Raw genomic sequence first — 56335 nt, 5'->3', positions numbered from 1 at the left:
GACCAGCGTGTTGTCGACCACCGCGCGTTTTTCCATGTCGATCCAGTGGACCATGCTGGTCGTCTCGGAGGTGTTGACGCCCCAGCGGCCGTCGGGACTGACGTCCATTCCCTCCGGCTCCACCCCGACATCGACCTGGAAGGCGACCTTGCGGGTCGGCACGTCGACCACGGTGACGATGTTGCTGTCCTCGTTGGCGATGATCAGGCTCTTGCCGTCGGGGCTGAGGGCGAACTGTTCGGGATCCTCGCCCGACGGCAGGTTGTGGACCACCGTCTTGCTGGCAAGGTCGAAGACCTGCACCGTGTGGTCGTCGCTGGCGCAGATGAACAGCTGGGTGCCGTCCCTGGACAGGGTGATGCCGCGCGGGCGCTTGCCGACCTTGATGGTGTCGGTGACCGCCATGGTCTTGCCGTCGATCACCGACAGCGTGTTGTCCTTCTCGTTCGACACATAGATGGTCTGGGCCGAGGCGGCGGACGCCAGGGTGGCGGCGATCAATGCGGCCAAGGAAATGCCGGTGAAGCGGGCGGCGGTCATGGCGTGGTTTTTCCTCGCGTCTTGCAGAGCGTTTCCGGTTGGTCGTAACCCAGGCTGTCCAGTTCGGTCCGCGGGTGCAGGAAGCCTTCCTGCGGCGACACCGACACCAGCGAGCGGTCGGCGGCCAGCAGCACGGGCTGGCGCAGCTGCCCGTCCCAGGGCCGCAGGCTGAGCGGTGCGCCGCGGAAGGCGGACATGGAGAAGTCGGGCGACTGGATGAAGGCGATCAGGCGGTCGGGATCGGCGGTGCGGGCACGGGCGGCGGCCTCGCCGACCACGCGGACTGCGGTCCAGTCATTGTGATCGCGCGCTGTCATCGGGCGCTTCGCCGCCGCCTTGAAGCGGGATTGCAGCTGTGCCGCCCCCCATTGCTCGTGCGTGCGGTGCCAGACGGTGGGGACCAGCCCCTGGGTGCCGGCGACCGGGCGCGGATCGGCGGTGCGGTAGGACAGATAGTCGCCGAACTCCCCGACCTCGTCGGCGACGACCAGCACGTCATAGGCCTTGGCCTGGGTGAAGACCGGGATCTCGGATTCGGCGGTGCGGTTGACGTCGCTTTCCGCCGTCCACTCCTTCTCCGCAACGATCTGGGCGCCGAAGCGCTTGGCGGCGCGGCGGACGGCATCGGCGTACAGCTTGTCCTCCGGCCGGCGGCCGGTGACCAGGAACCAGCGCGGCCAGCGTTTCTTCACCAGATATTGCCCGAGCGCGTCGGCCAGCATCGCCCGGCTGGGCGCCACATGGACGAGGTTGGCGGCGCAGGCCCCGCCGCGCAGGGCGTCGTCGGGCGCGGTGGCGTTCAGCAGCAGGAGGTTGCGCGCCTCCGGCAGCTTCGACAGCGCCTCCACCGTGGCGCCCGGCGCATCGACGACGACGAAGCGGTCGCCGCGGCCGGCCAGTTCGCGCAGGGCCGCGGCGGCATCGCCGTCCGGCGCAACCTCCACGCTGTCGAGCACGAAGGACTGCTTCAGGAACTTGCCGGTCGTGTTGTTGTCGGCGATGGCGAGCGATGCCCCGGCCAGACCGTCGTCGACCGCCGCCTCGTCCGGGTTGGCGACGGAGGGCGGCGGCTCGGGCGTCTGCGACAGGAAGCCGATGCGGATCTCGCCCACGGCGTCGGCGGCTGTACCGACACCGGGCGCCCCGGCCAGCAGCAGGGCGCCGAGTGCCGCCAGCGACACGCTGTTGAGAAGGCGGGGCAGGCGGAGCTTGGTCATCGTATCCGTCGGAATGCCAACAGTTTGGAGTGCAGCCTATCGGGCGGCGCACAACTCCGGAATGCGACTATGGAAGCATGGACAAGGGACGGGGTGGGCAGCGCCGACCGGCCGAGGCCCGCCGACCGGGGACTGCGGGACGGGCCGGAGGGCGTCTTGTACGAAAGTCCAATTATTGGCGCTACGGAGCGATGGCTATCCTGCCAGCCCGTTCCCCGATGAACCCACCACTGCCAGGACCTGCCATGGCGATTGTGACACGCCGCCGTTTCCTGTCCGGACTGGCCGCAAGCTGTGCGTCCGCCGGGGCTGCGTCCACGCTTGGCGCCCGGCCCGCTGCCGCCCGGCCGCTGGACGAGGTGATGGAGCGCGGGCGGCTGCGCGTGGCGGTCTATCGTGAGTTTCCACCCTTCTCCTTCCAGCGCGACGGCACCCTGGTTGGCATCGATGTCGATCTGGCGCGGGCGATTGCGGGGAAGCTGGGCGTCAAGGCCGACATCTACGAGCAGATACCGGGAGAGACGGTATCGGACGATCTGCGCGTGGCGGTGTGGCGCGGCAGCCTGTTCGGCGGCGAGCTGGCCGACATCATGATGCACATCCCCTATGACAAGCGCTTCGGTCTGATGAATCCGGAGGCCGTGCTGTTCGGCCCCTATCATCAGGAGGTCTTCGCGCTCGCCCGCGATCCGCAACGGGTGCGCTCCGCCGTGCTGGCGACCCTGCCGGACGAGCCGATCGCGGTGGAGATCGACAGCGTTCCCGATTTCTTCCTGCTGGGCTTGCAGGGGGGCCGGCTGCGCAGCCGCATCATCCATTGTCCGACGCCCGAGGCCGCCATCGAAAAGCTGACTGCCGGCGAGGCGGCGGCGGTGCTGGCGCCGCTGAGCCAGGTGCAGGCGGCGCTCGGGGCCAGGATGGAGCAGTTCCCGGTCACCACCGTGACCCTGCCGGGCATGATGACCTCCAGCTGGAACATCGGCATGGCGACCAAAGAGAACTCCCGCGACCTCGCCTACAGCATCGGCGACGCGGTGACGGCGCTGACCGAGGACGGAACGATGGCCAAGATCTTCGCCGCCTATGGCGTCACCCACACGCCGCCGCCGCTGGTGGAGTGAACCGGCGGCAAAAGAACGGTTTGCCGGTCGAGAGACGTGGGCCATGAGAAAGTGAGTCGGGAGGGGTGGATGGGATACACGCTGCGCCATGTGGGACTCGCCGGTGCGATGCTCGCCGTCGCCACCCCCGCCTTCGCCGCAAGCTCCCCGTCCGATCCGCTGAAGTCCGTGATGTGGGACATCCTGCGCGACCAGTATTTCGCCGGCGCTCCGGTGGTGTTCGACGCTGCGGTCAAGGTGACCGCTCCGGCGGCGGCGGAAGACACGCGCGCGGTGCCGCTTTCCGTCGATGCCACGGCGCTGGAGCGGGTGGTGGAAATGGTGGCGATTGCCGACCTGAACCCCTTCCCGCTGGTGATGCGCTACCATCCCGGCAATGCGGCGCCCTACATCGCCACCCGCATCAAGATCCAGCAGGCCACCGCCGTGCGCGGCGCGGCGCGGACCGCCGACGGGGTCTGGCATGTCTCCGGCGTGCTGGTCGACGCGGCGGGCGGCGGGTGCAGCGCGCCGCCGGCATCCTATGCCCAGAAGGACTGGGCCGATCATGTCGGCGAGGTGCAGGCCCGGCTGTGGCCGGCGGGCGAGGACGGGGTGGCGCGGCTGCGGCTGCGCATCCGCCACCCCAACGACACCGGGCTGGTCGACGGCATTCCGGCCTATTTCGTCGAAACCCTGCAGGTGGATGCGCAGACCCCCAGCGGGGCGCCGACGCTGGCGCGCATCGACAGCCTGGAGCCGGTGTCGGAGAATCCGGTCTACTCGCTGGACATCCGCCCGCCGCCGGACGCCACGGCACTGATTCTGCGCGGCCGGGACAACCAGGGCGGCGAGATCAGGGCGACCATCCCGATGCCGCCACCCGGTGCCAAACCGGCAATGTCCCTGAAACCTGCCGGGCAGCCGTGGAGTGTCGGGCAATGAGCATGCCGCTGCTGCGCCGGCTGGCGCTGACCGCTGTCCTCACCGCATCGCTGGCGGCCGGTACGATGGCCGGTGCGGCACAGGCCGCCGGGACGCCGACCTACGATCTGAAGCCGACGAGGATCGCCCCCGACACTTACGTCTTCGAAGGCTCCACCAAGCATTTCACCCGCGCCAACGGCGGCAACATCCTGAATTCCGGCTTCATCGTCACCGCGGATGGGGTGATCGTCATCCAGACCGGCCCGTCCCGCCGCTATGGCGAGGAGATGCGCGCGGCCATCCGCAAGGTCACCGAGAAGCCGATCCGCAAGGTCTTCATCAGCAACCTGCATCCGGATTACTGGCTGGGAAACCAGGCCTTCGCCGATGTGCCCGTCGCGGCGCTTCCCGGCACCATCGCCGGCATCCAGGAGGAGGGCAACGGCATCACCGAGAACATGTACCGGCTGGTCGGCGACTGGATGCGCGGGACCGAGGTGACGCTGCCGACGGAGCCGATCTATGGCTCGACCGTGAAGTTCGGCGACCACCGCCTGCGGCTGATCCCGCTGAGCGGCCACACCGCCGCCGACCTGATGATCCTGGACGAATCGACGGGCGTGCTGTTCTCCGGCGGCGTGGTGTTCTGCGACCGCACCCCGACCACCCCGCACGCCACCGTCGCCGACTGGCTGAAAGAGCTGGACGCGGTCGATGCGCTGGACATCCGGCTGCTGGTGCCCAACCACGGGCACATCCGTCCCGACAAGGCCTGCGTCGCCCAGACCCGCGACTGGCTGACCTGGCTCGACGGCACGCTGCGCCATGCCGTGGAGTCCGGCCTCGATATGGCCGAAGCGCTGGAACTGCCGATTCCGGAGCGGTTCCAAGTGCTTGACGTGCTGCGGGAAGAGTATCGCCGCTCCGTCGCCCATCTCTGGCCGAAGATCGAGCAGGCAAGTCTGCCGCGGGTCAATTGACGGTCCGGTGATCCGGAAGAGAACTGACGCTTACGCCTGCTACTATCCGACAATTTACCTGACAGATCATCCGTCTACACTGCCGAATATCGTAGAGCGACGCGGCCCCTCCGGCCGCCAAAAGCTTGAAAAAGCCGCCCCGATTCCGTTCGCCACCGCCGGACCCGCCCGTCCGGCGGCAACGGGCGGGTCTTGCCCGGGCGGTGCCGTCATCATCAGTTTTGGGAGGCAACCGCACATGAAGCGCCTGGTTACAAGTCTCGCCCTGGCAGCCTCGCTGACCGCGTTCAGCGCCACCGGCGTCCTCGCCGCCGACGCCGGTGGCCCGTCCAGCGACGATCTGCTGAAGAGCGCCACCAACACCGAAGCGGTCCTGACCTATGGCATGGGGCCGCAGGCCCAGCGCTTCAGCCCGCTGACCGACCTGACTGCCGACACCGTCAAGAAGCTGGTCCCGGTCTGGTCCTTCTCCTTCGGCGGCGAGAAGCAGCGCGGGCAGGAAGCCCAGCCCATCATTTATGACGGCACCATCTACGTCACCGGGTCCTATTCCCGCCTCTATGCGGTCGATGCCCGCACCGGCCACAAGAAGTGGGAATACAACCACCGCCTGCCTGACGGCATCATGCCCTGCTGCGACGTGGTCAACCGCGGTGCTGCGATCTACAAGGATAAGATCTACTTCGCCACGCTGGACGCCCGCCTCGTCGCATTGAACCGCGAGACCGGCAAGGTGGTGTGGAACAAGAAGCTGCAGGAATACAAGGAAGGCTATTCCAATACCGCCGCCCCGCTGATCATCGACGGCAAGATCATCACCGGCAATTCCGGCGGCGAGTTCGGCGTCATCGGCATGGTCGAAGCCCGCGATGCGGAGACAGGAGAGCTGGTCTGGCAGCGCCCGACCATCGAAGGCAATATGGGCACGCTGAACGGCAAGGACTCGACCGTCACTGGCAAGACCAACGCCAGCTGGCCCGGCGACATGTACAAGACCGGCGGCGGCGCCACTTGGCTGGGCGGCACCTACGACCCGGAAACCAAGACGCTGTTCTTCGGCACCGGCAACCCGGCGCCCTGGAACTCGCACCTGCGTCCGGGCGACAACCTCTACACCTCCTCCACCTTGGCCATCAATCCGGACAACGGCGAGATCAAGTGGCACTACCAGACCACGCCGCATGACGGCTGGGACTTCGACGGTGTGAACGAGTTCGTGTCCTTCGACCTGAAGAAGGACGGCAAGGTCATCAAGGCCGGCGGCAAGGCCGACCGCAACGGCTTCTTCTACGTCATCGACCGCACCAACGGTAAGCTGATCAACGCCTCGCCCTTCGTCACCAAGATCACCTGGGCCAAGGGCATCGACATCGAGACCGGCCGTCCGATGTACAACGACGACAACCGTCCGGGCGCCCCGGCGACCGCCGATGCGCATGACGCAAAGGGCAAGTCGGTGTTCGCGGCCCCGGCCTTCCTGGGCGCCAAGAACTGGATGCCGATGGCCTACAACCCGCAGACCGAGCTGTTCTATGTCCCGGCCAACGAGTGGGGCATGGACATCTGGAACGAGCCGATCACCTACAAGAAGGGTGCGGCCTATCTCGGCGCCGGCTTCACCATCAAGCCGCTGTACGACGATTACATCGGTGCGCTGCGCGCCGTCGATCCGAAGACCGGCAAGATCGTCTGGGAGTACAAGAACCCGGCCCCGCTGTGGGGTGGCGTCCTGACCACCGCCGGCAATCTCGTCTTCACCGGTACGCCAGAAGGCTATCTGAAGGCCTTCGACGCCAAGTCCGGCCAGGAGGTCTGGAAGTTCCAGACCGGCTCCGGCGTGGTCGGCAGCCCGGTCACCTGGAAGATGGATGGCGAGCAGTATGTCGCCGTCGTCTCCGGCTGGGGCGGTGCGGTGCCGCTGTGGGGCGGCGACGTCGCCAAGCTGGTGAAGGACATCAACCAGGGCGGCTCGCTCTGGGTCTTCAAGCTGCCGAAGGCCTGACATCAGGCGCTGACAGGCGGGAGGACGGCGGGCCGGAGCGATCCGGTCCGCCCATTCCCGTGTCTACGGCCTGGGAAGTCATTCTTCTCACAGATTTGACCATGTCCTACCATAGTCCAATTATTCGTGGGTTCCACTGCTGATAACGTCCGCTCATGCGAAGCAAAGGCCGCAGGGCGGCCAGAAACAGAGGGAACGTCTTTCTCATGAATGCACGGATTGTTCGGCTTGCAGCCGCAATTGGTCTGATCGGCGCCGTCGCTGTTCCCGGTCTGGTTTATGCCCACGGCGATGTCGTCCCGCAGCCGGTGGACACCACCGGGCTGGACAAACTGGGTGAAAAGTGGCGGGACAGCAATCCCTACCGCGGCAACCCGCGCGCCATCGAGATCGGTTCGTCCGCCTTCAACCAGAACTGCGCGCGCTGCCATGGGCTGGGCGCGGTGTCCGGCGGCATCGCCCCCGACCTGCGCTACCTTGAGAAGGGTGATGCCGGCGACGAGTGGTTCAAGGAGCGCGTCACCAATGGTTCGATCCGAAACGGCGTAACCTACATGCCGCAGTTCGGTGAAGCGCTGGGGCAAGAGGCGCTGTGGTCGATCCGCTCCTGGCTGGAAACCGTGCACGAGGAGTGACCCCCTGCCGGATCGTCGGCTCCTTCCCTTTATTCCTCTCTTCCAAGGTGGTCATCCATGATTCGCAGAACCGCATCCCTGGTCGCCGTCGCGGCAGCCCTGCTGACCGCACCGGCCTTCGCCGCCGATCACGCCACGCCTGAACAGGCCAAGTCGCTGGTCGCCGAGGCCGTCGCCTATTTGAAGGCCAAGGGGCCGGACGAGGCGACCAAGGCCTTCCAGGACCCCATAGGCAGCTTCCGCCGCGGTGAGCTGTATGTGTTCGTCTTCGACACCGACGGCCGCTATGTCGCCTCCGGCGCCAACCCGAAGCTGGCCGGCTCCAACGCCGCCGATCTGAAGGACGCGGAAGGCAAGCCCATCGTCCAGGCGATGATCACCGAGACCAAGGAAAAGCCGAACGCCGTCATCGACTATGTCTGGCTGAACCGCCAGACCAACAAGGTCGAGCACAAGCATTCCTACGTCACCCGCGATGGCCGTTACATCGTCGGCGCCGGGACGTACGATCAGTGACGGCCTGAGACTTCCGCCGTCGGATAGCGTCTGAAACAATTCCGCCCGGCCCCTGTACGAAGGTCTGCTTCGTACGGGGGCCGGGCGGACGTCTGTCTGGAGGGCAGGGGAGGGGCCGGGGTTCAGTACAGCTCCTGCGCCTCGCGCGCATAGTCCAACAGCTTTTCCACCGACCGCGCGCGGTCCGCCGTTTCGGCGAAGCGGGTGCGTGCCGCCTCGGCAGCCTGCGCCCGTGCGGCGGCATCCTGTCCAAGCGTCGCGGCGCGGTCCAGGAAGGCGGCCTCGTCGGCAACGGTCGAGGCGGCGTCGACGATGCCGGCGACATCGCCCTGGGCATAGCTCACCACCGGCAACCCGTCCGCCAGCGCGAAGGCAGCGCTGCCGCCGCCGCCCTGGCGCGGCGGGTTCAGATAGGCGGTCGCCACGCCATACAGCCCGCGAATGGCGTCGACGTCTCCCAGCGCATGCATCCGCGCCGCGTTGCGGGCGGCGGCGATCCGGCCCGGCAGGTCGGTCACCGCGCCGGCGAAGGCGACATGCGCGTCGGGCACGCGGTCGAGCAGGCGGTCGAGCGTTTCGAGGAACTCCGGCCCGACCTCCTGATCCAGGCGGTTGCCGACGACGACATAGAGCGGCCCGTCGGCCGGCAGGCCGAAATCGGCGCGGCTGCGTGCCGGACCGGCATCCGGCAGGGTCCAGCCGAAGGAGAAGGGACGGAAGCGCGCCCGCGCCTCCTCCGGCCAGCCGGCGGCGCTGTCCTCCGGGGCATAGCCCAGCAGAAGCGTGGCGAGCGAGGGCGGCAACCCGCTGGAGGTCGGCAGGAACACCACCGGCCGGCTGCGGGCGAACAGATCGGCCACCGTGTTGGAGCCGCCAAAGGCAACGATCACATCGGGATCGAAGCGCTGCACCGCATCGACGATGGCAGTCAGCTTCTCCTCGTCGAAACGCGGCTGCGGGAAGGACAGCATGCGGACCTCGGCGCCGAAGGCGGTCAGGGTCTGTTCGCCGTCATATTCCGCGGTGACGTTGTAGCTGTATTCGGGAACGAAGCCGTTCTCGCCTTCCACCGCCATGGCGTTGGGGTTGACGATCAGCACCTGGCAGCCATGGTGGTCCTGGAGCCGGCGGGCATAATCGAAGGCGTCGGCGGTCGGCTGATGCCCCTCGCCCAGCATCTGGTTGGTGATCAGCGCCACCCGCCTCACCGCAGTGCGCGGCGCCACCCGGCGCAGTCGGGTGTCGAGGCCGTAGCGGCGCGCCGTCTCCTCCACCAGCAGGCGGTAGAACCGGCGGAATTCGCCGGTGGTGAAGGCGCTGACATCGCCCTTGCGCGTGTCGCCCTGGAACAACCGCATGGCGATGCCCCAGTAGGCGTAATGCATGGACGGGATGGAGAAGCGCAGCGGGTCGTCCAGCGCCGTGTTCACCAGGACGCGGTAATAGGCCACGTCGCCGGTCAGCAGGAAAAGCAGCGACTGGCGCCGCATCACGTCGCCCATGGTGTAACGGGCATCGACCTCGGCGGCGGCGGCGGCGCGGATGTCGTCGTCATAGCGGCGGATCAGGTTGGCGAGCGCCCCGACATTGCCCCAGCCCTCTCCTTCGTTGGTCAACAGGGTCAGGGCGCGGGCGAAGCTCATCGCGGCCTCGCGGTGGCGGCCGGACGCGTGCAGGGCATGACCCAGATTGGCATGGAACAGCGGGGAGCCGTCATCGCCGGCCACGGCCTGCGCGATGCGGTCCACCGCCTCGTCCGCCCGGCCGGATTGCAGCGCGATCACCCCCAGCAGATGCAGGGCGTCCGGATGGCCGGGCGACGCGTCCAGCACGTCGCGATACAGCCGTTCGGCCTCCGCGGTGCGGCCGGCGCGGTGGTGTTCCGTTGCGACGGCCAACGTCTGCTCGATCTGGTCCATGATGCACGTCCTTGCTGTCCGGGGCGGCCCCGTTCCCCGGCGACCGTCGTCCCATGCTGTTTACCCTGTTTTAGGGGACACGCGATCAACTTTCCGCATGCATGGATTTACGACCTTTCGGGGAGACCGCGGCCGCGGCGTCATCCTCCGACCGACAACAGCCGCCACCGCCATCCTGGCACGGTGTCTTTTGTGGGCCCTCCTCGCCCTCGCCGGGATCGCCGGCGAAGGTTTGGCCCAGGCGGCCGATCCGGGACCGGCCGATCTGGGAGCGGGCGGCCGGTCGATCGCCATCAGCCTTGCCGACCGACGCCTCTATCTGACGGATCCCGATGGCGGAACCCGCAGCTTTCCGGTCGCCATCGGCCGTCCCGGCGTGCCGATCCCCGTCGGCGACAGCAGCATCCAGCGCAAGCGCCGCGACCCGACATGGCGGCCGACCGCCAACCAGCGACGCGACAACCCCGCCCTGCCGCGGGCGGTTCCGCCCGGACCGAACAACCCGCTGGGCCGGTTCGCGCTCGATCTCGGCTGGCCGGCCATCGCCATCCACGGCACCAATGACCCGGACTCGATCGGCACACGGGCCAGCGGCGGCTGTTTCCGCATGCTGCCCGCGGACATCGAGACCGTCTTCGCGGCGGCGGAGGTCGGCATGCCCGTGCGGGTGGTTCGGGAGTCGCTGGGCGGTGGCAAGCCGTCGCTGCCAGCTTCCCGGCCGTCCGGGACGGTTGCGGTCGCGGTCAAGACCGCACCGCCGCCCCCACCGCCGTCCTTTGCCGCTCCGGTGCCTGCGACCGCCATCGCCAAGCCACCGGAGCCGCCACCGGAGCCGCCGCCAGCGCCGATCGCCGATCCGCGCTGTGCCACTGTGACGGCGCCACTGCGGCGGATGATCTGCGACGTCCCGGCGCTCGCATTTCTCGACGGCCGTGCCCGCGGAACGCAGGACCGCTTTCTGGCCGGCATCGCCGATCCGGCGGCCCGCGCCAGCGCGGCCTATGAACTGATTCAGGACGAGCGCCGCTTCCACGAGCGGATCGCGGCACTCTGCTGGATTCGCAGCGGGACCGAGCGAGACCCGGCGGTGGCTGCGGCGGCGCAGTCCTGTCTGGCGACCGCACTCGACCGCCGGTTGAATGACGTGGCGGAGCGTATCGCGAGCCTGCGCGGCGGGACCCGGATTGCCGGCCGGCCATAGCGGGATCGGGACGAATCGCGTTGCCGGCGGTCGTTCTGGCTTGCCTGCATCCCCCTTGGACTGCTAACCCGCAGAACCCAACCGTTCGGACAATCCGCCGCCCATGCCGATCGACTATTATTTGAACATCGCGGCCTCCGGCCTGCTGACCGGCCTGGTCTACGGGCTGGCGGCGCTGGGGCTTTCGGTCATCTTCGGCGTGGTGCGCGTCGTCAACTTCGCCCATGGCGAGATGATGGTGGCGGGCATGTACGGCGCGGTGCTGCTGGGCGGCTGGCTGGGCCTCGACCCGCTGCTGTCGGCCCCGCTCATGGCGGCGCTGCTGTTCGCCTGCGGCTGGCTGTTGCAGCGCGGGCTGGTGAACAAGTTCGTCGAGCGGCCGGAGCACATGCAGTTCATCCTGCTGCTGGGCATCGCCACCATCCTGGTCAACGCCATGCTGATGCTGTTCGGCCCGGACGCCCGCAACGTCCAGGTGCCCTACAGCTTCGACACGGTGGAGATCGGGTCGATGCTGCTGGATGCCGTGCGGCTGCGTGCCGGGGCGGCGGCCATCGTGGTGGCGGCGGCGCTGTTCGCCTTCTTCCGCTTCAGCCGCACCGGCAAGGCGATCCGCGCCTGCGCCGACAATCCGCTGGGCGCCCGCGTGGTCGGGCTGAACATCGACGGACTCTATGCCCTGACCTTCGGCATCGGCGCCGCGGTGGTCGGGGTGGCGGGTGCGCTGATGACGCTGCTGGTCGATGCCCGACCGCAGCTGGCGCCGGAATACACGCTGCTCAGCTTCATCATCGTCATCGTCGGCGGGCTGGGCAGCCTGCCCGGCGCGCTGCTGGGCGGCGTGCTGATCGGCATGTCGGAGGCGCTGGCCGGCTTCCTGCTGACGCCGTCCATGAAATCCCTGTTCAGCTACGGGGTGCTGATCGTGGTTCTGCTGCTGCGCCCGCAAGGGCTGTTGGGGAAACGGTCATGAGCGGGCTTTCGGGCGTGATGTTTTCCGGGATTACCGGGCGCGGGATGGCGCTGCTGGTCCTGGCGGCGCTGGGGCTGGCGGTGGCGCCTTTCGTTGCCGACCGTTATCTGGTGTCGGTTCTGACCACCGTGCTGTGGTTCGCCTATGTCGGGCAGGCATGGAACGTGATGATGGGCTTTTCCGGCCTGCTGTCGCTGGGCCATGCGCTGTATGTCGGCCTCGGCGCCTATGTCAGCGCGGCGCTGTTCGTCCATTTCGGCATCGGCCCCTGGGCCGGCATGGTCCTGGCGATGCTGGTCGCGGTGGTGGCCGGCTGCGTCATCGGCTTCCTGGGCTTCCGCTTCGGGGTGAAAGGCGTGCATTTCGCCCTGCTGACCATCGCCTTCGCCGAGGTGGCGCGCATCGGCTTCGACCACATCACCTGGGTCGGCGGGTCCGGCGGCTTCTTCCTGCCGGTCGAGGCGGGGGCGAGCGATCCGCTGAACCTGCGCGGCTCGCCGGTGCTGTTCTATTACGTGGCGCTGGCGTTGGTCGTCGGCGCGCTGTTCCTGTCGCGTGCCCTGCTGCACAGCCGGCTCGGCTACCAATGGCTGGCGGTGCGCGAGGAACCGGACGCGGCGGAGGCGTCGGGCGTCGACCTGTTCCGCGCCCGCATGACGGCGGTGGCGGTGTCCTCCGCCCTGACCGCGCTGGGCGGCGTGTTCCAGGCCTTCTATTTCAACAACCTGTTCCCGGAGCAGGTCTTCTCGATGGGCCGGTCCATCGAGATCATCCTGCCGGCCATCGTCGGCGGCATCGGCACGCTGGTCGGCCCAATCCTGGGCGCCTTCATCCTGACGCCGCTGGGCGAGGCGCTGACCTTCCTGATCGAGGCCGGCGGGCTGGACCTGCCCGGCCTGAAGCAACTGTTCTATGGTGCGGCGCTGGTGGTGATCGTAGTGTTCCGGCCGGAGGGCGTGTGGCCCTGGCTGGCCCGCCGCCTGCGTCTTGTCCGTCAGCCGGGGGAGGGCGCCTGAGATGACCGCCTTGCTTGAGGTCGAGCGCCTGTCCAAGCGGTTCCGCGGGCTGAAGGCGGTGTCGGAGGTCAGCTTCACCGTGCCGGAGGGGCGCATCCTGGCATTGATCGGCCCGAACGGCGCCGGCAAGACCACCACCTTCAACCTGATCGCCGGCGTCTTTCCGTCGGACGAGGGGCGGGTGACGCTGAAGGGCCGCAACCTGACCGGCCTGAAGCCCAACCAGGTCTGCGCCGCCGGGATCGGCCGCACCTTCCAGATCGTCAAGCCCTTCGGCCAGCTGACGGTCGAGGAGAATGTCGTGGTCGGCGCGCTGGCCCGCGAACGGTCGGTGGAGACCGCGAGGCGGCAGGCCCGCGCCGTGCTGGAGCGTCTGGAGCTGGCCGATCAGGCCAACCGCCCGGCGCGCAGCCTGACCCTGCCCGACCGCAAGCGGCTGGAGGTCGCCCGCGCGCTGGCCACCCGTCCGACCCTGCTGCTGCTGGACGAGGTGCTGGCGGGGCTTCGCCCGACCGAGGTCGACCGGATGGTCGAGGTCCTGCGCGACCTGAACCGGCGCGAAGGCCTGACCATCCTGATGATCGAGCATGTCATGCGCGCGGTGATGGCGCTGTCCGACCGCGTGGTGGTGCTGGACCATGGCGAGAAGATCGCCGACGGCGCCCCGGCGGAGGTCGTCGCCGACCCCCGCGTCGTCGAATCCTACCTGGGCGCCGAAGCGCTGGACTGACCGGGCGGTCCTCAGTTGCTGAGGTTCGCCGGATCCTCGCGGTAGGTGACGGAGGCGACCTCGGCGGCCAGGGGATGGCCGGGATAGGTGAAGCGGCGCAGCCATTCGGTGTCGCCGGACGCGCTCCAGAAGCGCAGCATCAGCCGGCCGGGCATGCGCGGCAGCTCCTCCGGCTTGCCCGACACCTGATGGACCGGCTTGCCGTCGACGGTCCAGACGATGCCGGTGGGCTTCCAGTCGAAGCCATAGCTGTGGACGCCCTTGGCGGCGTCGAAGCCGAGATCCACCACCGTGTTTCGGTGCCCGGCGCCGTTGACCACATAGCTGATCTCCAGCTTGGTGGTGTCCTTGCCGGCGATCCCCATGGTGATCTCGTCCCACGGATCGCCGAAGGGCGGGCCGGTGTAGTGGGAGACCGAGGTCATCACCCCGTCGGCCTTGACCGCCTTCAGCGACACCGTGTAGGCGCCGTAGCCGTAAAAGCGGTGCGTCGAATATTCGCCGCAGGAATAACGGTCGCTGCCGGACATGCGCTCGCTGCCAGTAATCCGGTCGCTGACCGACAGGGCGAGGTGGCCTTTTTCGGCGGTGACGTTGGCGCGGCTCCAGGTGCAGTTCATGTGCCCGCCGGCCTTCCAGCCGTCCGACCGCTGCCAGCGCGAGGTCTCGAAGGACCCGGCATTCTCGCTGAAGCTGCCGCCGATATGGCTGAACGGCGACTCCGCCAGCGCCGGCGCGCTGCCGAGCAAAAGGGCGGCAAGGCCCGCCCCGATCGCCGTGGTCCGTCCGCTTTGTCCTAAGGCATCTCTCCGCATGGCTATTTCCTCCCGCTGATACCGGGCCTATCCGCAAGATCGGTCGGCCTGCACCCCGATATCGCGAGGGCGGGGCGAAGCGGCAACGGCGCGGCCGGGGTGCGACAGGCACTTGCCCGGCGTACCTCAGCCGATAACCGAACCGAATGGGGGATGTCGGACGTCGGAAGTCAGACGCGGGACGTCAAACGTCGGTGACGCCGCTCTTGGGGATGCGAACGTCGCGGTGGACCGACATGCTCAGCAGCAGGCCGACGCCGATCATCAGCGTCATCATCGCCGATCCGCCATAGGACACCAGCGGCAGCGGGATGCCGACCACGGGGATCAGGCCCATCACCATCGCCACATTGACGAAGACATAGAGGAAGAACTGCGCCGTCATGCCGACCGCGACCAGCCGGCCGAACTGGCTGCGGCTGTTCAGCGCGATCACCCAGCCATAGATGAACAGCAGGACGTAGAGCGCGAGCAGCGTGGCGGCGCCGACCATGCCGAACTCCTCTGCCAGGACGACGAAGATGAAGTCGGTGTGCTTTTCCGGCAGGAACATCAGCTGGCTTTGCGAGCCGGACATGAAGCCCTTGCCGAACATGCCGCCGGAGCCGAGCGCGATCTTCGACTGCAGGATGTTGTAACCGGCGCCGAGCGGATCGGTTTCCGGATCGAGGAAGGTGTAGACGCGCTGCTTCTGGTAGTCGTGCAGGAACTCCCAGGCGACGGGGATGGCGCTGAGGCCGCCGCCGATCACCAGCAGGAACTTCCACACCCGGACCCCGGCGGCGAAGAAGATGGCGCCGCTGCCCATGATCAGCAGCAACGAGGTGCCGAGGTTGGGCTGCATCAGAACGAAGGCGACGGGCGTGAAGACCAGCAGCAGCGGCGGGATCAGCAGAAGCGGCCGGCCGATCTGGTCCAGCGTCACCCCGTGGAAATAGCGGGCGAGCGCCAGCGTCAGCGCCGGTTTCATCAGCTCCGACGGCTGGAGCTGGAAGAAGCCGAGGTCGATCCAGCGCTGGGCGCCCATGCCGATGCGGCCCATCAGTTCCACCGCGATCAGCAGGCAGAGCACCATGAAGAAGATGACGTAGGCCGACTTCATCAGGTGGCGGATGTCGACCAGCGCGATGCCCAGCATCAGGACGAGGCCGGGAATGGCGCGGACCAGCTGCGGCTGCGCCCACGGCTTCCAATGGCCGCCGGCGGCGGAATAGAGCAGCCCGACGCCGACCCCGGTGATCGTGCAGATCAGCAGGACCAGCCCCCAGTTGATGAGCCTGAATTTTGTGCCGAGCGTCAGCTGCGACCGCTGCGGCTCCAGGCCGCCGGAGCCGAGATGGGAAAGAACCACGACCTTGCGCCGATGTTGCCGGAAGGGACGGAACCGGGTCGGACCCGGCAAGCCGGCCCCAGACTATCGACCGGAGTAAGCCGGCCGGCGGGGACCGGCGCGGATAATGCGGCAAGCGGCCCCGCGGGTAAAGGCGGCCGTGCGCCGTTGCCCGCGCGGCCGCTTTTTCTAACGCGGTTCCGCGCGGGCCTTTCCTGGCTGTCAGACGTGCAACGCAGGGGTCAGCGCCACCGCGGGGTAGAAACGCACCTGATTGCGCCCGGCATGCTTCGCATCGTAGAGCGCGCTGTCCGATTGGGCCATCAGGTCGGAAAACTCGCTGTGTTCCCGCGTCAGGCTGACGCCGCCGATGCTGCAGGTCACCGTCACGCCGCCTTCGGCGCCAAGCTGGGCCAGCTGCCGCTCGATGGCGCTGCGCAGCCGTTCGGCCAGCAGCCGGCCGGCCTCCAAGCCCGTTTCCGGCAGCAGGATGGCGAATTCCTCCCCGCCGATCCTGCCCACCGAATCCTCGCGCCGGATCTGCGCGGCACAGCAGTCGGCCACCGCCTGGATGACCCGGTCGCCGAACGGATGGCCGGCCCGGTCGTTGACCGCCTTGAAGCGGTCGATGTCGAGCACCAGCACCGTCAGGTCGCGACCGTGGCGGCGGGCGCGGCGGAACTCGACCTCGCCCAGCTCGAACAGGCGGCGGCGGTTCAGGCTGCCAGTCAGCCCGTCGGTGTGGGCAAGCTTCGTCAGTTCGCGGTTGAACTCGTCGCTGGCCATCAGGACATAGTTGATGGCACCCATGACGGTGCCCAGCATCGACAGCTGGAAGGTGACCCGCTCCACACGGTCGTCCACCATCTGATCGAGCGGCATTTCCCCCTGAACCATGCCCGCACCCATGCGGACCAGATACACCATGGCCAATGTGGCCGATAGCAGCCCGGTGACATAATGGGGAATGCCGCGATCCTCGTAACGCACCAGAACCTCGAAGGCGATGACGAGCAGCACGGCAGAGGTCGCGAAGCTGGTCAGGATGCGAACGAAGGATATGCCGCCGCCGGCGAGCAGCAGCAGAGAGCAGGCCAGGGCCACTGCCAGTCCGACTGCGGCCGGCGTCAGAGGCCTGACCGGCCGGTTCTGGAGATGGCGAACGCTGGTGTAGTTCATCGCCAACCCGGCGATCCCCAACCCGTTGGCGAGCGGCACCAGCAGGTCCGGCGCCGCACCGCCGCGCAAGCCTGCGATCAGGAAGGCGGACCCCAGCAGCAGTTTTCCATAGGCATAGGCGCGCAGAGAATTGCGGATGTGACGCGGGTAGCGGCCGGAGGCCACGGCAATGGACAGACCGACCGCAAAGCCGATAACGGTGATGACCTGCGCGATGAAGGTCGTCTCGAAATCCATCCGCAAACCCGCCACGCACCGTTACGCCGGTATGTCGGGGCACGCTATACGAAGCCTTGGCCGGTGACAAGCCGAAGGGGGCGAAGTTTGCGGCTGGATTTATGGCTATTGGATCTGGATTGTCGCTGGCACCAACTGAGGGTTTGCGGACGCTGCCGCTCAACTCTCAATGAGCGTGTTTCAGGCGTAACGCCCCTCAGCGCCTTTCAGGTGCATAGCCCTTGACGAACAGATCGACGGCGGCATCGACGAATCGTTCCAGATCCGCGTCGCCCGGCCGTTCGCTCAGGCAAAGCAGCAGCTTCATGTGCATGTTGGCCTTCAGCAGACCGAAGAACTGGTGGGTGGCGAGATCGCAGTCGGTAATTGCCAGTTCGCCTCTCTCCACCATACGGGCCATGAACTGGCGCCCGCGCTGGAAGGTCTCGGCAGGGCCGCTTTCGTAAAAGGCCTGGGCGAGCTGGGGCTGGCGCAGAACCTCGCCCAGCACCATCCGGTAAAGGCCCAGCGCCTTGGCCGAAGCGATGAAGCGGACGAAGGTCCGGCCGATCAGACGAAGCCCGTCGGCCGCCGGCAGGTGCATCGCCTCGTCCCAGACCCCGGCCAGTACGGAGTACGCGCATTCGGAGGCGACCATCGCCCGGAACAGTTCCTCCTTGCTGCCGAAATGGGCGTACAGCGTCGCCTTGGACACGTTCGCCTTCTTGGCGACCGCGTCCATGCTGACGGCACTGTAGCCATGTTCCAGGAACAAGGTACCGGCCGCGTCCATGATCTGGGCCGGCTTCGATCCTGCTTCGGGAGTGGGGGCAACCAACGTGGTCATGCGCGCCTCGCCTGAGTCCATGTGCTTGGCCCCTACCGCGTTCCGCATCGCCCGACAAGCCCCCTGACACCCGTTGACAAAAACTAAACCGTTCAGTTCGGTCTTGACAACAGATAGGCCGTCCGCCATCTTCCGGCAAGACTAAACTGAACGGTTCAGTTTCTTTTCCGTGACGGCGCCGGCAAGAGCGTCCGGCGGAATCCGGACCGGGCCGCGGTGGATTGGGGATAGAGACAATGGCGAATGGCGTGCGGAAGATCGTGCTGTCGGGCGTTGCGCTGGCCGTGCTGGCAGGTGGCGCCGTCGCCGGCCAACATTGGTGGACGGAAGGCCGGTTCATGGAATCGACCGACAATGCCTATGTGCAGAGCGACATCACCGTCGTCAGCCCGAAGATCTCCGCCTATGTCCGCGATGTGAAGGTTGCCGAAAACCAGTTGGTGCGGACGGGCGACGTGCTGGCGATCCTCGACGACCAGGATTTCCGCGCCAAGGTGGCGGAGTCCGAAGCCGCAGTGACCGCCCAGAAGGCGGCGCTCGGCACGCTGGACAGCAAGCTGGAGCTTCAGCGCACGGTGATCGATCAGGCTGCCGCCACGCTGGCGAGCGCCGAGGCCGAACAGCGCCGGGCCCAGCAGGACTATGAGCGCAACCGCTCGCTGGCCAGCGACAGCTGGACCAGCCGCCAGAAGCTGGAAACCGCTGACGCCGACCTGCGCAAGGCGGTGGCCCAGGTGGCGAAGGCGCGGGCGGCGCTGGCCTCGGAGAACGAGCAGGTCAACGTCCTGCGCGCCACCCGGACCGAGACGGAAGCCCATCTGGCCCAGTCGCAGGCCACCCTGCAGACGGCGCGCAACGATCTGGACAACACCGTGATCCGCGCGCCGGTCGACGGCGTGATCGGCAACCGCGGCGTCCAGGTCGGCCAGTATGCCCGGCCGGGCGTGCAGATGCTGTCGCTGGTGCCGCTGCCCGACGTCTATGTGGTCGCCAACTTCAAGGAGACCCAGCTGTCGCGCATGCGCCCCGGCCAGCATGTCAGCATCTCCGTCGACGCCTTCCCGGACCGCCATCTGATCGGCACGGTGGAAAGCTTTGCTCCGGCCTCGGGGTCCAAGTTCTCGCTGCTGCCGCCGGAGAATGCGACCGGCAACTTCACCAAGATCGTTCAGCGCGTTCCCGTCCGCATCGCCCTGCCGCGCGACAACGCGCTGGCCGGCCTGCTGCGCCCCGGCCTGTCCGTGGAGGCGGAGGTCGATACCCGCGGTGCCGACAGCCAGCCGCATCTGGCCAGCGGCGGCGTCTTCGGCGCGCTGATCGACAAGCAGGCGGTGGCCGCAAAGTAAGCGGCCACGGCTCCGGCGGGGACGCCGCTCCTCCTCCCCCTTCGGGGCGGCGTCCCTGTCCGTAATTCACGTCAATAGATCCAGGCAGAATATCGGCCGGAGCCATCCCTGGGGTCACCCCCGGGGCGGCAGTCGTTCGGCCGCGACGGAAGGCAGCGGTTCCATGGCGACACCGGCCCAGGGCATGCGTCCCCTCACCCCCCGCGACATCGCCGGCTTCTTCGCGATGGTCGTCGGTATGTTCATGGCGATCCTGGACATCCAGATCGTCTCCAGCTCGCTGTCGGAAATCCAGGCCGGTCTCGCCGCCAGCGCCGACGAGATTTCGTGGGTGCAGACTTCCTACCTGATCGCGGAGGTCGTGATGATCCCGCTGTCGGGCATCCTGTCGCGCATCATGTCGACCCGCGTGCTGTTCACCCTGGCGGCGGCCGGCTTCACCCTGACCAGCGTCGCCTGCGCCTTTGCCGGCGGCATCGAATCGATGATCGTCTGGCGGGCTTTGCAGGGCTTCATCGGCGGCGCGATGATCCCGACGGTGTTCGCCACCAGCTTCATGATCTTCCCGCCGGAAAAGCGGGCGGGCGTGTCGGTGATGATGGGGCTGGTCGCCACCATGGCGCCGACCATCGGCCCGACGCTGGGCGGTTATCTGACCCAGCACCTGTCCTGGCACTGGCTGTTCCTGGCCAACGTCATCCCCGGTATCCTGGTGACCTCGCTGGTCTGGTTCCTGGTCGATGTCGACCGGCCGAATCCGGAACTGCGCAAGGGCTTCGACTTCCTCGGGCTGGGGCTGATGGCCGCCTTCCTGGGCAGCCTGGAGTACGTGGTGGAGGAGGGGCCGCGCAACGACTGGTTCGACGACGAGGCGATCTTCGCGCTGGCCGTGGTCGCCGCCGTTTCCGCCGCCGGCTTCTTCTGGCGGGTTCTGTCCTACCGCAATCCCATCGTGGAACTGCGCGCCTTCGCCGACCGCAACTTCGCCATCGGATCGCTCTACAGCTTCATTCTCGGCATCGGTCTCTACGGATCGGTCTATCTGCAACCGCTGTTCCTCGCCCGCGTGCGCGGATTCAACAGTTTGCAGATCGGCGAGATCATGTTCGTGACCGGCATCTTCCAGTTCATGTCGGCACCCATCGCCGGCGCACTGTCGAAGCGGATGGACCTGCGCGCCATGCTGGCGTTGGGGCTGATCCTGTTCGGCACCGGCGTCTGGCTGAACAGCCACTTCACCGCCGACACCGGCTTCTGGGAGCTGTTCCTGCCGCAGGCGGTGCGCGGCATGTCGCTGATGCTGTGCTTCATCCCGATCAACAGCGTGGCGCTGGGCACCCTGCCGCCGGACAAGCTGAAGAACGCGTCTGGCCTCTACAACCTGATGCGCAACCTCGGCGGCGCTATCGGGTTGGCCGCGATCAACACGGTGCTGACCGACCGCAACGCGCTGCACCTGAACCGGCTCGGCGACAATGTGAACCTCGCCCGTCCGGAGGTGCAGCAGATGGTCGACAATCTCAGCCAGCGCTTCGACGGGCTGGTGGCCGATCCGACCGCCGCCGCGATGTCCCGGCTGGTCGGGCTGGTCCAGCGCGAGGCGCTGATCCTGACCTTTAACGACGCCATGCTGATGATGTCGGCGGTGTTCTTCGGCGCGCTGCTGTTCATGCCGCTGGTGCGCCGTCCGGGGGCGCCGGTGAAGGCGGACCACTGAGCATGGGATAGGTTGCCGCCCATGGGTTGTGCTATAGCTTGACGGAACGTCAGACCGCCAGTCCGAACACCTGCACGAACCCCGTCGAGTCCCATGAGCAAGCGCCAATACACCCGAACCGAGGTCAAGGAACTGCTGGGCGCGCTGGAGCGCCAGTGCCGCGAGGCATCGAAGCTGGCCCAGTTGGCCGAGCATGAGGCCAGCAAGCACAGCTTCGGCGCCTACCGCGATTTCCGCGACAAGGTGGGCGAGTTCCAGGCGCTGGTCATCCTGATCGAGCAGCGCCTGCGCAATCTGGTCGATGCGCGTTCCGACGATTTGCGCGACCAGTTCGAGAAGCTGGACATGGTGATGCTGGCCCTTCTGGTGCGGGCCAGCATGCGCTTCTTCTTCGTGCTGTCGGCCAACCCGATCCTGCCGATGGGTGCCCGCGAGATCTTCGTCGCCGAGCTGCGCAGCCTGCACGATGCCGCGGAAAAGCTGAAGCGGCCCAATTATGTCGGCAAGCTCGGCCCGGAACTGGACCGCGACCTGGAGACGGCGTCGCTGATCTTGGAAGAGATCATCGACAAGGCGCCGAGCCTGCTGAACTTCCGCGGAGCGCCGGTCAGCGGCGAGTAGGGGGCTCCGGCGTCCAAAGCCCCCCGGCAACTCACTTCGCCAGGAATTGCGCGATTGTGTCGCCCGCCTTGCCGATGTTCACCACGCCGTCGAGATGGCCGAGCGTCGAGGTGATCGACTCGGTGTATTCCACCGCGTTCCCCTGCTTCTCCAACCGGTCCTTCAGCGGGCGCATGTTGCGGTCCGGCGGGAAGACGAGGTCGTCGGCCGACGGGATCAACAGGACCGGGGCCTTGATCTTCGCCAGACCGTCCTCCAGCGAGGCGCCGTTGCCGGTGACGAAGGTCTGGTTGGCCTTCACCAGATAGAGGAAGTGGTTGGCGTCGCTGACGGCGGCACGGCCAGAAGCCGCCTTTTCCAGCCAGGCTTCGATGGCATACTGGTTGCCCATCGCGGCCTTCGGGTCCTTGCCGTCCTCCGCCCATTTGCGGCCGAAGGCGGCGTCGGCCCATTTCCAATGGCGGGCGTGCAGGGTGACCAGCTTCAGCGCCTCGGTCAGGCCGGCCTTCGGCTCCGCCTTGCCGTAATAATCGCCGTTGTTCCAGTTGGGGTCGAGTTTGATCGGGGCCGCCCACAGGTTCAACCAGCCGATCAGGAAGGGGTCAGCCTCCGGCCCGCCGATGGCGGCGATGACGCGCTTGACCATCTCCGGATGGTCGGCCCCCCATTCGAAGGCCTGGAGCGACCCCATCGAGCCGCCCATCACCGCTTGCAGGGTCTTGATGCCCAGGCTGTCGACCAGCGCCTTCTGGACATTGACGAAGTCCTGGATGGTGACGATGGGGAAGCTCATGCCATAGGGCTTGCCGGTGTCCGGATTGATGCTGGCCGGGCCGGTGGTGACGACGTTGGGATCCTTGGGCGACAGGTTCACCAGCGTGTCGGAGGCGATGATGAAGTATTTGTCGGTGTCCAGCGGCTTGCCGGGACCGATGATGCTGTCCCAATAGCCGGGAGCGGCATCATCGGCCTTGTATTTCCCGGCGGCATGGCTGTTGCCGCTGAAGAAATGGGTGATGAGGATGACGTTGTCCTTGGCGTCGTTCAGCTTGCCGTAGCTTTCCCAGCCGATGCGGACATTCTTGATCGTCCCGCCACCGGTGGTGGTGTAGGACGGCATCTCGAAGACCTTCTTCTCGACGATGGCGTCGAGTGCCAGAGCGGGCAGGGCGCCGAACAGGCACGCCGCCATGGCGAGGCCGCCGATGCAGCCTGACCGGATGGAACCGCGGACAACCCCACGCATGTGCATCCCCCCTCAGATTGTTAGCTGGAGGGGGAGTCTACGCATAAGGTCCGGCCTGTCCAGACGCCATCGCTGACGCTTACGGTCAGGGGCTGCCTTTAGCGGAGGCGCACGGCGGTACCGTTCACCGACACCATCAGCATGCCGTTCTCCTTGCCCAGCACCTCGTAATCGACGTCCACCCCGACCACGGCATCGGCGCCCAGGGCGCGGGCCGAGTCCTGCAAGTCGGCGAAGGCCGCCTCGCGTGCCTCGCGCAGGGCCGCCTGATAACCGCCGGCCCGGCCGCCGACAATGTCGCGCACGGAGGAGAACAGGTCGCGGAACACGTTGACGCCCATGATCGCCTCGCCGGCGACGATGCCGAGATACTCGGCGATCTGGTGGCCTTCGACGGAATCGGTGCTGGTGACGATCATGGTCGCAACTCCCTCTGTTGACTTCGATGCCGCACAGATGGGGCGGTTACGGCGGAGTCCAAGGCGGCACTGCGAAATCGCAGCGGCTTCTAGTCCATCGCGCCTTCCCCCACCCGGTCGGGACCGTGTAGGACAGGGTGGGGGACTGCCGAGGGGGAGAACGATGGACGACACGCGGCGAGCCATCCTGCGCTGGATGACCGGCGTCATGGAGGCGAAGAGCTGGAGCGCCGGCGGTTGGGCGCGGCTGGCCGGCGTCACCGCCACCAACCTGACCCGCTTCCTGCGCGATCCGGCGATGGGCAGCGTGCCCAGCGCCGACACGCTGGCCCGTCTGGCCCGTGTCGCCGGGTCGGAGCCGCGCTTCCTCGACGAGCATGCCTATGCGCCGGTCACGCGCGTGCCGGTGCTGACGCTGGAACAGGCGCACATCTTCCTCGACCTCGGCCGCCGGGCAGGGGAGGCGTTCCTGGCCGGGGCACTGAAGGAGGGCGCCGCGTCGGTCGCCATGGACGGACCCACCTCCCGCCGGGCCTTCGCGCTGCGCATCCTGTCCAAGAGCCTGGACGCCGCCGGCGTTCTGCCGCGCGACTGCGTGGTGCTGGAACCGCTGGACGTGCTGACGCCGCAGGCCGGCGACGTGGTGGTGACGGTGGGCGAGGGCACCATCTGCGGATACCGCTTCTTTCCGCCCCATCTGATGCCGGTTTCGACCGATCCGGATTGCCACCCCACTGCCTTCGACCGTGCCCATGTGGCCGGAGTCGCCGTTCACGTGGTGCGAGCGCTTCGCATGTAAAAGACCGTGGCGGACAGAGTCGCGGTGCGCGTTTCCATCCACCTCGACTCGCAAAAACGGTCACCTCTACTCCATCCGTTTTGACTTGTGACGACTCTCGTCAGAACACACCAAATATAGCGTGTTTTCAGGTCTTTGATCTGGTCTACGGCCAAGCCATAGGTTCACGTTTTGTTCTTGAAAGCTGCGTGTTCGCATCCCATATTCAGGGTCCGGTGAGGCGGTCCGAAACACATGCTGCGAAGTCGCAGCAGGGGCCACGCTTCGAAGCCGGAACGGCGGTCCGGAAGGGCCCTGAAACCGGGAAAAGCGGAACAGCATGGCGATCACTCAGGCACAGCGGGATTTGCGGGCGGGGCGGATCGGGTCGTCGGATGCGACGCGCGTGATGGCCGGCGACTGGCTGTCGCTGTGGCGCGAGAAGACCGGCCGGGTCGAGCCCGAAAACCTCGATCTCGTCGCTGCAGTGCAGATCGGAATCGCGACCGAGCATCTGCACCCGCGCTTCGTCGCCCATGCCACCGGCCGCGCCTGCGTGGCGGCACCCGATACCTACCGACACGCCGAGCATGATTGGATGGTTGCCCATCCCGACTTCCTGACCGGCAGCGTGGCCGATGGCGCTCTCGACACCATCGTGGAGGCGAAGTTCAATAGCGGTTTCCAGAGCGATGCCGACCTCGCCCGCCGCTATCACTGGCAGGTCCAGCACCAGTTGGAGGTCGTCGGTCTTGACCGCGCGCTGCTGTCGATCCTGCGCCCCACCGGCCACAGCCTGATGACGGTTGACCGGCGGCCGGACGATGTCGAGCGGCTGGTCGAGACGCTGGAAGCCTTCTGGTGGCATGTCGTCAACGACGTCGAGCCGTCGGACCCGCTGCCGATGGACGGCCCGTCCTATGAGAATGGCCGCGTCTTCGACATGGGCCGGCACAACCGCTTCCGTGACCTGGCCGACCGGCTGGTCGCCAACCGGGCGGCGGCGCTGGAGGTGAAGGAGGCCGAGGCCGCCCTCAAGGCGCTGATGCCCGACGATGCCCGCATCGCTTTTGTCGCCACCGGTCAGGCCGACGGCAAGTCTGATGGCCGGTCCGGTGGCCTCTATCTCTCGCGCGACCGCGAGGGCCGGCTCAGCCTGCGCTATGGCGCACCGCCGCGCCGGGCTCTGGCAGACGCGCAATCCTGGGTGCCCTCCGCTGACCCGAACGGGGTGGAATTCAGCCTGGAAGCAGCGCTGACCGCCGGCTGGGGTGAGGGGAGAGCCGAAACGTTTGGACAAGAAGGACCCAAATCATGGGACGCATGAGCAAGACCGACCACCTCGTTGCCGATACCGAGACCCCTGAGTCGAGCGTTACCGAGTCCAACATGACCGAGTCCAGCGTGACGGAGACCGTTCCGGCCGACGCGAAGTCCGGCGGCAGCCGCGGCTCGCAAGGGTCCAAGGGATCCGCCGGCGCCAGCCGGGCGGAAGAGCCGCTGCGCATCGACACCATGTTCCTGTGGAACCGGCTGAAGCGCACCGACCCGAAGGCGACCAAGCCCTTCACCCGTGCCGGCGGCTTCCGCGGCACGCAGATCGACCCGACCTGGCGCTTCCAGATGATGACGGAAGTATTCGGCCCGATCGGCAAGGGCTGGGGCTATGAGCAGGTCGACTGGACCATCGCGGAACGGATGATCTTCATCTGCGCCCGCGTCTGGTACATCGACCCGGAGACCAAGGAGAAGTGCTTCACCGGCCCGCAGTGGGGCGGGACCGAAATGGTCCGCCGCCGCAACGGCATGGAGATGCCGGACGACGAGTGCTTCAAGATGTCGATGACCGACGCGGTTGGCAAATGCCTGCTGCAGATCGGGCTGGCCGCCGACGTCTATATGGGCCAGTTCGACGACAGCAAGTACCGGGAGGAATCGGAGGCCTTCTATGCCGCCAAGTCCAACCCGGACCTGCAACCCGCGGCCGTCGAAGCCTTCGAGGCGGAGGTGAAGCGCCGGCTGGGGGCCTGCCTGGACCTCGACGACCTGGAAGAGGTCTGGCGGTCGGGCGTCGGCACCCGACTGCGCGAGATCGGCGCCGTGGACCGCGCCGCCCAGCACCGCATCACCGGCCTGTTCGCCCAGAAAAAGGCCGAGATTCTGAAGCGCGAGGAAGAGGACGGGCGGGAAGCCGCCTGACGGAACGTCATGACCCAGACGACTCAGAGCACCGGCGACCGGTCGCCCAGCGGTCTTTTCCGCATGAGCGCCTGGGAAGGCGAGTTCGAACGTGCCAACGCGCAGCTGCCGCGCTGGTACTGGAATCGTGACCAGCGCCGCCGCCATTACGCCCGCTGGGTGGAGGCGGAGGCCGAAACGCTGGCGATGCGGCTGTCGGGACTGCTGCGGTCCGACACGCCTGCGGAAACCGCGGGTGCGGCCCGCGTCCTTGTCGACTCGTTGTCGCGTGACATCGACTGGGCCCGACGGTTGGAAGAGTCTGATTCGGAAGACGGCAAGTTCGCTCACGCCGCCTGACCGCAGGCGGCATCAAGGGAAGGATATCATCCCATGACGATAGAAGAGGTCCAGGCGCGTCTGCGCGCCGCTCAAGCCCATCTCGGGCGTGAGGGCCGCTTCGCCCTCACCCTCAGCCTGGACGGGCGCGAGGAATGCTACATCACCCATTGGTTCCGCCCCGAACCGCATGCCTTCGAGGACTGCCGTGCGGTCGGTTCCGGAACCCTCAGCGAATGCCTGGACGCGCTCGACCGCTATGTGGCGGTGAACCGGGTGCGCGACGAGGCCCCGATGCTGATGGCAGCCGAATGACATCCCCGTAACGGCCAAGCCATCGGCCTTCGTCCCCTCGTTCCCCCCGCGGACGAGGGGACTTTTTTGTCCGCCATTCGCGGGTTGTCGCGGTTGTGGTATCGTCGCCACCTTCGAGCGGACGGGGAGCGAACATGGATCCCGCACTTGCCTTCGTCAGCATCGCCGGGGCCATTGCGGTCGGCGCCGCCAGCCCAGGGCCGAGCTTCGTGCTGGTCGCCCGCACCTCCATCGCCGTATCCCGCCGGGCCGGTCTGGCCACCGCCCTCGGCATGGGGATCGGCGGTGTGTTCTTCGCGTCCCTGGCGCTGCTGGGTCTGCATGCCCTGCTGTCGCAGGTCGGCTGGCTCTATGTGGTGCTGAAGCTGGCGGGCGGTGCCTATCTGCTCTACCTCGCCGTCCGCATCTGGCGCGGGGCGGCGGAGCCTCTTGTGATGGCGGAAGAGGGGCAGACGGCACCTGCCGGGCTGAGGCGGCCGCTGCTGTTCGGGCTGCTGACGCAATTGAGCAACCCGAAGACGGCGTTGGTCTATGGCAGCATCTTCGCCGCGCTGATGCCGGCCTCACCGCCGGTCTGGCTGTTCGTCTTCCTGCCGCCGGCAATCTTCCTGATCGAAGCCGGCTGGTACGCCATCGTTGCCGCGGCATTCTCCGCCGGCCGGCCGCGTGCTGCCTACCTGCAGTCCAAGCGTTGGGTCGACCGGGTTGCCGCCGCCGCCATCGGCGGACTGGGCGTCCGCCTGACGGCGGACGCTTTGCCCCCTCCCTGACCCTTACTTCTTCTTGCCCGACTGCGCCCGGGCGAACGCCTCGGCGAAGGCGCTGTTGACCGGTTCCGGCGCCTTGGCCGGCTTCGGCGCAGCCTTGGCCGCAGGCGCCGCCGGGCGGCGATCCTGCTGCTGCGGCAGACGGCCCGGTCCCCGTTCGTCACGGCGCTGCTCTTCGCGGCGGGCCGGACGTGGCGCCTCCTCGCCCAAGCGCATGGTCAGGGCGATGCGCTTGCGGGGAATGTCGACCTCCAGAACCTTCACCTTCACCACGTCGCCGGCCTTCACCACCGTGTGAGGGTCCTTCACGAAGCTGTTGGCAAGCTGGGAGATATGCACCAGACCGTCCTGATGGACGCCGATGTCGACGAAGGCGCCGAAGGCGGTGACGTTGGTGACGACGCCCTCCAGCATCATGCCGGGCTGGAGATGCTTCAGCTCCTCGACGCCTTCCTTGAAGGTGGCGGTCTTGAACTCCGGACGGGGGTCGCGGCCGGGCTTCTCCAGCTCCTTGATGATGTCCTCGACGGTGGGGACGCCGAAGCGCTCGTCGGTGAATTCCTCGGCATTCAGGCCGCGCAGGAAGCGGGCGTCGCCGATGACGCTGCCGAGGTCGCGGCCGGTCGTCTTCACGATGCGCTGGACCACTGGATAGGCTTCCGGATGGACGGCGGAACCGTCGAGCGGATTCTCGCCGTCGCGGATGCGCAGGAAGCCGGCGGCCTGCTCGAAGGTCTTCGGCCCCAGCCGGGCGACGTCGAGCAGTTGCTTGCGCGAGCGGAAGGCGCCGTTGCGGTCGCGATGCTCCACGATGTTGCGGGCGATGGTCTCGTTCAGGCCCGACACGCGGGTCAGCAGCGGAATCGAGGCGGTGTTGAGGTCGACGCCGACCGCGTTCACGCAATCCTCGACAACCGCGTCCAGCGAACGGGCCAGCTTGCCACCGGCCACGTCATGCTGGTACTGGCCGACGCCGATGGATTTCGGCTCGATCTTCACCAGCTCGGCCAGCGGATCCTGCAGGCGGCGGGCGATGGACACCGCGCCGCGCAGGCTGACGTCCAGGGTGGGGAACTCGTGTGCGGCGGTTTCCGAGGCGGAGTACACCGAGGCGCCGGCCTCGCTGACCACCAGCTTGGTCAGGGACAGCTCGGGGTGGCGCTTCATCAGGTCGGCGGCCAGCTTGTCGGTCTCGCGCGACGCGGTGCCGTTGCCGATGGAGATCAGTTCCGCCTTGTGCCGGGCCGCCAGCGCCGCCAGCACCGCCAGCGAGCCGTCCCAGTCGTTGCGCGGCGGGTGCGGATAGATGGTGGTCGTTTCCACCAGCTTGCCGGTGGCATCGACCACCGCCACCTTGACGCCGGTGCGGATGCCGGGGTCGAGCCCGATGGTGACGCGCTGACCGGCGGGGGCGGCCAGCAGCAGGTCGTGCAGGTTGCGGGCGAAGACGCGGATCGCCTCATCCTCGGCGCGCTCGCGCAAGGATCCCATCAGATCGGTCTCGATGTGCGGGCCGATCTTCAGCTTCCAAGTCCAGCGCACCACGTCGGACAGCCACTTGTCGGCCGGGCGGCCCTGGTCGCGGATGCCGGTGTGGACGGCGATGGTACCCTCCGCCGGGTGGGGCTGCCCTTCCTCGACCGGAAGATCCAGGCGGATGTCGAGCACGCCCTGCGCCCGGCCGCGGAACAGAGCCAGCGCGCGGTGCGACGGCAGCTTCGACCAGTTCTCAGAGAAGTCGAAATAGTCGGAGAATTTGGCGCCCTCCGCCTTCTTCTCCTCGATCACCTTGGAGGTGACGACGCCCTTGTCGGCCATGGCGGTGCGCAGTCGGCCGACCAGCTCGGCATCCTCGCCGAAGCGTTCGACCAGGATATGGCGGGCGCCGTCCAGCGCCGCCTTGACGTCGGCGACGCCCTTGTCGGCGCTGACGAAGGCGGCAGCCTCCGAATCAGGCTGCTTCTTCGGATCGGCCAGCAGCGCATCGGCCAGCGGCTCCAGCCCGGCCTCGCGGGCGATCTGGGCCTTGGTGCGGCGCTTCTGCTTGTAGGGGAGATAGAGATCCTCAAGCCGGGTCTTGGTGTCGGCCTGTTTGATCTGGCGCTCCAGTTCCGGCGTCAGTTTGCCCTGGTCCTGAATGGTGGACAGGATGCTGGCGCGGCGGTCCTCCAGCTCGCGCAGGTAGCCCAGGCGCTCCTCCAGGGTGCGGAGCTGGGTGTCGTCCAGGCCGCCGGTCGCCTCCTTGCGGTAGCGCGCGATGAAGGGAACGGTCGATCCCTCGTCGAGCATGGCGATGGCGGAAGCGACCTGGGACTCGCGGACCGACAGTTCGTCGGCGATGCGCTGGCTGATGGACAGCATGAGGCAGGGATCCTGCGGACTGGTGACGAAACAACGGGCGTCTGTCATAGCGCGTCGGGGGCGGGTGGCGCCACCCCGGCCTTTCGTCAGAGAGACAGGGCAGGGCAGGTCAACCGCCAGCGTGACCATGCGGCGACGATCTTCGCAAATAAGTGGTAGGGGGCGATTTCTCCCCTCCATTCATCGGCCGTTAACCATATCGGCCTATATCTTTGCGTGCAACTTGGTTGCGTTTCCTCCCGAACCAACTTGAGGGCGGCCCGACGGCGATACCGTCTGGCCGCCTTTTCTTTTTCGATTGCTCAGCCCGTTTCCGGACAAAGGAAAAAAGGCCGGGACGGACATGCCGCCCCGGCCTGACCCCGGATGTGTCTGCCGCCGGTCGAAACCGAAAGGATCAGGGAAGGCGGCTTTCAGCCAAACGCAGGCGGCCTTCGGGGGAGAGACGGGAAAGGGTATCGACGACGCGCGCCTCGACCTCGCTTCGCACGGCGGCGTCTTTGGCATGGACGCTGTCGAACATGGCCTTGACGCCGGCCGCATCGAAGGGCTGTGCCATCAGGGCGGTGCGCAGACGGGGAGTGAACTCCTCCCGGCTGACATGCATGCGGACGAACAGCGGGCGGGCGTCGTCCAGCGCCTTGCGCAGGACCGTGGCATCGGCCGGCGACAGGCGCCGCGACACGTCGTCGACGAAGCGTTCCAGCATCTGGTCCGGACCGCCGGGCGGCGGGGGTGGGCGGAAGCTGTGGGCGACGACGAAGCCGCCGGCAAGCATATTGAGCGCAAGGGACCCGACCAGCAGGAACCAGGGCCAGCGGCGCCGGATCGACGGCGTCATCGCGTGTCTCCCAGATAGCTGACGATCATCACACCGGACAGGCTGGGAGTGCTCGTCTTTTCGAAGGAAATCAGGCCCTGGCCGTAGCTGAGGAAGCCGACCAGCGCCATGCCGGCCAGGAATCCGGCCAGCGGGGCAGGGCGGAAGGGCGGCCGCGACAGGAACCACGGCACGAATTCGGGCACGATCCGCTGCGCCAGACAGTCGGCGATGCGGTCGAAGACCTCGGCCTCGCGTCGGGATGAGACCAGCGGGGTCGAGGCGGCATCGAGCAGCGCGTCGGTGACGGCGGCATCGGCCAGCAGGTCGCGGGCTTCGGCACTGTCGTCCAGAAGGGCCAGGGCATCGACCCGGGCAGACCGCGGCCAGCGGTCCAGATCGGCGCCATAGGCCTCGGCGTAGCGTTTGAACTCTTTGAGCGTCATGACCGTACACCGTCCTTCTGACGGATCAGGGGTTGAAGCCGGGCCCGCACGACGCGGCGCGCCCGGACCAGCAGACTTTCCATAGCCGAAACAGACACCTGCAGTATTTCCGATGCTTCAGCGCACGTCATCTCCTCATGGTAGCAAAGGCTGAGCGCCGCCCGCTGCCGCTCGGGAAGAGCGGCGATCGCGGCATCCACGGCGGCGCCGATCCGGATGCCGTCGATCACCGTTTCGGCACTCCAGGCCGGATCGGCGATCTCATCGGCGGCATCCAGGGGGGCGAAGCTGCGCCGCCGCTTGTAGTCGATGGCACGGTTCACCACGATCCTGTACAGCCAGGTCGTGAAGCGGGTTCCGTCGCCGCGCCAGCGGTCGGCGTTGGCCCAGATCTGCAGGAAGGCGTCCTGCGCGACCTCTTCGGCGTCGGCGGCGTTTCCGACGACCCGTTGGGCCAAGGCGATGCTGCGGCGCAGATGCCGGCGCGTGAGCGTTCCAAACGCTTTCCGGTCACCGGCCGCGGCGTCCGCCATCAACGCCTCGTCCGTTACCGTCTCCTCGGTAGGCTTCACGCCGTCGTCCGCCCGCTCCCGGTTGCTGTCAGGCTTTTATACGCGGCCGGGGCCGGAAGTCCTGCGCGGCGGCAGGCAATTTTCCCATAGGGGATTTCCCTGAGAAGCGGCCCTGCTCCATCAGTTAATTTCCATAAGTTATCTTATGCGTCTTTTGTGCGCGCTGACTGGAGGGCGCTCTCCCGGCACGGTGCATGGCCGGCATCTTTGCCCGTCCGGCGGGAACCCCTGTACAGCCTTGCGGGTTGTTCCAAGCATGACCGTGGCGTCACCGGAGGCCGGCGGCGCTGCCAACGAGGCGATTGAAGGACCACACCATGCTCAAGATTCTCGGCTGGGCCATCCTGATCATCTTCATCATCGGCCTGCTGGTCGTCACCGGCATCCTGAAGCTGATCTTCTGACCCTGCCCGGCCCGCACGAACAACCCCAGCGCAGCCTGCCCTGCCCCGCCCGTCTATTCCTCTGCCAGAGCCAGTGCGCGGCGCAGATGGGCGCGGCAGTCGGCGACCATCCGGCGTATCAGATCGTCGCAGCTCGGAATGTCGTCGATCAGGCCGATCGCCATGCCGGCGGACACGATCCCGTCCTGAACATCGCCTGACTGCATGGCCGCCCGGCCGCGCTGGCCAGCGACCAGCGGCCGAACATCCTCAAACTGGGCGCCGCCGGGGCGCTTCTCCAGAGCCACGACCTCGTCGGATACCGCGTTCCTGAAGACGCGGGCGGTGTTGCGCATGCTGCGCAGGATCAGGTTGGTGTCGCGTTCCCCGGCGGCGACCAGCGCCTGTTTGATGCTGTCATGCACCGGCGCCTCGCGCGTGCAGAGGAAGCGGGTGCCCATGTTGACGCCCTGGGCGCCCAAGGCCAGGGCGGCGGCCATGCCGCGCCCGTCGGCGATCCCGCCCGACGCGATCACCGGAATCCGCAAGGCCCGCACCGCCGCCGGGATCAGGATCAGGCCCGGGATGTCGTCCTCCCCCGGATGGCCGGCGCATTCGAACCCATCGATGCTGATGATGTCCACTCCGGCCCGTTCGGCGCTCAGCGCATGGCGGACGCTGGTGCATTTGTGCAGGATGCGGATGCCATGGGCCTTCATCCGCTCCACGAAGGCGCGCGGGCTGTTGCCGGCCGTTTCGACGATGGTGATGCCGCTGTCGATGATGACGTCGAGATAGCGTTCATAGGGCGGCGGCTTCACCGCGGGCAGCATCGTCAGGTTCACGCCGAATGGCCGACCCGTCATCGCGCGGCACCGCTCGATCTCACGCGCCAGATCCTCCGGCGTCGGCTGGGTCAGTGCGGTCAGTATGCCCAGGCCGCCGGCATTCGATACGGCGGCGGCCAGCTCTGCCAGCCCCACCCACTGCATCCCGCCCTGCACAATCGGGTAATCGATGCCGAGCAGGCGCGTTACCTCGGTTTTCATGGCGTCCCCCTCCCCATATCTGACCGTTTGTCGCAGCCAGTCATGGAACCACTGCGGCATACTTCCTTATAAACGATCCCAGACGCCGATTCGGGGTATGATCTTCGGCGTATGAAGAAAGAGCGAAACTCTGAGAAATCCAAGAACGATCATACAACGTATCCTATGATAATGAAGTATAGGGTCTGACAGGTTATCCTGTCGCCTCGTTCACCTCGACGCGGTGCGCGCGGCGAAAACAGCGTTTTTAAGTCGCTGATTATGCTGAATACCGGCGAAAGCCAGCAGGCCACATCAGCGGCTCCGATTTGAAGTCCGGTCCGGCTCAAGAACGGACCGTCGAACTGTGACCGAGACGAGCAAAGGACGATTGTGACGCCTGCAACCGGACCGGAACCGTGGCCCCCGACCATGGCGGGCACACTCGACCTCGACGCCTGCGCGCGCGAACCGATTCATCTCCCCGGCAGCATCCAGCCGCACGGCCATCTGCTGGCAGTGGAGGCGGACAGCCTGCGTCTCGTCTGCGCGAGCGCCGAAGCGGGGGCGGTGCTGAACCGTCCGCCCGCCGAAGCCTTCGGACTGCCAGTCGACCGGCTGATCGACTGTGCGTCGACGGCTTCGCTGGTCCATGGACTGCGCACCGCCCCGGCGGAGCCGGTGCAGCTCGAAATCCTCAGCCTGCGCGGCGGCGACCATCAGGCCATCGCCCACCGCTCGGGTGGGCTGGTGATCCTGGAGTTGGAGGAACTGCCCGCCACCGGCGTCGGCACGCTGGAGGCGCTGTACCCGCAGATGCGCGAAGGCATCCGCCGCATGCAGGCCGCCCATGATTTCGACGCCCTGCTGGCCAGCACGGCCGCGGAGGTGCGCTCGCTGACCGGGTTCGACCGCGTGCTGGTCTACCGTTTCGACGAGCAATGGAACGGCACCGTCATCGCCGAGGACGGCAACGACCGCCTGCCCTCCTACCGCGGCCTGCGTTTTCCGGCCTCCGACATCCCGCAGCAGGCCCGGCGGCTCTATGCGCTGAACCGCCTGCGGCTGATCGCCGACGCCCGCTACCAGCCGGTTCCCCTTCTGTCGCCCAAGCTGGATGCGACGCCGCTGGACCTCAGTTTTTCCGTGCTGCGCAGCGTCTCGCCGGTGCATCTCGAATATATGCGCAACATGGGCACGCCGGCCTCCATGTCCATCTCCGTGATGGATGGCGACAGGCTGTGGGGCCTGATCTCCTGCCACCATGCGGAGCCGCGGCAGGTCTCCTTCGCGGTGCGCACCGCCTGCGATCTGCTCGGGCAGGTGCTGTCCAGCCAGATGATCGCGCTGGAACGGGCGCTGGACGCCGACCATCGCATCCGCTCCAAAAGCACGCAGGCCCGCCTGCTCGCCCATATGGCGGCGGCGGAGAGCTTCATCGACGGGCTGAGCGAGGACCGCGAGGATCTGCTGGGGCTGGTCAACGCCGATGGCGCCGCGATCCTGTTCGACGGCGACTGCCGGCTGATCGGCCGCACCCCGCCGCAGGAGGTGGTCGAAACCATCGCCGCCGAACTGGCCGGACAGGGCATCAAGGATCTGTTCGTCAGCCATCGGCTTCCGGCCGAGATGCCGGCCGCCGCCGGGATGGAGCGGACAGCCAGCGGCCTGCTGGCAATCTCCATCTCGCAGCTTCACCCCAGCTATCTTCTGTGGTTCCGGCCGGAGATCGTGCAGTCGATCGACTGGGCCGGCGAGCCCAGGAAGCCGCTGGACTCCAACGGCGGGCTGTCGCCCCGCAGATCCTTCGAAGCGTGGAAGGAGACGGTGCGCGGCCAGTCCCTGCCCTGGCGCCATGGCGAGATCGAGGCGGCCGGCGATTTCCGCAACGCCATCGTCAGCATCGTTCTGCGCAAGGCCGAGGAGATGGCCGCGCTGAACGAGGAGCTACGCCGCAGCAACGGCGAGCTTGCCGCTTTCTCCTATTCGGTGTCGCACGACCTGCGGGCTCCGTTCCGGCACGTCACCAGCTATGCCGAACTGTTGCGGTCCCGCGCGGGCGACAAGCTGAGCGAGCGGGAGCGCCATTATCTGGACAGCATCATCGAGGCGGCAAGTTCGGCCGGGCGGCTGGTCGACGGGCTGCTGCATTTCTCGCAATTGGGCCGCGCCACGCTGGCGCGGGTGGAGGTCGATGTCGGCCAGCTGGTGGACGAGGTGCGCCATCTGCTGGAGCCGGATCTGCAAGGTCGTAATATGCGCTGGACCGTACATCCGCTGCCCGGCGTGACCGGCGACCCGACCATGCTGCGGCTGGTGGTGCAGAATCTGCTGGCCAACGCCATCAAATACACCCGCGACCGCACCGATCCGGAGATCGAGATCGGCTGCCGCTCCAATGCCGATGCGCACGAGTTCTTCGTCCGCGACAATGGCCGTGGATTCGATATGGCCTATGCCGGTAAGCTCTTCGGCGTATTCCAGCGCCTGCACCGCGAGGAAGAGTTCGAAGGCATCGGCATCGGGCTTGCCAACGTCCGCCGCATCGTGGAGCGCCACGGCGGGCGGGTCTGGGCGGAAGGCAGGCTGGATCGCGGCGCCACCTTCCATTTCTCTCTGCCGCGGTCCGTCGCCGCCGAATCGAGGTAGCCCCATGGCCACGCTGAAACCGATCCTGCTGGTCGAGGACAACCCGAAGGATTTGGAGCTGACGCTGGAGGCGTTCGCCGAGGCGCAGCTCGCCAACGACATCGTCGTCGCCCGCGATGGGGCGGAGGCGCTGTCCTATCTTTTCCGTGACGACGGTCAGGCGGTGTCGAAGCCGACCGACCCGAAATATCCGGCCGTCATCATCCTCGACATCAAGTTGCCGAAGGTGGACGGGATCGAGGTGTTGCAGCGGATCAAGGCGAACGAGAACACCCGCGCCATCCCCGTGGTCATGCTGACCTCCTCGAAGGAGGAGCAGGATCTCGTCCGCAGCTACCGCCTGGGGGTGAACGCCTTCGTGGTCAAGCCGGTCGGCTTCAAGGAGTTCTTCGACGCGATCCGCGACATCGGCAGCTTCTGGGCGATTCTGAACGAGCCGCCGCCCGGCTGCCATTCCCGCCGGCCGCGCGGCACCTGATGGCTGACGTAATCGACACCGCCGCCGGCGATGCCGCGGGTCTGGATCCGCCGACGCCTTGCCGCGTCCTCCTGCTGGAGGACAGCGGCATCGACGCCGATCTGGTGCGCGAACATCTTCTGATGATCGACGACCATGCGTTCGACGTCCATCGCGTCGAGACGCGGCAGGCCTTCATCGAGGCGGTCGCCGGCGGCGGCCCCTTCGACCTGATCCTGTCCGACTTCGACCTGCCCGATTTCGACGGCATGTCGGCGCTGGCCATCGCGCGTGACCGACTGCCGCGGGTGCCCTTCATCTTCGTGTCCGGCATGCTGGGCGAGGAGAACGCGATCGAGGCGCTGAAGAAGGGCGCCACCGACTATGTCGTGAAGCTGCGGATGGAGCGGTTGCAGGTGGTGGTCCGCCGCGCCCTGATCGAGGCGCGCGACCGCAACGAGCTGGCCGACAAGCGCGCCGCCTTGGCTGAAAGCGAGGCGCGGCTGCGCTTCGCGCTGGAAGCCGGGCGGCTGGGATCCTGGGAGCTGACGCTGGCGACCCACCGGCTGCGCGTCTCATCGATCTGCGCCGCCAACCTCGGATTGGCCGACCCGGCGGACATCCCGACCTACGACCGCCTGCTGGAACGGGTCCATCCCGAAGACCGCGAGCATCAGCAGGCCATGGTGCGGCAGGCGGTGAGCAGCGGTTCGCCGCTGGACATGGAATACCGCACGATCTGGCCCGACGGCAGCGTCCATTGGGTGCAGGTGCGCGGCCGCGCCATCTATAACAAGGACGGTGTGCCGACCGGGTTAGCCGGCGTTTCGCTGAACATCACCGACCGCAAGAAGGCCGAGGAGCGGCAGCTTTTGCTGCTGGAGGAGCTGAACCACCGGGTCAAGAACACGCTGGCGATGGTGCAGTCCATCGCCAAGCAGACCCTGCGTGCCGCCCCGTCGGTGGAGGCCTTCCCCGATGCCTTCCAGTCCCGTCTGCGCGCGCTGGCCCAGGCCCACGACCTGCTGACCCGCCGCCATTGGCAGGGCGCCTCGCTGAGCGAGATCGCCGCGCTGACGCTGGAACCCCATGTCCATGCCGGCCGCGTCAAGGTTGGCGGTCCGCCGGTCAATCTGACCACCGGCGTGGCGGTGTCGCTGCACCTCGCCTTTCACGAGCTTGCCACCAACGCCGCGAAATACGGCGCGCTGTCGGCGGAGAACGGCCGTGTCGACCTGGATTGGGAAATCGTCAAGCCGGCGCAAATGCCGGTGCATGATGGTGTGAGCCAATCCGGTTCCAGTCTGGCCGATTCCAATCAGGCCAGTTCCGGCCTGACCGGCGGTCGATCCGTCCGGGGCGGTGCCGGCGCGCTGGTGCTGCGCTGGCGCGAGAGCGGCGGGCCGCCGGTGGCGCCGCCGACCCGGCGCGGCTTCGGTTCCCGCCTGATCGAGCGCGGTCTGGCGCATGAGTTGGAGGGCGATGTTGCCCTTGCTTTCGAAACCGCCGGCGTGCGATGCCGGCTTGTCATTCCTCTGTCGTCGCGAGTGAGCCCGCAGTGACCGACGCTAATCTGTCGAACCTGACCGTCCTGATCGTCGAAGACGAACCGCTGATCGCTATGAGCCTGGAGGACGCCCTGATCGACCAGGGAGTCGCCTGTCTCGGCCCGGCGGGTTCGGTGTCCGCGGCGTTGGAAATGATCGAAGCGGGCGGATTCGACATCGCGCTGCTCGACGTCAATCTGCGTGGCGAACGGGTGGACGCGGTGGCGGACCGGCTGGCCGGCGCCGGCATCCCCTTCATTTTCACCACCGGCCATGGGGCCGAGGGCCTGCCCGATGCCCACCGCACCCGGCCGGTGATCGGCAAGCCGTTCCGGGACGTTGACATCACCGACGCCCTCGCCCGCCACCGGCCGCGCTGACCGCCTGTCCCGCCGGTTCCGACACAACAACCGGCACCGGCGGGACCGGCCCCCACCCGCATCGACATTGGACCGACCCCGGTCCAGCCGCAGCCCTGCGTGCGGCTTGCCGATCGCTGCCTCCCCGTCCCGCTCCTCCGCTTTCCGCCCGGCGCGACAACCTGTCGCGGCTGACAATCAGCGGCTTTGACAATGACCGGCTAACTTGTATACTAGTATGCACAAAGCGGTGCTTCGGCGGCCGCTTCAACGAGATTGACGGCCGCTGAAACATGCCCGATGGCGAAGGGGCGCGGCGGCGACGGGATGAAATTCGCAGGAGTGTCTTCCATGAACATCAAATCCCGGATCGACCGTATCCCCGGCGGGATGATGATCGTCCCCCTGTTTCTTGGCGCCTGCCTGAACACGCTGGCTCCCAATACGGGGAAATTCTTCGGGTCCTTCACCAACGGCCTGATCACCGGCACGTTGCCGATCCTGTCGGTGTGGTTCTTCTGCATCGGCGCCAGCATCAGCTTGAAGGCCACCCCGCTGGTCCTGCGCAAGAGCGGCGTGCTGGTTTCGGTCAAGATCCTCACCGCGGCGATGGCGGGCGTCATCGCCTCCTGGTTCATCCCGGCGGAGGGCATCACCTCCGGCTTCTTCTCCGGCCTGTCGGTGCTGGCGATCATCGCGGTGATGAACGACACCAACGGCGGCATGTACATGGCGCTGATGCAGCAGTACGGCACCAAGGAGGAAGCCGGCGCCTTCTGCCTGATGTGCCTGGAATCCGGCCCCTTCATGACCATGGTCACGCTGGGCATCGCCGGTCTGGCCGCCTTCCCCTGGCAGACGATGGTCGGCGCCCTGCTGCCCTTCCTGATCGGCTTCGCGCTGGGCAACCTCGACAAGGACCTGCGGGCCTTCTTCACCCAGGGCGTCTCGGTGATGGTTCCCTTCTTCGCCTTCGCGCTGGGCAACAACCTGAACTTCTCGACCATCCTCAACACCGGCCTGCTGGGCATCGTGCTGGGGCTGGGCGTCATCGCTGTCACCGGTTTCATGCTGGTGCTGGCCGACATCCTGCTGGCGAAGGGCAACGGCACGGCCGGCATCGGCGCCGCCTCCACCGCCGGGGCTGCGGTGACGGTGCCGCCGATCATCGCTTCCATCGAGCCGACCTTCGCGCCGGTCGCTCCGTCCGCCACCGCGCTGATCGCCACCAGCGTCGTCGTTACCGCCCTGCTGACGCCGCCGCTGACCGCTTGGTGGGCGCGCCGGTTCGGCGTGCTGTCGCCCCGCTATCGGGCGGCCGAGGCGGCCAAGCTGGCCCAGCCGGTGGGGATCGCCCCGGCCGAATAACGGCGTGGATTGTAAAAGGCCGCCGGCGGGGTCCCCTGCCGGCGGCCTTTTCCGTTACTGCTTCTGGGCCGGTGCGGCGTTGTGGGTGTGGCCGGCGTCGGCAGCCCCCATGCTGTGGCCTTCGGCCGGCGCCGCGGCCTGCCCGGCCGCCTCGATCGCGATCTCGACCTCGACGGTGCCGGCCTTTTCGAAGCGCAGGGTCATCGGGATGTGGGCGCCCTTCACCAGCGGCTGCTTGAGGCCGAGCAGCATGATGTGGAGCCCGCCCGGCGCCAGTTTCACCGCCTCGCCCGCCGGGACCGGGATGCCGCCGGCGACTTCACGCATCTTCATCACGCCATTCTCGTTCAGATGGGTGTGCAGTTCGGCCTTCTCCGCCGCGGGGGTGGAGGCGCCGACCAGACGGTCTTCCGTCGTTCCGGTGTTGGTCAGCGACAGATAGGCGCCGCCATTCGGCGCGGACGGCGCGGTGGCGCGGGCCCAGGGATGGCCGATCTCGATTGCACCGGCCTTGAAGCCGTGGGCCAGGGCGGTGCTGGCACCGAACAGGACGATGGCTGCGGCGATGCCGAGAATGCGCTTCATGGACTCTTCTCCTGGGATGCGGATGTGAAGAACAGGGGATGGCCGCCACGGCGGATGACGCCGCAGGGCTCGTGGGTAAGGGGCGTGCACCGGGCACGCTGTGCTGCGGCGGTCGGAACGCGGCAATCCGCACAGGGATCGGGCGTGGCGACCGGCAGCGGCGATGATTCGAAGCGGGAGGAAAATCAGGCGAGCGGTGGGGGAGCCCGCGCCTGAAGGGTCGACAGGAACCAGCCGGCGGCGACATGCTCGGCCGGCAGCAGGCGGGTGTCGCGGTCCATGGCTAGGGCGGGGCCGACCGCCAGCAGCGGCGGCGGCAAGGCCAGCCCGGTCACCAGCGGGCAGAGCGGGCAATGGCCGGTTCCGGACGATGCCGGGTCCGGCGACTTCCCATGATCGCCGTTATGGGGGATCGCGAAATCGGCCGCAGCGGCCTGGATGGTGGTCAGGCCGCCGGAAGAGCAGATCGCCAGGGACACGGTCTCCCCGGCCTGGGCGATCCCGCTGCTCATCAGGGGCATCCACCCCCAGGCGATGACCTGCAGCAAAAGGGCAGCCATCCCGGCCACAAGGCCGAGCCGCCGCACCCGCCGCACTGTCATCCGACCGAAAGCCATCCGGCTTCGACGCCCTCTGCAAACGCCGGGCGTTCCCGGCAAGGATGCGGCCACGATAGCGCAGCGTTCGTGAACGGACGAGCGGCAAATGGACCCACAGGCCGTGCGGGGTCGGCCCGTTGTGTCAGGCCAGCAGGCGGAAGGCGGGTTCCGGCCGGGACAGCAGGTCGCGGCGCAGCGCCTCGATGGTGGCGTCGTCGCGGGCGGCGCGGGGAACGGCCACCGGCACCTCCGCCACCACCCGGCCGGGCGAAGGCGCCAGCAGGAGAAGCCGGTCGGCCAGAGCCAACGCCTCGCGCAGATTGTGGGTGACCAGCAGGACGGTGGTCGGCCGCCGGTCCAGCAAGTCCGACAGCAGTCCGCGCAGCCGCAGCGCCGTCGGCTCGTCCAGCGAGACGAACGGTTCGTCCATCAGCAGCAGGTCCGGCTCCACCACGAAGGCGCGGGCGAGCGCCACCCGCCGCGCCATGCCCAGCGACAGCTGGGTCGGGAAGCGGTCGGCGAAGGGCGACAGTTCCAGCGCCTCCAGCATGGCGTCGACCGCCGGCCCGCGCCGCTGCGCCCGCGGCAAAACCAGCGCCAGATTCTGCCGTACCGTGCGCCAGGGCAGCAGGCGCGGTTCCTGGAAGACATAGCCGATGCGGGCCGTCCCGCCATCCGGCCGCGGTCCGATCTCCACCCTGCCGTCGAAGGCGCGGTCCAGCCCGGCGACGATGCCGAGCGCCGTCGTCTTGCCGCAGCCGCTGGGACCGACCAGCGCCACGACCTCTCCCGCCGCGGCCGACAGGGTCAGGCCACGCACCGCCTCCACCGCGCCGAAGCGCTTGGAGCGGATCTTAAGCGTCAGCGGGCATCCGCCGCCATCGCTGGCAATGCCGCTCGGCCGGCTGGAGGACGCCGTATTCCAGAAGCTGGACCACGGCCACGAACGCGATGGTGTAAGCCAGGATTCCTGCGACATCGAACGTCTGGAAAAGGAGGTTGATCTGGAATCCGACACCGTCGCTGCGGCCCAGCAGTTCGACCACCAGCACGATCTTCCAGATCAGCGCCAGGCCGGACCGCGCAGCCGCGGCGATGGTGGGGGTGAGTTGCGGCAGCAGCACATGGCGAAGCCGGTCCGCGGGCGACAGGCGGTAGACGCGGGCCATGTCGACCAGCCCCTCGTCGATGGCGCGGGCACCGGCCCGCACCAGCACCACCGTGTTGGGGATCTTGTTGATGGCGACGGCGCCGATGGCCGCCGCCTCGGTCAGGCCGAACCAGACATAGGCCAGCACGATGACCACCAGCGCCGGCAGGTTCAGGAAGAAGACCAGCCAGGGGCCGAACAGCCGGTCGATGACGGGCGAGCGCCCCATCGGCAGGCCGATGCCGACGCCGATGGACATGGCGAGCGCGAAGGCCGCCAGCACGCGCAGCAGGGTGACGCCCATATGATGGAACAGCGCCCCGCTCTCCGCCTCGCGCAGAAGAGCCTCGGCCACCACCGGCGGTCCCGGCAGCAGGCGCCCGCCGACGATCATGGCCGCGGCCTGCCACAGCGCCAGCAGCAGCAGGATCGACACCACTGGCATCAGGGCAGGCATCAGGGCGCGGCGCACCGGCTACGCCCCGCCGGTCCAGAAGGTGCCGGGGGCGATGGCGGGCGCATCGCCGACCAGTTCCCGTCCGCCCAGCCTTGCCATCAGCGCGTAGAGTTTCGCCGCCCCTGCCCGCTCCTCCTCCGTCCAGCGGCGCGGGATGCCGTCGCGGTAGCGGTCGCGCAGCGTGCGGAAGGTAGCGTCGTCCTCCGCCTGCATCAGCGGGGCGAGCCGCTCCCAGGCGGTGTCGGACTGCGCCAGCAGGGTCTTCGCCTGAGCAGTGGCGGCCTGGAAGCCGGCAAGGGCGGCCGGGTTGGCGCGCGCCCACTCCTCGCGGAAGACATAGCCGATGGACGGCACCGTCGCCGGCTGGCCCAACGCCTCCAGCATGTCGGCCACGGTCATCGACACGCGCATGCCCTTCGCCTCCAGCCGGGCGGCGAATGGCCAATAGGTCAGCACGGCATCCAGGTCGCCGTCGGCGACCTTGCTGTTCAGCAGGGGCGGCGCGGCAAAGAAGGGCTGCGCATCGCGGTCGAGCGACAGCCCGTGCCGGTCGGCCGCCACCGCCTTCAGCAGAAGCCAGCTCTTGTCGAGCGGACTGCCGGCGACGCCGATGCGCTTGCCCCGCAGATCGCCGACACCGGCGATCTTGGAGGCGGCGGGAACCACCAACGCGCCGACGGCGGTCGAATAGGGGATGAAGCACAGCGCTTCCCCCTTGCTGCGCATCCGCGACACCCACAGCCAGTCGGAAACGATGATCTCAACAGCACCGGCCTGGAGAGCCACCTGGGTGGCGGGGTTGCCGGCCAGCTCGACCAGTTGCAGGTCGATCCCGGCCTGCCTGTCGAAGCCATTGGCGCGGACGGTGTCGAGTTCCCAGCTGACCGTGCCGAATTTCAGCACCCCGGCGCGGACGGCCGGACGGCTGGCGGCGGACTCGGAGGCCTCGGCGGTCCGGACCAGTGCCGACGCCAGAAGCGCGCCGGCCGCCAGCAAGGTCGTCCGTCTGCTACAGCCTGCCGCCATGGTCCCCGTCCGCTCATTCTTTGGACTGCCAGCTTACGAGGACTGTAGATGGTTCGTATATTCAACGATAGGAGGATAAGGGAGGTATCGCCGGCTGGAGGGCCGGTGGCGTCACAGCCCCAGATAGGCCTGCTTCACCGCCGGGTCGGCCAGCAGCGCCTCGCCCGTTCCCGACAGGACGACGCGGCCATTCTCCAGCACGTAAGCGGACTGGGCGATGCGCAGGGAGGCCGCGACATTCTGTTCGACCAGAATGATCGTCATGCCCTCGGCGGCCAGCGAGCGGATGATGCGGAACAGCTCCTGCACCAGGGCGGGCGACAGGCCGAGCGAGGGCTCGTCGAACATGATCAGCTCCGGCTTGCCCATCAGGCAACGGCCGATGGCCAGCATCTGCTGCTCGCCGCCTGACAGGGTGCCGGCTGCCTGATCCAGCCTTTCGCGCAGGCGCGGGAACAGGTCGAGCACGCGGTCGTAGGTCTGGCGCGCGCCGGCGCGGGCGCGCGGGATGACGGCGCCCATCTCCAGATTCTCGCGCACGCTCAGCGTCGGGAAGATCTGCCGCCCCTCCGCCACCTGACCGACGCCGAGGTCGCAGACGACATGGCTGGGCAGGCCGGCGATCTCGCGGTCCTTGAAGCGGATGCTGCCGCGCGCCGGCTTCAGGATTCCGGCGATGGCCCGGATCAGCGAGGTCTTGCCCGCCCCGTTGGCGCCGACGATGGCGGTGGCCTGCCCTGCCGGCACCTGCAGCGTGACGCCGTCGAGCGCCTGGGCGTCACCATAGTACAGGTCGAGATCGGATACGGTCAGCATGGCGGCGGGGGTCCAGACAGGCGCAAAGTTGCGCCCTCTATAGCGCGATCATTTCAGGAAGAATACCGCGCTCATCACCAGCCCGACGGCGATGATGCCGGCGCGCAGCACGGGTTTCGGAATCCGGCGGCCGAGACGGGCGCCGACATAGCCGCCGGCGACCGCCGCCACCGTCATCAGCAGCGCCTTCGGCCACTCGACCGCGCCGCCGGCGGCGTATGCCACCACGGCGATGGCTGTCAGCACCGCCGAGAACAGGTTCTTCAGCCCATTCATCGCGTTCAGGTCGGTCATGCCGAACAGGCTCAACTGCGCCAGCAGGAGGATGCCGAGCCCACCGTTGAAATAGCCGCCATAGACCGAGACGGCGAACAAAGTGCCCAGCATCGCCCCGTTGCCGTGCAGTCCCAGGCTGCGCAGGCGCTGTGCCAGCATGGTGCCGAAGGCGAACAGACCGGTCGCCAGCAGCAGCAGCCACGGCACGATGCCGCGAAACACCGAATCCGGCGTCACCAGCAGCAGCCCGGCCCCGGCCAGACCGCCGACCAGACTGACCGCCGACAGCAGCGGCAGGCTGAGCGTGCCGACCGGCGTCAGATCCTGGCGATAGCCATAGACTCCGCTGGCATAGCCGGGCAGCAGGGCGACCGTGCCGGTGGCGTTGGCGGCGACCGGCGGCACTCCGGCATAAATCAAGGCCGGCAGGGTCAGGAAACTGCCCCCACCGGCAACAGCATTCATCGCCCCGGCGAAAAATGCCGCAGCCAATAAAATCAATTCGATCATGATATTACGAGCGATTCCTCAACTCCCGGCGAATGATCTTGCCGGTGGTGGTCATGGGAAGGCTGTCCATGAATTCGATGGCGCGCGGATATTCGTGGGCCGCCAGCCGGGTCTTCACGTGCTCCTGGATGGAGGTGACCAGCGCATCGTCCGGCGTCACGCCCTCCTGCAGAACGACGAAGGCCTTGACGATTTCCGTGCGCAGCGAATCGGGCACGCCGACCACCGCCGCCATGCGGACGGCGGGGTGGCCGATCAGGCAATCCTCGATCTCGCCGGGGCCGATGCGGTAGCCGGCCGAGGTGATGACGTCGTCGTCCCGTCCGACGAAGCGGATGTAGCCGTCCTCGTCCAGTTCGCCCTGGTCGCCGGTGACCAGCCAATCGCCGATGAATTTGGCCGCGGTGGCGTCGGGGTTGTTCCAATAGCCGAGGAACATCACCGGATCCGGCCGTTGCACCGCAATCAGGCCGAGCTGCCCCGGCGCCAGGCGGTTGCCCTCGCCGTCGATCACCGCCACGTCATGGCCGGGGACCGGGCGGCCCATGATGCCGGGCTTCGGCGCCATCAGCGTGGCGGCCGAGGAGACGATCATGTTGCACTCGGTCTGGCCGTAGAACTCGTTGATCGTCACGCCGAAGGTCTCGCGCCCCCAGTCGAGCAGCCCGGCGCCCAGGGTCTCGCCGCCGCTGGCGACCGATCTCATGTCGATGGCATGGCGCGCCCGCGGGTTCTTCACGGCCCGCATCATCTTCAGCGCGGTCGGCGGCAGGAAGGCGTTGCGCACCTTGAATTCGGCCAGCAGGGCGAAGGCGGCCTCGGCGTCGAACTTCTCGAAGCGGTGGGACACCACCGTCACGCCATGGTGCCAGGCCGGCAGCAGCACGTCGAGCAGCCCGCCGATCCATGCCCAGTCGGCCGGCGTCCAGATCCGGTCGTCCGGTTGCGGGAACAGGTCGTGCGACATCTCCACGCCCGGCAGATGGCCCAGCAGCACCCGGTGCGCATGCAGTGCCCCCTTCGGCTGGCCGGTGGTGCCGGAGGTGTAGATGACCAGCGCCGGATCGTCCGGGCCGGTGTCGGCCGGGTCGAAGCTGTCGGACGCCGCATCGCACAGCCCGTGCCAGTCGAGACAGCCCGGCCCCGAGCCGTCGATGCGGTAGACGGTGCGCAGTTCCGGCAGGCGGTCGCGGATCTGGGCGATCTTGGCGGCGCCCACGGCGTCGGTGACCACGGCGCGGGCGCCGCAATTGGCCAACCGGTATTCCAGCGCCTCCACCCCGAACAGCGAGAACAGCGGCACGGCGATGCCGCCCAGCTTGTAGACCGCGACGTGGCTGATGGCGGTTTCCGGTGCCTGGGGCAGCAGGATGCCGACCCGGTCGCCGCGCGCCACGCCCTGCGCCGCCAATGCGTTGGCGAAGCGGTTGGACAGGGCGCGGATGTCGGAGAAGCGGTATTCCTCGACCCCGCCGTCGCGCCGCTTGTTGATCAGGGCGATGCGGTCGGGCTCCGCCTCCGCCCAGCGGTCGCAGACGTCGACGCCGATGTTGTAGCGGTCGGGCACGCGCCAGGCGAAGGCGCGGGACACCCCTTCCCAGCTGTCCGCGTTGGGCAGCATGTTCGTTCCCTCCCAAGGGCTTGTCGTCGATTCCTTTGTGGAACCGTTGGGTCGATCATAGGAGCAACCGAGGCACCGCGTCACGCATCGGGAATAATATGCGGGTCAGCCATGTTGATGGCGTCAGGAACGGACGGTTTCGTGCCGATCCCAACAGGACCCAACAGGACGAGAGCCACCATGAAAGCCAGCCCCTTCCTCGCCGCCGCGCTGTCCGCCAGCCTGCTCGCGGCCCCGCTTGCCGGCTGCGCCCAGCCCGGCTATGGCGATTCCTATGGCGGCGTCAGCGCCAACAAGCAGACGGCCGGCACCGTGCTGGGCGGCGTGGTCGGCGGTCTGGCAGGCTCGCGCTTCGGCGGCGGCAGCGGCAAGCTGGTGGCGGTGGGCGTCGGCACTCTGCTGGGTGCGGCGCTGGGCAATGCGGCCGGCGCCTCGCTCGACCGTGCCGACCAGACCTATGCCCAGCAGGCCGCGGTCAACGCCTACAGCGCGCCGACCGGCAGCACCGTGCGCTGGAACAACCCCGAGACCGGCAATTACGGCACCTACACCCCCGTGCGCGAGGGGACCGGGCCGCAGGGCCAGCTCTGCCGTGAATACCAGACGACCATCGTCGTCCAGGGCCGCACCCAGCAGGGCTTCGGCACCGCCTGTCAGCAGGCGGACGGCACTTGGCGGGTGGTCAGCTGACGTATCGGCGGTAGAAACTCAGGCGAGCGCCGTCCGACGCCGGGCGGTGCTGCCCGATTTGGGGGCGGGACCGGTGAGGGCGCAGGCGATGCGCACCGCCCCCTCGCCATCCAGCGGCAGTGAAGCGGCGGCATCCTGCATCCGCTGCCGCTGTTCCGCATCGGTCCAGAGAGCGAGCGCTCGCTCGGCGATAATCCCAGCCGCCTCGGCCGGGGGGCGGCCACGGGCGTCCACGGCGCTGCTCCAGCCGAGTTCCGCGGCATCGCCGCTCGCCATCGCCTGATTGTCGGCGGTGACCACCAGCAGGGTCGGCACCGCCAGGGCAGCCAACTCGCCCATGGTGCCGCCGCCGGCCGACACCGCCAGTCCGCTTTCCGCCATCAACGCGCCCATGCGCGGGCAGTCGATCTCCACGGCAATCCCATCGCCGGCAAGCCCTGCCAGCTCCGCGGCGCGGGGATTGCTGCCGCCGACGACGGCGACGATCCGGCAGCCATCGGGCCGCCGCGTCGCCAACGCCTCAAGGACCGGCCCAGTCAATCCCAGCGGGTCGGAACCGCCGAAGGTCACCAGCAGCACCTGCCGGTCGGCGATGCCGAGCCGTTGCGCCTGCGCCGCCAGCCGCACCTCCCGCCGCAGCGGGGCATAGCCGGGGCCGAGCAGCAGGACGGCGCCGGGCGCCATCGCGTCATAGGGGAGCCCGGCGGCCTGCGGTGCCGCATTGACCACGAGATCGGCGTGCAGAGGCGTGCCGTCGCCCAGATCGTCCCAGGCCAGCACCCGTGCGCCCGCCGCCTGAAGCCCGGCGCGGTAGGCCTCGCCGAAGCGGTAGCCGTCGAGCATCACCGCGCTGCCATGCTCCCGCCGCAGCAGCGAGCGGGTGGCGGCCAGATCCGCCGCCTCCCCCACCGGGCCGGCGATGGAGACATGGCGGAAGCCGTCGGAGGTCAGGCGGCGGTCGATGGCGGGCGTGGATTCCACGGCGGCGAACAGCGCTTCGTGCCCCTGGTCGCGCAGCGCCTCCGCCACGGCGAGACAGCGCATGACATGGCCGGTGCCGATGGTCGGCGAGGCGTCGGCACGGATGAGGATGACGGCCATGGCGCGGGTCCGTAAGAGACGGCGTGGCTGTCCTACCACGGCACGCGGGATCGGGGTGGCCAGCATCTTGGCCCGGCACTTTGCGCCTGTCCAGCGACAGACCGGGGGCGTGCGGGGGTAAATTGCGGCCCTCGGGACGGCGCGCCGGGAGTCCCCCCTCAGGACTCCCGGCCGGCAATGACGCTGGCGGCGGTGGCGAGGCTTTCCGGCGTGCCGATATCGAGGAAGCGGGCCTTGGCGACGTGGGCGTTCAGCGTGCCGGCCGGCAGCTTTTCCAGCACGTCGCTTTCCAGAGACACCGCACCCGACGCGACGAAGCGGTCGAGGAACGAGGCGGAGAACAGATAGACCCCGGCATTGATGGTGCCCGCCCCCGGCGCCTTGTCCAGGAAACGGCGGACGCGGCTGTCGGGGCCGATCTCCACCCGCACGAAGCGGGACGCGTCCTCCACCGTCACGCAGAGCACCGACGCCTCCGCCCCCGACAGCCGGTGCGAGGCGATGAAGGCGCGCAGGTCGGCGTCGAGGAAGGTGTCGCCGTTCACCACCAGGATGGTGCTGCTGCGCAATTCCTTGCGGACATAGCCGAGCGCGCCTGCGGTGCCGAGCGGGCGCGGTTCGATCTGGCAGACCACGTCGATGGTGCCGGCCGAATCCCCGCGGGCGAGCCAGGCCGTCACCCGGTCGGCCAGATGGCCCAGGCACAGCACCACGCGGCGCGACCCGTAGGTGGACAGATAATCGAGCAGGTGACCGAGGAAGGCGCGGCCCGCAATCGGGGCCAGTACCTTCGGCGTGTCACCCAAAACGCCCCGGATGCGCGTGCCGAGCCCGCCGGCGAGCACCGCGACGTCTATGTTGGCAAGAGCGTCCTCAGACCGCACCGACCGTCCTTTCGCTGAAGTCCCGCTGTCGTCATTCGGCTTGCCGGAGCAGCTTACGACGGAGCGGGCGCCGGGTCATCCACCCTGCGCGGGACCCGGCGGCCATAGTCGATAAAGGGCGCGCTCGGGAATCGCAATGCGGAATTGCGCCGAATCATCCACTCTCCGATGGTCACCCCGACCGGGACCGGTCGTCAGCCAGTCGGCGCAGGCACCGCGCGACGGTCGCAAGAGCGGCGTCATGGTCGCCGGACGGGCCGATCAGCGACATCGTCGGGAACCAGGGCCGCACCGTCGTTCCCAGGGCCGACCAGTCCCCGGCCCCGGCGATCCGCCAGACCGGCACGCCGAGTGCCGCGGCCAGTTCCCCCACTGCGGTCGGCGCGGATACGACCAGATCCAGGCCGGACATGAGCGCCGCCACCCCGTCCAGATCGTTGCGCTGGTCCAGATCGGGCCAGTGATGCAGGACGGTGCCGAAGCGGTGCAGGACCTCCTCCCGCTCCGCGTCGTGACCGTCATATTGCAGGCTGACGAAGGCGATGCCGGGGATGCCGAAGACTGGTGACCATTGTGCGACCCGGCTGTAGGCACCGGCCCGGTCCGCCGTCATCCGGCTGCTGCGCCAGCAGATGCCGACCCGCAAGCCGGAGCCGAGCGTCGCCAGCCTCTCGCGCCAGCCTGTCGCCAGCCCGGGGTCGGCGGCGAGCAGCGGGCTGGTTGCGCGGAACCGCCGCAAGTCCGGCCGCAGCCGTGCCGCGACGCTGCCCAGCGGCGCGTGGCAATCGGCATCCCGCGGAGCCGCGCTGGGCGCCCGGACCTCTGCCGCCGGCAGGGCGCGGGCGAAGAGCCCGGCAAGGCGCGGGTCGCATTCGACGATGACCGTCCCGGCCTGACCGAGCAGATCGGGCAGCACCGTACCGAACAGAATCTCGTCGCCCAACCCCTGCTCCCCCCACACCAGGATGCGGCGGCCGGCCAGCGGTTCGCCCTGCCATTCGGGGATGTCGAGGCGGCGGGACACCGCGTCGCCGGTGGCGAAGCGGTGGGCGTAGTCGGCCCAGCCGCCGCCGAGATCGCCGTCGGCCAGCCGCAGCAGGGCCCGGTTCATCCGCGCCTCGGCCCGGCCGGGGGCCAGCCTCAGTGTGCGGTCGACCAACAGGGCGGCGAGCCGGCGTTCCCCCCGCATCAGCAGCGTGTGGCCGTGATTGACCAGCACATCCGGCAGGTCGGGGGCGAGCGCCATCGCGTGGCGGTGGGCGTGCAGCGCGTCGTCCCAGCGCCCGAGCCCGGCCAACGCCATGCCCAGATTCGACCAGCCCTTGGGCGATGCCGGGACGAGGTGCAGCGACCGGCGGGACTGGCGGGCAGCCTCGGCGAAGCGCCCCAGTCCTTTCGCAGCCGCGCCGGCCGTGGTCAGCACCCCGGCAAGGGCCGGCGCCAGGACCGCCGCACGGGTGCAGGCGTTTGCCGCCTCGGCGAAGCGGCGGGCGGCGAGCAGCGCTGCGGCGAGGTTGCCCCAGCCCTCCGCCTGCGTCGGGCGCAGCCGGACGGTGCGGCGGTGCAGCGTGGCGGCCTCGGGCGCGGCGGCATCGGCCTGGAGCGCCACGCCGAGATTGCCCAGCGCTTCGGCGAAGGCCGGGTTCAGCGCCACCGCAAGTCGGTGCCAGTGGATGGCTTCCTTGGCCCGGCCGAGCCGGAGCAGGGTCAGGCCGCCGTTGGCCCAGGCGGCCGGCTGGGTCGGAACCAAGGCGACGGCCTGCCGGTGCAGCGTTTCGGCCTTCGCAAACCGGCCTTGCTGGTGCAGAGCGACCGCCTGTGCCGCCAGCCTCTCGCCATCCGGGATAATCCCCCTCTCCAAGCCCTCTGCCTGGGGGGGAAAGGGCATCCGTTGGGGGGAGAGGGAGCCTAGCGCACGCGCCATGTCGGCCATCGTCGCCGACAGCGGCTCGCCGGGGCGGGGCTGGAACAGCCGCATCGACGGATACCAGGGGCGCACGCCGGCTCCCAGCTGTGTCCAGTCGCGGGTGCCGAAGCGCCAGACCGGGGTGCCCAGCGCGCCGGCCAGTTCGCCGATCGACATGGCGGGCGAGATGACGAGGTCCAGACCGGCGATCAGGGCGGCGACGCCGTCGAAATCGTCCTTGCGGTCGAGATCGTCCCAGCGGTGCAGGTGGATGCCGAAGCGCCTCTCGGCCTGCCGGACCTCCTCCTCCACCTCGCCATACTGCAACAAAACCCATTGGATGCCGGGCAGAGCGAACAGCGGCGCCCAGCTGTCCAGCGGCAGATAGGCGGCGCTGCGTTCGGTGGTCATCATCTGGCTGCGCCAGCCGATGCCGATGCGCAGGCCCGGACCGAGGGTCGCCAGCCGCTCGCGCCACCGCTCCACCAGCCCGGCATCGGGAACCAGCCAGGATGGCCGCGCCGGAAAATCAGCCAGCCGGCGGCGGAGGACGCGGGGCAAGGACCCCATCGGCACGTGGCGGTCATAATCCGGGATCGCCATCGCCTCCCGCCCCTGCCCGTCCATCGCCTCCGCCCGCACCCTCAGGGTGGGGAAGGAGCGGGCGAACAGCGGCACCAGACGGCGGTCGATCTCCAGAATGGTGGAGACCGCCCGTCCGGCCAGCTCCGGGCAGAGGGCGGAGAACAGGATGGTGTCGCCCACCCCCTGCTCTCCCCAGATCATCAGGCGGCGGCCGGTCAAATCCTCGCCACGCCAGGCCGGGGTACGGGGCTGGCGCCCCTGTCCGACCTGACCCGATCCGAAACGCCAGGCATAGCCGGGCCAGCCGCGGTCGAGATCGCCGGCCTCCAGCCGCAGCAGGCCCTTGTTGAAGTGGGACAGCGACAGGTCAGGCCGCAGGGTCAGCGCCCGGTCGTAGCAGCGCTCCGCCTCCCCACTGTAGCCCAGCCGCTGGCGGGCCAGCCCGAGATTGCTCCAGGCCTCGCCATAGACAGGGTCGAGCGCCAGGGCGCTGCGGTAGCAGTCGGCGGCACCGGCATAGTCGTGCCGGCCCTGGCGCAGATGGCCCAGATTGTTGCGGGCCGGCGCCTCCAGCGGAGCAAGACGGATGGCGCGGCACTGCGACCCTTCGGCCTCGGCGAAACGCTCGGCGCTGCGCAGGGCGTTGCCGAGGTTCGTGTGGGTTTCCGCCAATGCAGGGTCGAGCGCCACGGCGACGTGCCACGCCCTCCAGGCGTCGGCGGTGCGGCCGGCGGCGTGGCGGGCGTTGCCCAGATTGTTCCAGGCGCCGGCGAAATCGGGCCGGTGGTGGACCGCCTGCCGGTGCAGGGCCTCCGCCTCGGCTGGGCGGCCCTGGGCGATGCGGACGTTGCCGAGATTGTCCAGCGCGTCGGCATGGTCGGGCTGAATGGCGGTGGCCGCGTCGAAGCAGGTCGCGGCGTCATCCAGCTGACCAAGAGCTTTAAGACACAGACCCAAGCCATTGAGACAGAATGGATCACGTGGGTCGAGCCTCAGGGCATCGGCGTAGCGTTCCGCTGCGTCCTCCATCCGCCCGGCGGCGTGGAGGGCGGCCGCCAGAGCGGACAGGGCCGAGGCATCGCTGGCCCTTCCGCCCAATGCCGAGGCCATCCGCAAGGCCTCGACAGCCTCGTCCAACCGGCCGAGCTGGCGCAGGCTGACGGCCCGGTTGGTCCAGGGACGGGGATCTCCCGGAAGCAGATCCGCAGCGCGGGTGTGGGACGCCAACGCGTCGTCCGCTCTCCCGAGCCCTTGCAGGGCAGCGCCGAGATTGAGGTGCGCATCGGCCAGTTCGGGCGACAGCCGTGCCGCCTCCGCATAGTGGTCCGCCGCCTCCGCCAAGCGGCCTTGCGCCGCCAGCACAAGGCCGAGATTGAAATGGGCACCGACATGGCTGGGATCGCGCTCCAGCGCCCGGCGCTGCGCTGCCTCGGCTTCTGCGAGCCTGTCCAGACGTTGCAGAACGATACCGAGATTGGCGTGATAGTCCGCCACTCCGGAAGCCAGATCGACGGCTTTGGCAATCAGCTCAACAGCTTGAAGGTTGTCGTTCCGTTGGTGGTTGAGAACGCCGAGCAGATGAAGGGCGTCGGCATGGAGCGGCTCGGCTTGCAGCACCCGTCGATACAGAGATTCCGCAGCGTCCAGTGCTCCATGCTGGTGATGGCGCAACGCCTCGGCAAACCAATCGGCAGCGTTCACAGATCACCTGCGGAAAGCCTGGTAAACAACTGAACTGCCTTTCGTATGGCGTCTTTGACGCTATCACCGGCATCGGGCTGGATGCAGCGTATTGAGGGAAACCATGGGCGAACCGCAGTGCCGAGCTGGGTCCAGTCGCGGCGGCCCAGACGCCAAACCGGAGTGCCGAGCGCCGCTGCCATCTCCCCGGCGGACGAGGCCACCGTGACCACAAGGTCGAGGTTCGCCATCAGGGCGGCAGTGCCCTCCAGATCGGCGATCTGGTCGAGGTCGGGCCAGCGGTGGACGCACACGCCCAGACGCTCTTCGATGGCCGCGATCTCCGCTTCCCGCCCGTCATATTGCAGGCTGACGGCATGCAGGCCGGGCAGGCGCAGCAGGGGCGCCCAGTCCGTCAGCTCCGTATAGGAATGACGACGTTCGGTGGTGAGGCGCTGGCTGGTCCAGGCGATGCCGATTTTCAGGCCGGGCCCGAGTGCATCCAGACGCGACCGCCACGCCGCGACCCGCATTGGGTCGGGCTGCAGCCAGCCGGCAGGCGGCGGAGTCAGGGGAGCGGTCGGCCAGAGCAGGCGTGGCAAGGAGCCGAAGCCCAGATGGCAGTCGGCATCGGCCGGTCTTCGCGTCGGCCCCCGCACGGTGGTGCCGGGGAAGGAGCGCTGGAACAGCGGGACCAGCCGCGGCTCGCATTCGACGATGGCGCCGGGAAAGCGGACCAGGGCCTCCGGCAGCAGCGCGCCGAACATCAGCTCGTCGCCCAGCCCCTGTTCAGCCCACAGCAGCAGGCGGCGTCCCGCGAGGTCGCCACCGTCCCATTCCGGGATGTTGAGAGGGTGCTTCGGTTTCAGGCGGCCGGACTCGAAGCGGACGGCGTAGTCTTCCCATCCTTCCGCCAGCCGGCCCTGCCGCAGCCGCAGGAGGGATCGGTTGAAGCGGGCAAGCGCCTGCGCCGGTTCGGCATCGAGGGCAAGGGTGAACTCCCGCTCGGCAGCGGCTTCGTCGCCGAGATCCTGAAGGGCGAGCGCCAGATTGGTGTGGGCGGCGGCATAGCCCGGACGCAGATCCAGCGCCCGGCGTTGCAGGTCGGCGGACTCCACGATCCGTCCTTGCTGGCGACGGACGGTGCCGAGATTGGTCATCGCCTCCGCCATCGTCGGGGCGAGCCGCAGGGCGCGGGTGAAGGCCTCGCCGGCCGGGGCGATCCGGTCGGCAACCTGAAGGGCAAGCCCGTGGGCGTTCCAACCCTCGCCATCCGCCGGCTCCAGCATCAGATGGCGACGGTGGGCCGGCAGTGCATCGGCACCGCGGCGTTGCAGCGATCCGGCCAGAGCGAGTGCGGCCGGCGCGTGATCCGGCTGGCGGGCCAGCACGGCACGCAACGCCGTTTCCCCTTCCTCGCTCCGCCCCAGGTCGAGCAGGGCGAGGCCGAGGGCGGCGTGCGCCTCCAGCAGGGACGGGTTGGCCGCCACTGCATGGCGCAGCAGCGGTTCAGCCTCCGCCGAGCGGCCGAGGCTACGCAGCACGGTGCCGAGGTTGCCTTCCGCTTCAGCATAATCGGGACGGGCGCGCAGGGCAGCACGGTAGGCGTCGGCGGCTTCCTCCGCCTTGCCCTGGGTGTTCAACGCGTTGCCCAGCGTATTGGCTGCTTCCGGGAACGGACGGCGCAGGCGCAGGGCGTTGCGGGCGGCGCGTTCCGCCTCGGCGGAGCGGCCTAGCGCCTGGAGGGCGTAGGCGAGGTTGGCGTGGTAATCGGGAACGTCGCGTCTGGCCGCCACCGCCTGCCCGATCAGGTCGGCGGCATCGGTGAAGCGGCCGGTCTGGCAGGCGATCATGCCCAGCAGGTGCAGGGCGTCCGGCTGGCGCGGCTGGGCGGCGAGCGCCTGACGGTAGAGCGCATCCGCCTCGGCCAACCGACCGGACTGGTGCAGCGGCACGGCCTGCGCGACCAGCGCCGCGGCGGTGGCGGCAGCGGCGTTGCCGGAATTGCGCTGGCCCGTATTGCGCTGCCCAGAATTGCGCTGGTTGTTCATGCCCCGTGCCGTTCCTGTTGGCTACGGGTAAGGGATAGCACGATTCCGTTGCGGTGGAATGGGGGCGCGGCAACGACCGCGCCCCCTGCCCTCCCTTGATTTACGCGCCCACGCCGACCGGCGGCGTCGGAGCGGCGCTGACCGGGTCGGCGAGCTGGGCATCGACCACGGCGACGGCGGTCATGTTGACCAGGCCGCGGGTGGTGACCGACGGGGTGACGATGTGGACCGGCCGCTGGACGCCCAGCAGGATCGGGCCGACATTCTGCGCCTCGCCCAGGATCTTCATCATGTTGAAGGCGATGTTGGCGGCGTCCAGGGTCGGCATGACCAGCAGGTTCGCCTCCCCCTTCAGGCGGCTGTCGGGCAGCACTTCCTTGCGGATGGCCGGAGCCAGGGCGGCGTCGGCATGCATCTCGCCGTCGATCTCGACATCCGGCATCTGCTCGGACGCCAGCTCCACCGCCGCGCGCATCTTGCGGGCGGACGGGGTGTCGGCGCTGCCGAAGTTGGAGTGGGAGAGCAGGGCCACCTTCGGC

At 68.2% G+C, this 56335-nt stretch carries 52 protein-coding genes (2 of these 52 cut by a window edge); 25 read left to right on the top strand and 27 right to left on the bottom strand.

Annotated features, from left to right (window positions below; genetic code table 11):
- Together ABNQ38_RS29290 and ABNQ38_RS29285 are read right to left on the bottom strand one after the other, a co-directional pair.
- Positions 1-540, bottom strand: the 5' portion of a protein-coding gene (locus ABNQ38_RS29290; protein WP_377810835.1) for a YVTN family beta-propeller repeat protein. Its footprint begins 438 nt before the window's first position; the window shows 540 of its 978 coding nt (coding positions 1-540); it begins with the start codon at positions 538-540; its stop codon lies beyond the left edge, outside the window.
- Positions 537-1757 (bottom strand): ABC transporter substrate-binding protein, encoded by a 1221-nt coding sequence (locus ABNQ38_RS29285; protein ID WP_377810834.1) that lies wholly within the window; start codon positions 1755-1757, stop codon positions 537-539. Before ABNQ38_RS29285 ends, ABNQ38_RS29290 begins: the two co-directional genes overlap by 4 nt.
- 245 nt (positions 1758-2002) lie before the next feature.
- Between ABNQ38_RS29285 and ABNQ38_RS29280 the strand changes: the two genes are divergently transcribed.
- The 6 genes from ABNQ38_RS29280 (at position 2003) to ABNQ38_RS29255 (ending at position 7917) form a co-directional block, all read left to right on the top strand.
- Positions 2003-2878 (top strand): transporter substrate-binding domain-containing protein, encoded by an 876-nt coding sequence (locus ABNQ38_RS29280; RefSeq protein WP_377810833.1) that lies wholly within the window; start codon positions 2003-2005, stop codon positions 2876-2878.
- Between the two features lie 69 nt (positions 2879-2947).
- Complete coding sequence (locus ABNQ38_RS29275) at positions 2948-3802, top strand: quinoprotein dehydrogenase-associated SoxYZ-like carrier (RefSeq protein WP_377810832.1); 855 nt, start codon at positions 2948-2950, stop codon at positions 3800-3802.
- A complete protein-coding gene (locus ABNQ38_RS29270; protein WP_377810831.1) occupies positions 3799-4764 on the top strand; it encodes a quinoprotein relay system zinc metallohydrolase 1 in 966 nt (321 codons plus the stop codon). The genes ABNQ38_RS29275 and ABNQ38_RS29270 overlap by 4 nt, the downstream gene beginning before the upstream one ends.
- 238 nt (positions 4765-5002) lie before the next feature.
- Positions 5003-6766 (top strand): methanol/ethanol family PQQ-dependent dehydrogenase, encoded by a 1764-nt coding sequence (locus ABNQ38_RS29265; RefSeq protein ID WP_377810830.1) that lies wholly within the window; start codon positions 5003-5005, stop codon positions 6764-6766.
- 206 nt (positions 6767-6972) lie between these two features.
- Positions 6973-7401, top strand: coding sequence for a cytochrome c-550 PedF (gene pedF, locus ABNQ38_RS29260; RefSeq protein WP_377810829.1), 429 nt, complete (start codon positions 6973-6975; stop codon positions 7399-7401).
- 57 nt (positions 7402-7458) lie between these two features.
- Entirely contained in the window at positions 7459-7917 is a 459-nt protein-coding gene (locus tag ABNQ38_RS29255) for a cache domain-containing protein (protein ID WP_377810828.1), read from the top strand.
- 122 nt (positions 7918-8039) lie between these two features.
- Here ABNQ38_RS29255 and ABNQ38_RS29250 read toward each other — a convergent pair whose 3' ends face one another.
- Positions 8040-9836, bottom strand: a complete 1797-nt coding sequence (locus ABNQ38_RS29250) for a tetratricopeptide repeat protein (protein ID WP_377810827.1) — start codon at positions 9834-9836, stop codon at positions 8040-8042.
- Positions 9837-10026: 190 nt separating this feature from the next.
- Between ABNQ38_RS29250 and ABNQ38_RS29245 the strand changes: the two genes are divergently transcribed.
- From ABNQ38_RS29245 to ABNQ38_RS29230, 4 genes are all read left to right on the top strand, one after another.
- On the top strand, positions 10027-11037 hold the full coding sequence (locus ABNQ38_RS29245; protein ID WP_377810826.1) for a L,D-transpeptidase: 1011 nt from the start codon (positions 10027-10029) through the stop codon (positions 11035-11037).
- 103 nt (positions 11038-11140) lie between these two features.
- Positions 11141-12010, top strand: a complete 870-nt coding sequence (locus ABNQ38_RS29240) for a branched-chain amino acid ABC transporter permease (RefSeq protein ID WP_098737640.1) — start codon at positions 11141-11143, stop codon at positions 12008-12010.
- Positions 12007-13026 (top strand): branched-chain amino acid ABC transporter permease, encoded by a 1020-nt coding sequence (locus ABNQ38_RS29235; protein WP_109048311.1) that lies wholly within the window; start codon positions 12007-12009, stop codon positions 13024-13026. Before ABNQ38_RS29240 ends, ABNQ38_RS29235 begins: the two co-directional genes overlap by 4 nt.
- Before the next feature lies 1 nt (position 13027).
- Positions 13028-13756 (top strand): ABC transporter ATP-binding protein, encoded by a 729-nt coding sequence (locus tag ABNQ38_RS29230; protein ID WP_377810825.1) that lies wholly within the window; start codon positions 13028-13030, stop codon positions 13754-13756.
- Between the two features lie 11 nt (positions 13757-13767).
- On the opposite strand, the gene ABNQ38_RS29225 is transcribed toward ABNQ38_RS29230, so the two are convergent.
- The 4 genes from ABNQ38_RS29225 to ABNQ38_RS29210 all read right to left on the bottom strand — a co-directional run bounded on the left by ABNQ38_RS29225 (position 13768) and on the right by ABNQ38_RS29210 (position 18143).
- Positions 13768-14571 (bottom strand): family 16 glycosylhydrolase, encoded by an 804-nt coding sequence (locus ABNQ38_RS29225; RefSeq protein WP_377810824.1) that lies wholly within the window; start codon positions 14569-14571, stop codon positions 13768-13770.
- A gap of 184 nt (positions 14572-14755) precedes the next feature.
- A complete protein-coding gene (rodA, locus tag ABNQ38_RS29220; RefSeq protein ID WP_377810823.1) occupies positions 14756-15922 on the bottom strand; it encodes a rod shape-determining protein RodA in 1167 nt (388 codons plus the stop codon).
- A gap of 201 nt (positions 15923-16123) precedes the next feature.
- Positions 16124-17317 carry a diguanylate cyclase gene (locus ABNQ38_RS29215; RefSeq protein ID WP_377810822.1) on the bottom strand — a complete coding sequence of 398 codons (1194 nt, stop codon included), beginning with the start codon at positions 17315-17317 and terminating at the stop codon, positions 16124-16126.
- 196 nt (positions 17318-17513) lie between these two features.
- The gene (locus ABNQ38_RS29210) at positions 17514-18143 is read right to left on the bottom strand and encodes a TetR/AcrR family transcriptional regulator (RefSeq protein WP_377810821.1); all 630 of its coding nucleotides are present in this window, start codon (positions 18141-18143) and stop codon (positions 17514-17516) included.
- Between the two features lie 236 nt (positions 18144-18379).
- Between ABNQ38_RS29210 and ABNQ38_RS29205 the strand changes: the two genes are divergently transcribed.
- The 3 genes from ABNQ38_RS29205 to ABNQ38_RS29195 all read left to right on the top strand — a co-directional run bounded on the left by ABNQ38_RS29205 (position 18380) and on the right by ABNQ38_RS29195 (position 21827).
- Positions 18380-19489, top strand: a complete 1110-nt coding sequence (locus ABNQ38_RS29205; protein WP_377810820.1) for an HlyD family secretion protein — start codon at positions 18380-18382, stop codon at positions 19487-19489.
- Between the two features lie 163 nt (positions 19490-19652).
- Positions 19653-21206, top strand: coding sequence for a DHA2 family efflux MFS transporter permease subunit (locus ABNQ38_RS29200; RefSeq protein WP_377810819.1), 1554 nt, complete (start codon positions 19653-19655; stop codon positions 21204-21206).
- Between the two features lie 93 nt (positions 21207-21299).
- On the top strand, positions 21300-21827 hold the full coding sequence (locus tag ABNQ38_RS29195) for a hypothetical protein (RefSeq protein WP_109048318.1): 528 nt from the start codon (positions 21300-21302) through the stop codon (positions 21825-21827).
- Positions 21828-21858: 31 nt separating this feature from the next.
- On the opposite strand, the gene ABNQ38_RS29190 is transcribed toward ABNQ38_RS29195, so the two are convergent.
- Together ABNQ38_RS29190 and ABNQ38_RS29185 are read right to left on the bottom strand one after the other, a co-directional pair.
- Positions 21859-23073 (bottom strand): homoserine O-acetyltransferase, encoded by a 1215-nt coding sequence (locus ABNQ38_RS29190; protein WP_377810818.1) that lies wholly within the window; start codon positions 23071-23073, stop codon positions 21859-21861.
- A gap of 98 nt (positions 23074-23171) precedes the next feature.
- Positions 23172-23492, bottom strand: coding sequence for a heavy metal-binding domain-containing protein (locus tag ABNQ38_RS29185; protein ID WP_377810817.1), 321 nt, complete (start codon positions 23490-23492; stop codon positions 23172-23174).
- A gap of 163 nt (positions 23493-23655) precedes the next feature.
- Between ABNQ38_RS29185 and ABNQ38_RS29180 the strand changes: the two genes are divergently transcribed.
- The 6 genes from ABNQ38_RS29180 to ABNQ38_RS29155 all read left to right on the top strand — a co-directional run bounded on the left by ABNQ38_RS29180 (position 23656) and on the right by ABNQ38_RS29155 (position 27872).
- The gene (locus tag ABNQ38_RS29180) at positions 23656-24291 is read left to right on the top strand and encodes an XRE family transcriptional regulator (RefSeq protein WP_377810816.1); all 636 of its coding nucleotides are present in this window, start codon (positions 23656-23658) and stop codon (positions 24289-24291) included.
- A 319-nt stretch (positions 24292-24610) separates the two neighbouring features.
- Entirely contained in the window at positions 24611-25597 is a 987-nt protein-coding gene (locus ABNQ38_RS29175; protein WP_377810815.1) for a YqaJ viral recombinase family protein, read from the top strand.
- Positions 25585-26469 carry a hypothetical protein gene (locus ABNQ38_RS29170; RefSeq protein ID WP_377810814.1) on the top strand — a complete coding sequence of 295 codons (885 nt, stop codon included), beginning with the start codon at positions 25585-25587 and terminating at the stop codon, positions 26467-26469. Before ABNQ38_RS29175 ends, ABNQ38_RS29170 begins: the two co-directional genes overlap by 13 nt.
- A gap of 9 nt (positions 26470-26478) precedes the next feature.
- Positions 26479-26808 carry a hypothetical protein gene (locus tag ABNQ38_RS29165; RefSeq protein WP_377810813.1) on the top strand — a complete coding sequence of 110 codons (330 nt, stop codon included), beginning with the start codon at positions 26479-26481 and terminating at the stop codon, positions 26806-26808.
- Between the two features lie 33 nt (positions 26809-26841).
- Positions 26842-27102, top strand: coding sequence for a hypothetical protein (locus ABNQ38_RS29160; RefSeq protein ID WP_109048324.1), 261 nt, complete (start codon positions 26842-26844; stop codon positions 27100-27102).
- 134 nt (positions 27103-27236) lie between these two features.
- Complete coding sequence (locus ABNQ38_RS29155) at positions 27237-27872, top strand: LysE family translocator (protein WP_377810812.1); 636 nt, start codon at positions 27237-27239, stop codon at positions 27870-27872.
- A gap of 3 nt (positions 27873-27875) precedes the next feature.
- Here ABNQ38_RS29155 and ABNQ38_RS29150 read toward each other — a convergent pair whose 3' ends face one another.
- The 5 genes from ABNQ38_RS29150 to ABNQ38_RS29130 form a co-directional block, all read right to left on the bottom strand.
- A complete protein-coding gene (locus tag ABNQ38_RS29150; RefSeq protein ID WP_377810811.1) occupies positions 27876-30230 on the bottom strand; it encodes a Tex family protein in 2355 nt (784 codons plus the stop codon).
- A 397-nt stretch (positions 30231-30627) separates the two neighbouring features.
- The gene (locus ABNQ38_RS29145) at positions 30628-31071 is read right to left on the bottom strand and encodes a periplasmic heavy metal sensor (RefSeq protein ID WP_377810810.1); all 444 of its coding nucleotides are present in this window, start codon (positions 31069-31071) and stop codon (positions 30628-30630) included.
- On the bottom strand, positions 31068-31496 hold the full coding sequence (locus tag ABNQ38_RS29140) for a hypothetical protein (RefSeq protein WP_377810809.1): 429 nt from the start codon (positions 31494-31496) through the stop codon (positions 31068-31070). Before ABNQ38_RS29140 ends, ABNQ38_RS29145 begins: the two co-directional genes overlap by 4 nt.
- Positions 31493-32068, bottom strand: a complete 576-nt coding sequence (locus ABNQ38_RS29135) for a sigma-70 family RNA polymerase sigma factor (RefSeq protein WP_377810808.1) — start codon at positions 32066-32068, stop codon at positions 31493-31495. Before ABNQ38_RS29135 ends, ABNQ38_RS29140 begins: the two co-directional genes overlap by 4 nt.
- Before the next feature lie 457 nt (positions 32069-32525).
- Positions 32526-33500: an NAD(P)H-dependent flavin oxidoreductase gene (locus ABNQ38_RS29130; protein WP_377810807.1), complete on the bottom strand. Its 975-nt coding sequence runs from the start codon at positions 33498-33500 to the stop codon at positions 32526-32528.
- 411 nt (positions 33501-33911) lie between these two features.
- Here ABNQ38_RS29130 and ABNQ38_RS29125 point away from each other — a divergent pair, with 411 nt between their 5' ends.
- The 5 genes from ABNQ38_RS29125 to kdgT all read left to right on the top strand — a co-directional run bounded on the left by ABNQ38_RS29125 (position 33912) and on the right by kdgT (position 39859).
- On the top strand, positions 33912-36128 hold the full coding sequence (locus ABNQ38_RS29125; RefSeq protein WP_377810806.1) for an ATP-binding protein: 2217 nt from the start codon (positions 33912-33914) through the stop codon (positions 36126-36128).
- 4 nt (positions 36129-36132) lie between these two features.
- Positions 36133-36606, top strand: coding sequence for a response regulator (locus ABNQ38_RS29120; protein ID WP_377810805.1), 474 nt, complete (start codon positions 36133-36135; stop codon positions 36604-36606).
- Positions 36606-38147 carry a sensor histidine kinase gene (locus ABNQ38_RS29115; RefSeq protein ID WP_377810804.1) on the top strand — a complete coding sequence of 514 codons (1542 nt, stop codon included), beginning with the start codon at positions 36606-36608 and terminating at the stop codon, positions 38145-38147. Before ABNQ38_RS29120 ends, ABNQ38_RS29115 begins: the two co-directional genes overlap by 1 nt.
- Entirely contained in the window at positions 38144-38512 is a 369-nt protein-coding gene (locus ABNQ38_RS29110) for a response regulator (protein ID WP_377810803.1), read from the top strand. Before ABNQ38_RS29115 ends, ABNQ38_RS29110 begins: the two co-directional genes overlap by 4 nt.
- A 330-nt stretch (positions 38513-38842) precedes the next feature.
- Positions 38843-39859, top strand: a complete 1017-nt coding sequence (kdgT, locus tag ABNQ38_RS29105; protein WP_109491005.1) for a 2-keto-3-deoxygluconate transporter — start codon at positions 38843-38845, stop codon at positions 39857-39859.
- 54 nt (positions 39860-39913) lie between these two features.
- Here the strand turns inward: kdgT and ABNQ38_RS29100 are convergent, their stop codons facing one another.
- From ABNQ38_RS29100 to ABNQ38_RS29065, 8 genes are all read right to left on the bottom strand, one after another.
- A complete protein-coding gene (locus tag ABNQ38_RS29100; protein WP_377810802.1) occupies positions 39914-40444 on the bottom strand; it encodes a copper chaperone PCu(A)C in 531 nt (176 codons plus the stop codon).
- Between the two features lie 185 nt (positions 40445-40629).
- Positions 40630-40956, bottom strand: a complete 327-nt coding sequence (locus ABNQ38_RS29095; protein WP_377810801.1) for a DUF2946 family protein — start codon at positions 40954-40956, stop codon at positions 40630-40632.
- Positions 40957-41185: 229 nt separating this feature from the next.
- Positions 41186-41863: an ABC transporter ATP-binding protein gene (locus tag ABNQ38_RS29090; RefSeq protein WP_377810800.1), complete on the bottom strand. Its 678-nt coding sequence runs from the start codon at positions 41861-41863 to the stop codon at positions 41186-41188.
- Between the two features lie 34 nt (positions 41864-41897).
- On the bottom strand, positions 41898-42650 hold the full coding sequence (locus ABNQ38_RS29085) for an ABC transporter permease (protein ID WP_377810799.1): 753 nt from the start codon (positions 42648-42650) through the stop codon (positions 41898-41900).
- Between the two features lie 18 nt (positions 42651-42668).
- Complete coding sequence (locus ABNQ38_RS29080) at positions 42669-43676, bottom strand: ABC transporter substrate-binding protein (protein WP_377810798.1); 1008 nt, start codon at positions 43674-43676, stop codon at positions 42669-42671.
- Between the two features lie 111 nt (positions 43677-43787).
- The gene (locus ABNQ38_RS29075) at positions 43788-44492 is read right to left on the bottom strand and encodes an ABC transporter ATP-binding protein (protein WP_377810797.1); all 705 of its coding nucleotides are present in this window, start codon (positions 44490-44492) and stop codon (positions 43788-43790) included.
- A 48-nt stretch (positions 44493-44540) separates the two neighbouring features.
- Positions 44541-45278 carry a sulfite exporter TauE/SafE family protein gene (locus ABNQ38_RS29070; protein ID WP_109050429.1) on the bottom strand — a complete coding sequence of 246 codons (738 nt, stop codon included), beginning with the start codon at positions 45276-45278 and terminating at the stop codon, positions 44541-44543.
- A 4-nt stretch (positions 45279-45282) separates the two neighbouring features.
- Positions 45283-46899, bottom strand: a complete 1617-nt coding sequence (locus tag ABNQ38_RS29065) for an acyl-CoA synthetase (RefSeq protein WP_377810796.1) — start codon at positions 46897-46899, stop codon at positions 45283-45285.
- A gap of 180 nt (positions 46900-47079) precedes the next feature.
- On the opposite strand from ABNQ38_RS29065, the gene ABNQ38_RS29060 reads away from it, so the two are divergent.
- Positions 47080-47589: an RT0821/Lpp0805 family surface protein gene (locus ABNQ38_RS29060; protein ID WP_377810795.1), complete on the top strand. Its 510-nt coding sequence runs from the start codon at positions 47080-47082 to the stop codon at positions 47587-47589.
- Positions 47590-47607: 18 nt separating this feature from the next.
- Here the strand turns inward: ABNQ38_RS29060 and pseG are convergent, their stop codons facing one another.
- The 5 genes from pseG to ABNQ38_RS29035 form a co-directional block, all read right to left on the bottom strand.
- Entirely contained in the window at positions 47608-48690 is a 1083-nt protein-coding gene (pseG, locus tag ABNQ38_RS29055; RefSeq protein WP_377810794.1) for a UDP-2,4-diacetamido-2,4,6-trideoxy-beta-L-altropyranose hydrolase, read from the bottom strand.
- A 158-nt stretch (positions 48691-48848) separates the two neighbouring features.
- The gene (locus ABNQ38_RS29050; protein ID WP_377810793.1) at positions 48849-49574 is read right to left on the bottom strand and encodes a nucleotidyltransferase family protein; all 726 of its coding nucleotides are present in this window, start codon (positions 49572-49574) and stop codon (positions 48849-48851) included.
- A gap of 172 nt (positions 49575-49746) precedes the next feature.
- The gene (locus tag ABNQ38_RS29045; protein WP_377810792.1) at positions 49747-53766 is read right to left on the bottom strand and encodes a tetratricopeptide repeat protein; all 4020 of its coding nucleotides are present in this window, start codon (positions 53764-53766) and stop codon (positions 49747-49749) included.
- Positions 53763-55796, bottom strand: a complete 2034-nt coding sequence (locus ABNQ38_RS29040) for a tetratricopeptide repeat protein (RefSeq protein ID WP_377810791.1) — start codon at positions 55794-55796, stop codon at positions 53763-53765. Before ABNQ38_RS29040 ends, ABNQ38_RS29045 begins: the two co-directional genes overlap by 4 nt.
- Positions 55797-55896: 100 nt before the next feature.
- On the bottom strand, positions 55897-56335 hold the final stretch of the coding sequence (locus tag ABNQ38_RS29035) for an NADP-dependent malic enzyme (protein ID WP_377810790.1). Its footprint extends 1874 nt past the window's final position; 439 of the gene's 2313 nt are visible here — the last part of the coding sequence; its start codon lies beyond the right edge, outside the window; its stop codon occupies positions 55897-55899.

This window comes from Azospirillum sp. A29, assembly GCF_042604625.1.
In the GTDB taxonomy this organism is placed as follows: Bacteria; Pseudomonadota; Alphaproteobacteria; order Azospirillales; family Azospirillaceae; genus Azospirillum; species Azospirillum palustre.
The sequence above is the reverse complement of the archived record's forward strand: the minus strand, read 5'-3'. Positions and strand labels throughout refer to the sequence as shown.

Coding starts and splice junctions, on each gene's coding strand:
- ABNQ38_RS29255 (WP_377810828.1), top strand. CDS start 7,459: ATGATTCGCAGAACCGCATCCCTGGTCGCCGTCGCGGCAGCCCTGCTG.
- ABNQ38_RS29225 (WP_377810824.1), bottom strand. CDS start 14,571: ATGCGGAGAGATGCCTTAGGACAAAGCGGACGGACCACGGCGATCGGG.
- ABNQ38_RS29175 (WP_377810815.1), top strand. CDS start 24,611: ATGGCGATCACTCAGGCACAGCGGGATTTGCGGGCGGGGCGGATCGGG.
- ABNQ38_RS29040 (WP_377810791.1), bottom strand. CDS start 55,796: ATGAACAACCAGCGCAATTCTGGGCAGCGCAATACGGGCCAGCGCAAT.
- ABNQ38_RS29125 (WP_377810806.1), top strand. CDS start 33,912: ATGGCGGGCACACTCGACCTCGACGCCTGCGCGCGCGAACCGATTCAT.
- ABNQ38_RS29235 (WP_109048311.1), top strand. CDS start 12,007: ATGAGCGGGCTTTCGGGCGTGATGTTTTCCGGGATTACCGGGCGCGGG.
- pseG (WP_377810794.1), bottom strand. CDS start 48,690: ATGGCCGTCATCCTCATCCGTGCCGACGCCTCGCCGACCATCGGCACC.
- ABNQ38_RS29215 (WP_377810822.1), bottom strand. CDS start 17,317: ATGGATTTCGAGACGACCTTCATCGCGCAGGTCATCACCGTTATCGGC.
- ABNQ38_RS29070 (WP_109050429.1), bottom strand. CDS start 45,278: ATGATCGAATTGATTTTATTGGCTGCGGCATTTTTCGCCGGGGCGATG.
- ABNQ38_RS29130 (WP_377810807.1), bottom strand. CDS start 33,500: ATGAAAACCGAGGTAACGCGCCTGCTCGGCATCGATTACCCGATTGTG.
- ABNQ38_RS29195 (WP_109048318.1), top strand. CDS start 21,300: ATGAGCAAGCGCCAATACACCCGAACCGAGGTCAAGGAACTGCTGGGC.
- ABNQ38_RS29285 (WP_377810834.1), bottom strand. CDS start 1,757: ATGACCAAGCTCCGCCTGCCCCGCCTTCTCAACAGCGTGTCGCTGGCG.
- kdgT (WP_109491005.1), top strand. CDS start 38,843: ATGAACATCAAATCCCGGATCGACCGTATCCCCGGCGGGATGATGATC.
- ABNQ38_RS29205 (WP_377810820.1), top strand. CDS start 18,380: ATGGCGAATGGCGTGCGGAAGATCGTGCTGTCGGGCGTTGCGCTGGCC.
- ABNQ38_RS29160 (WP_109048324.1), top strand. CDS start 26,842: ATGACGATAGAAGAGGTCCAGGCGCGTCTGCGCGCCGCTCAAGCCCAT.
- ABNQ38_RS29170 (WP_377810814.1), top strand. CDS start 25,585: ATGGGACGCATGAGCAAGACCGACCACCTCGTTGCCGATACCGAGACC.
- ABNQ38_RS29280 (WP_377810833.1), top strand. CDS start 2,003: ATGGCGATTGTGACACGCCGCCGTTTCCTGTCCGGACTGGCCGCAAGC.
- ABNQ38_RS29250 (WP_377810827.1), bottom strand. CDS start 9,836: ATGGACCAGATCGAGCAGACGTTGGCCGTCGCAACGGAACACCACCGC.
- ABNQ38_RS29155 (WP_377810812.1), top strand. CDS start 27,237: ATGGATCCCGCACTTGCCTTCGTCAGCATCGCCGGGGCCATTGCGGTC.
- ABNQ38_RS29200 (WP_377810819.1), top strand. CDS start 19,653: ATGGCGACACCGGCCCAGGGCATGCGTCCCCTCACCCCCCGCGACATC.
- ABNQ38_RS29060 (WP_377810795.1), top strand. CDS start 47,080: ATGAAAGCCAGCCCCTTCCTCGCCGCCGCGCTGTCCGCCAGCCTGCTC.
- ABNQ38_RS29140 (WP_377810809.1), bottom strand. CDS start 31,496: ATGACGCTCAAAGAGTTCAAACGCTACGCCGAGGCCTATGGCGCCGAT.
- ABNQ38_RS29275 (WP_377810832.1), top strand. CDS start 2,948: ATGGGATACACGCTGCGCCATGTGGGACTCGCCGGTGCGATGCTCGCC.
- ABNQ38_RS29145 (WP_377810810.1), bottom strand. CDS start 31,071: ATGACGCCGTCGATCCGGCGCCGCTGGCCCTGGTTCCTGCTGGTCGGG.
- pedF (WP_377810829.1), top strand. CDS start 6,973: ATGAATGCACGGATTGTTCGGCTTGCAGCCGCAATTGGTCTGATCGGC.
- ABNQ38_RS29230 (WP_377810825.1), top strand. CDS start 13,028: ATGACCGCCTTGCTTGAGGTCGAGCGCCTGTCCAAGCGGTTCCGCGGG.
- ABNQ38_RS29065 (WP_377810796.1), bottom strand. CDS start 46,899: ATGCTGCCCAACGCGGACAGCTGGGAAGGGGTGTCCCGCGCCTTCGCC.
- ABNQ38_RS29115 (WP_377810804.1), top strand. CDS start 36,606: ATGGCTGACGTAATCGACACCGCCGCCGGCGATGCCGCGGGTCTGGAT.
- ABNQ38_RS29100 (WP_377810802.1), bottom strand. CDS start 40,444: ATGAAGCGCATTCTCGGCATCGCCGCAGCCATCGTCCTGTTCGGTGCC.
- ABNQ38_RS29190 (WP_377810818.1), bottom strand. CDS start 23,073: ATGCGTGGGGTTGTCCGCGGTTCCATCCGGTCAGGCTGCATCGGCGGC.
- ABNQ38_RS29210 (WP_377810821.1), bottom strand. CDS start 18,143: ATGACCACGTTGGTTGCCCCCACTCCCGAAGCAGGATCGAAGCCGGCC.
- ABNQ38_RS29180 (WP_377810816.1), top strand. CDS start 23,656: ATGGACGACACGCGGCGAGCCATCCTGCGCTGGATGACCGGCGTCATG.
- ABNQ38_RS29150 (WP_377810811.1), bottom strand. CDS start 30,230: ATGCTGTCCATCAGCCAGCGCATCGCCGACGAACTGTCGGTCCGCGAG.
- ABNQ38_RS29080 (WP_377810798.1), bottom strand. CDS start 43,676: ATGGCGGCAGGCTGTAGCAGACGGACGACCTTGCTGGCGGCCGGCGCG.
- ABNQ38_RS29085 (WP_377810799.1), bottom strand. CDS start 42,650: ATGCCTGCCCTGATGCCAGTGGTGTCGATCCTGCTGCTGCTGGCGCTG.
- ABNQ38_RS29270 (WP_377810831.1), top strand. CDS start 3,799: ATGAGCATGCCGCTGCTGCGCCGGCTGGCGCTGACCGCTGTCCTCACC.
- ABNQ38_RS29075 (WP_377810797.1), bottom strand. CDS start 44,492: ATGCTGACCGTATCCGATCTCGACCTGTACTATGGTGACGCCCAGGCG.
- ABNQ38_RS29265 (WP_377810830.1), top strand. CDS start 5,003: ATGAAGCGCCTGGTTACAAGTCTCGCCCTGGCAGCCTCGCTGACCGCG.
- ABNQ38_RS29240 (WP_098737640.1), top strand. CDS start 11,141: ATGCCGATCGACTATTATTTGAACATCGCGGCCTCCGGCCTGCTGACC.
- ABNQ38_RS29120 (WP_377810805.1), top strand. CDS start 36,133: ATGGCCACGCTGAAACCGATCCTGCTGGTCGAGGACAACCCGAAGGAT.
- ABNQ38_RS29185 (WP_377810817.1), bottom strand. CDS start 23,492: ATGATCGTCACCAGCACCGATTCCGTCGAAGGCCACCAGATCGCCGAG.
- ABNQ38_RS29165 (WP_377810813.1), top strand. CDS start 26,479: ATGACCCAGACGACTCAGAGCACCGGCGACCGGTCGCCCAGCGGTCTT.
- ABNQ38_RS29095 (WP_377810801.1), bottom strand. CDS start 40,956: ATGAGCAGCGGGATCGCCCAGGCCGGGGAGACCGTGTCCCTGGCGATC.